The sequence below is a fragment of the Phenylobacterium sp. genome, from assembly GCF_041913825.1.
Taxonomy (GTDB): domain Bacteria; phylum Pseudomonadota; class Alphaproteobacteria; order Caulobacterales; family Caulobacteraceae; genus Phenylobacterium.
The window spans coordinates 108,033-161,855 of the sequence record NZ_JAYSEO010000011.1 but is presented as its reverse complement, the minus strand read 5'-3'; the positions used below and the strand labels follow the sequence as shown (position 1 = coordinate 161,855).

53 protein-coding genes, 1 tRNA gene and 1 riboswitch (2 of these 55 running past the window's edge) are annotated in these 53,823 nt (G+C 69.7%); of the genes, 25 read left to right on the top strand and 29 right to left on the bottom strand.

The annotated features are described in order from the left end of the window. Positions 1-530 carry the 5' portion of a CDP-diacylglycerol--glycerol-3-phosphate 3-phosphatidyltransferase gene (gene pgsA / locus ACE3Q8_RS11560; RefSeq protein WP_374470419.1) on the bottom strand. It extends 85 nt beyond the left edge of the window, so the window shows 530 of its 615 coding nt (coding positions 1-530); it begins with the start codon at positions 528-530; the stop codon falls past the left edge of the window. A gap of 55 nt (positions 531-585) precedes the next feature. Continuing rightward, entirely contained in the window at positions 586-2,442 is a 1,857-nt protein-coding gene (uvrC, locus tag ACE3Q8_RS11555; protein ID WP_374470418.1) for an excinuclease ABC subunit UvrC, read from the bottom strand. Positions 2,443-2,543: 101 nt separating this feature from the next. Here uvrC and ACE3Q8_RS11550 point away from each other — a divergent pair, with 101 nt between their 5' ends. Further along, entirely contained in the window at positions 2,544-4,031 is a 1,488-nt protein-coding gene (locus tag ACE3Q8_RS11550; protein WP_374470417.1) for a sensor histidine kinase, read from the top strand. On the opposite strand, the gene ACE3Q8_RS11545 is transcribed toward ACE3Q8_RS11550, so the two are convergent. From ACE3Q8_RS11545 to ACE3Q8_RS11535, 3 genes are all read right to left on the bottom strand, one after another. Continuing rightward, positions 4,028-4,333, bottom strand: a complete 306-nt coding sequence (locus ACE3Q8_RS11545) for a winged helix-turn-helix domain-containing protein (RefSeq protein WP_374470416.1) — start codon at positions 4,331-4,333, stop codon at positions 4,028-4,030. The genes ACE3Q8_RS11550 and ACE3Q8_RS11545 overlap by 4 nt on opposite strands. Beyond that, positions 4,333-4,941 carry a hypothetical protein gene (locus ACE3Q8_RS11540; protein ID WP_374470415.1) on the bottom strand — a complete coding sequence of 203 codons (609 nt, stop codon included), beginning with the start codon at positions 4,939-4,941 and terminating at the stop codon, positions 4,333-4,335. The genes ACE3Q8_RS11545 and ACE3Q8_RS11540 overlap by 1 nt, the downstream gene beginning before the upstream one ends. A 108-nt stretch (positions 4,942-5,049) precedes the next feature. Next, positions 5,050-6,837 (bottom strand): long-chain-acyl-CoA synthetase, encoded by a 1,788-nt coding sequence (locus tag ACE3Q8_RS11535; protein WP_374470414.1) that lies wholly within the window; start codon positions 6,835-6,837, stop codon positions 5,050-5,052. Between the two features lie 394 nt (positions 6,838-7,231). On the opposite strand from ACE3Q8_RS11535, the gene ACE3Q8_RS11530 reads away from it, so the two are divergent. Continuing rightward, complete coding sequence (locus ACE3Q8_RS11530; protein WP_374470413.1) at positions 7,232-8,143, top strand: hypothetical protein; 912 nt, start codon at positions 7,232-7,234, stop codon at positions 8,141-8,143. A 67-nt stretch (positions 8,144-8,210) separates the two neighbouring features. On the opposite strand, the gene ACE3Q8_RS11525 is transcribed toward ACE3Q8_RS11530, so the two are convergent. Together ACE3Q8_RS11525 and ACE3Q8_RS11520 are read right to left on the bottom strand one after the other, a co-directional pair. Continuing rightward, complete coding sequence (locus ACE3Q8_RS11525) at positions 8,211-9,014, bottom strand: hypothetical protein (RefSeq protein ID WP_374470412.1); 804 nt, start codon at positions 9,012-9,014, stop codon at positions 8,211-8,213. A 94-nt stretch (positions 9,015-9,108) separates the two neighbouring features. Then, positions 9,109-9,498 carry a GreA/GreB family elongation factor gene (locus tag ACE3Q8_RS11520; RefSeq protein WP_374470411.1) on the bottom strand — a complete coding sequence of 130 codons (390 nt, stop codon included), beginning with the start codon at positions 9,496-9,498 and terminating at the stop codon, positions 9,109-9,111. Between the two features lie 433 nt (positions 9,499-9,931). Here ACE3Q8_RS11520 and ACE3Q8_RS11515 point away from each other — a divergent pair, with 433 nt between their 5' ends. From ACE3Q8_RS11515 to ACE3Q8_RS11500, 4 genes are all read left to right on the top strand, one after another. After that, positions 9,932-10,147 (top strand): hypothetical protein, encoded by a 216-nt coding sequence (locus ACE3Q8_RS11515; RefSeq protein ID WP_374470410.1) that lies wholly within the window; start codon positions 9,932-9,934, stop codon positions 10,145-10,147. A gap of 59 nt (positions 10,148-10,206) precedes the next feature. Further along, complete coding sequence (locus tag ACE3Q8_RS11510; protein ID WP_374470409.1) at positions 10,207-10,788, top strand: DUF4893 domain-containing protein; 582 nt, start codon at positions 10,207-10,209, stop codon at positions 10,786-10,788. Between the two features lie 66 nt (positions 10,789-10,854). Continuing rightward, on the top strand, positions 10,855-11,457 hold the full coding sequence (locus ACE3Q8_RS11505) for a DedA family protein (protein WP_374470408.1): 603 nt from the start codon (positions 10,855-10,857) through the stop codon (positions 11,455-11,457). A gap of 2 nt (positions 11,458-11,459) precedes the next feature. Then, positions 11,460-12,173, top strand: coding sequence for a LamG domain-containing protein (locus ACE3Q8_RS11500; RefSeq protein WP_374470407.1), 714 nt, complete (start codon positions 11,460-11,462; stop codon positions 12,171-12,173). On the opposite strand, the gene ACE3Q8_RS11495 is transcribed toward ACE3Q8_RS11500, so the two are convergent. Genes ACE3Q8_RS11495 through ACE3Q8_RS11480 form a run of 4 tightly spaced genes read right to left on the bottom strand, consistent with a single transcriptional unit; the run spans position 12,170 to position 15,446 of the window. Further along, a complete protein-coding gene (locus tag ACE3Q8_RS11495) occupies positions 12,170-12,874 on the bottom strand; it encodes an aspartate/glutamate racemase family protein (protein WP_374470406.1) in 705 nt (234 codons plus the stop codon). The two genes, ACE3Q8_RS11500 and ACE3Q8_RS11495, sit on opposite strands and share 4 nt — an antisense overlap. Then, positions 12,871-13,890, bottom strand: a complete 1,020-nt coding sequence (locus ACE3Q8_RS11490) for a D-cysteine desulfhydrase (protein WP_374470405.1) — start codon at positions 13,888-13,890, stop codon at positions 12,871-12,873. The genes ACE3Q8_RS11495 and ACE3Q8_RS11490 overlap by 4 nt, the downstream gene beginning before the upstream one ends. Positions 13,891-13,914: 24 nt before the next feature. Continuing rightward, positions 13,915-14,367 carry a hypothetical protein gene (locus ACE3Q8_RS11485; RefSeq protein WP_374470404.1) on the bottom strand — a complete coding sequence of 151 codons (453 nt, stop codon included), beginning with the start codon at positions 14,365-14,367 and terminating at the stop codon, positions 13,915-13,917. Positions 14,368-14,423: 56 nt separating this feature from the next. Continuing rightward, positions 14,424-15,446, bottom strand: a complete 1,023-nt coding sequence (locus ACE3Q8_RS11480) for a DUF2804 domain-containing protein (RefSeq protein ID WP_374470403.1) — start codon at positions 15,444-15,446, stop codon at positions 14,424-14,426. A 101-nt stretch (positions 15,447-15,547) separates the two neighbouring features. Further along, positions 15,548-15,655: riboswitch (TPP riboswitch) on the top strand. 42 nt (positions 15,656-15,697) lie between these two features. Between ACE3Q8_RS11480 and thiC the strand changes: the two genes are divergently transcribed. Beyond that, a complete protein-coding gene (gene thiC / locus ACE3Q8_RS11475; RefSeq protein ID WP_374470402.1) occupies positions 15,698-17,539 on the top strand; it encodes a phosphomethylpyrimidine synthase ThiC in 1,842 nt (613 codons plus the stop codon). Positions 17,540-17,545: 6 nt separating this feature from the next. Here the strand turns inward: thiC and ACE3Q8_RS11470 are convergent, their stop codons facing one another. From ACE3Q8_RS11470 to ACE3Q8_RS11430, 9 genes are all read right to left on the bottom strand, one after another. Continuing rightward, positions 17,546-17,944, bottom strand: a complete 399-nt coding sequence (locus ACE3Q8_RS11470) for a hypothetical protein (protein WP_374470401.1) — start codon at positions 17,942-17,944, stop codon at positions 17,546-17,548. Between the two features lie 104 nt (positions 17,945-18,048). Then, complete coding sequence (locus ACE3Q8_RS11465) at positions 18,049-18,258, bottom strand: hypothetical protein (protein ID WP_374470400.1); 210 nt, start codon at positions 18,256-18,258, stop codon at positions 18,049-18,051. A 96-nt stretch (positions 18,259-18,354) separates the two neighbouring features. After that, complete coding sequence (locus ACE3Q8_RS11460; RefSeq protein WP_374470399.1) at positions 18,355-19,098, bottom strand: hypothetical protein; 744 nt, start codon at positions 19,096-19,098, stop codon at positions 18,355-18,357. An 84-nt stretch (positions 19,099-19,182) separates the two neighbouring features. Further along, positions 19,183-19,596, bottom strand: a complete 414-nt coding sequence (locus ACE3Q8_RS11455; RefSeq protein WP_374470398.1) for a four-helix bundle copper-binding protein — start codon at positions 19,594-19,596, stop codon at positions 19,183-19,185. Positions 19,597-19,908: 312 nt separating this feature from the next. Beyond that, the gene (locus ACE3Q8_RS11450; RefSeq protein WP_374470397.1) at positions 19,909-20,763 is read right to left on the bottom strand and encodes a neutral zinc metallopeptidase; all 855 of its coding nucleotides are present in this window, start codon (positions 20,761-20,763) and stop codon (positions 19,909-19,911) included. Between the two features lie 65 nt (positions 20,764-20,828). Beyond that, positions 20,829-21,197 (bottom strand): hypothetical protein, encoded by a 369-nt coding sequence (locus ACE3Q8_RS11445; RefSeq protein WP_374470396.1) that lies wholly within the window; start codon positions 21,195-21,197, stop codon positions 20,829-20,831. Positions 21,198-21,244: 47 nt separating this feature from the next. Continuing rightward, positions 21,245-21,814, bottom strand: coding sequence for a tetratricopeptide repeat protein (locus ACE3Q8_RS11440; RefSeq protein WP_374470395.1), 570 nt, complete (start codon positions 21,812-21,814; stop codon positions 21,245-21,247). A gap of 89 nt (positions 21,815-21,903) precedes the next feature. Then, positions 21,904-22,791: a DMT family transporter gene (locus ACE3Q8_RS11435; protein WP_374470394.1), complete on the bottom strand. Its 888-nt coding sequence runs from the start codon at positions 22,789-22,791 to the stop codon at positions 21,904-21,906. Between the two features lie 32 nt (positions 22,792-22,823). Next, positions 22,824-24,053 carry a cytochrome P450 gene (locus ACE3Q8_RS11430; protein WP_374470393.1) on the bottom strand — a complete coding sequence of 410 codons (1,230 nt, stop codon included), beginning with the start codon at positions 24,051-24,053 and terminating at the stop codon, positions 22,824-22,826. 122 nt (positions 24,054-24,175) lie between these two features. On the opposite strand from ACE3Q8_RS11430, the gene ACE3Q8_RS11425 reads away from it, so the two are divergent. Continuing rightward, on the top strand, positions 24,176-24,529 hold the full coding sequence (locus ACE3Q8_RS11425) for a DUF1428 domain-containing protein (protein WP_374470392.1): 354 nt from the start codon (positions 24,176-24,178) through the stop codon (positions 24,527-24,529). On the opposite strand, the gene ACE3Q8_RS11420 is transcribed toward ACE3Q8_RS11425, so the two are convergent. Beyond that, positions 24,526-25,266 (bottom strand): glycosyltransferase family 2 protein, encoded by a 741-nt coding sequence (locus ACE3Q8_RS11420; protein ID WP_374470391.1) that lies wholly within the window; start codon positions 25,264-25,266, stop codon positions 24,526-24,528. The two genes, ACE3Q8_RS11425 and ACE3Q8_RS11420, sit on opposite strands and share 4 nt — an antisense overlap. An 88-nt stretch (positions 25,267-25,354) precedes the next feature. Beyond that, positions 25,355-25,594, bottom strand: coding sequence for a hypothetical protein (locus ACE3Q8_RS11415; RefSeq protein ID WP_374470390.1), 240 nt, complete (start codon positions 25,592-25,594; stop codon positions 25,355-25,357). Positions 25,595-25,836: 242 nt separating this feature from the next. Between ACE3Q8_RS11415 and ACE3Q8_RS11410 the strand changes: the two genes are divergently transcribed. Together ACE3Q8_RS11410 and ACE3Q8_RS11405 are read left to right on the top strand one after the other, a co-directional pair. Beyond that, on the top strand, positions 25,837-27,069 hold the full coding sequence (locus tag ACE3Q8_RS11410) for a site-specific integrase (RefSeq protein ID WP_257835917.1): 1,233 nt from the start codon (positions 25,837-25,839) through the stop codon (positions 27,067-27,069). Between the two features lie 46 nt (positions 27,070-27,115). Continuing rightward, positions 27,116-27,200, top strand: a tRNA-Leu gene (locus tag ACE3Q8_RS11405). A gap of 35 nt (positions 27,201-27,235) precedes the next feature. Here ACE3Q8_RS11405 and ACE3Q8_RS11400 read toward each other — a convergent pair. The 3 genes from ACE3Q8_RS11400 to ACE3Q8_RS11390 are packed head-to-tail and all read right to left on the bottom strand — an operon-like array spanning position 27,236 to position 28,568. Beyond that, positions 27,236-27,733: a Fur family transcriptional regulator gene (locus tag ACE3Q8_RS11400; RefSeq protein ID WP_293382874.1), complete on the bottom strand. Its 498-nt coding sequence runs from the start codon at positions 27,731-27,733 to the stop codon at positions 27,236-27,238. After that, positions 27,733-28,104 (bottom strand): copper-binding protein, encoded by a 372-nt coding sequence (locus ACE3Q8_RS11395; RefSeq protein ID WP_257835916.1) that lies wholly within the window; start codon positions 28,102-28,104, stop codon positions 27,733-27,735. Before ACE3Q8_RS11395 ends, ACE3Q8_RS11400 begins: the two co-directional genes overlap by 1 nt. A gap of 23 nt (positions 28,105-28,127) precedes the next feature. Next, complete coding sequence (locus tag ACE3Q8_RS11390; protein WP_257835915.1) at positions 28,128-28,568, bottom strand: helix-turn-helix domain-containing protein; 441 nt, start codon at positions 28,566-28,568, stop codon at positions 28,128-28,130. Between the two features lie 69 nt (positions 28,569-28,637). On the opposite strand from ACE3Q8_RS11390, the gene ACE3Q8_RS11385 reads away from it, so the two are divergent. The 11 genes from ACE3Q8_RS11385 (at position 28,638) to ACE3Q8_RS11335 (ending at position 41,780) form a co-directional block, all read left to right on the top strand. After that, positions 28,638-29,336: a cation transporter gene (locus ACE3Q8_RS11385; RefSeq protein WP_293382878.1), complete on the top strand. Its 699-nt coding sequence runs from the start codon at positions 28,638-28,640 to the stop codon at positions 29,334-29,336. Between the two features lie 45 nt (positions 29,337-29,381). Then, positions 29,382-29,711, top strand: a complete 330-nt coding sequence (locus tag ACE3Q8_RS11380) for a hypothetical protein (protein ID WP_257835913.1) — start codon at positions 29,382-29,384, stop codon at positions 29,709-29,711. Between the two features lie 48 nt (positions 29,712-29,759). Then, positions 29,760-31,013 (top strand): TolC family protein, encoded by a 1,254-nt coding sequence (locus ACE3Q8_RS11375; RefSeq protein WP_374470389.1) that lies wholly within the window; start codon positions 29,760-29,762, stop codon positions 31,011-31,013. Further along, a complete protein-coding gene (locus ACE3Q8_RS11370; protein WP_293382881.1) occupies positions 31,010-32,206 on the top strand; it encodes an efflux RND transporter periplasmic adaptor subunit in 1,197 nt (398 codons plus the stop codon). Before ACE3Q8_RS11375 ends, ACE3Q8_RS11370 begins: the two co-directional genes overlap by 4 nt. Before the next feature lie 8 nt (positions 32,207-32,214). Further along, positions 32,215-35,433: an efflux RND transporter permease subunit gene (locus ACE3Q8_RS11365; protein ID WP_293382884.1), complete on the top strand. Its 3,219-nt coding sequence runs from the start codon at positions 32,215-32,217 to the stop codon at positions 35,431-35,433. A 148-nt stretch (positions 35,434-35,581) separates the two neighbouring features. Continuing rightward, positions 35,582-35,923 carry a hypothetical protein gene (locus ACE3Q8_RS11360; protein ID WP_257835911.1) on the top strand — a complete coding sequence of 114 codons (342 nt, stop codon included), beginning with the start codon at positions 35,582-35,584 and terminating at the stop codon, positions 35,921-35,923. A 32-nt stretch (positions 35,924-35,955) separates the two neighbouring features. Continuing rightward, positions 35,956-36,558, top strand: a complete 603-nt coding sequence (locus ACE3Q8_RS11355) for a cation transporter (protein WP_257835910.1) — start codon at positions 35,956-35,958, stop codon at positions 36,556-36,558. An 11-nt stretch (positions 36,559-36,569) separates the two neighbouring features. Continuing rightward, on the top strand, positions 36,570-39,026 hold the full coding sequence (locus tag ACE3Q8_RS11350) for a heavy metal translocating P-type ATPase (RefSeq protein WP_374470388.1): 2,457 nt from the start codon (positions 36,570-36,572) through the stop codon (positions 39,024-39,026). 237 nt (positions 39,027-39,263) lie between these two features. After that, positions 39,264-39,758, top strand: a complete 495-nt coding sequence (gene lspA / locus ACE3Q8_RS11345) for a signal peptidase II (protein ID WP_374470387.1) — start codon at positions 39,264-39,266, stop codon at positions 39,756-39,758. Continuing rightward, a complete protein-coding gene (locus tag ACE3Q8_RS11340) occupies positions 39,755-40,999 on the top strand; it encodes a cytochrome P450 (RefSeq protein WP_293410978.1) in 1,245 nt (414 codons plus the stop codon). Before lspA ends, ACE3Q8_RS11340 begins: the two co-directional genes overlap by 4 nt. Before the next feature lie 139 nt (positions 41,000-41,138). Beyond that, on the top strand, positions 41,139-41,780 hold the full coding sequence (locus tag ACE3Q8_RS11335; protein WP_374470386.1) for a helix-turn-helix domain-containing protein: 642 nt from the start codon (positions 41,139-41,141) through the stop codon (positions 41,778-41,780). A gap of 18 nt (positions 41,781-41,798) precedes the next feature. Here ACE3Q8_RS11335 and ACE3Q8_RS11330 read toward each other — a convergent pair whose 3' ends face one another. Next, complete coding sequence (locus ACE3Q8_RS11330) at positions 41,799-42,644, bottom strand: sterol desaturase family protein (protein WP_374470385.1); 846 nt, start codon at positions 42,642-42,644, stop codon at positions 41,799-41,801. Positions 42,645-42,842: 198 nt separating this feature from the next. Between ACE3Q8_RS11330 and ACE3Q8_RS11325 the strand changes: the two genes are divergently transcribed. Then, positions 42,843-44,888 carry an NAD(+) synthase gene (locus ACE3Q8_RS11325; RefSeq protein WP_293410971.1) on the top strand — a complete coding sequence of 682 codons (2,046 nt, stop codon included), beginning with the start codon at positions 42,843-42,845 and terminating at the stop codon, positions 44,886-44,888. Here the strand turns inward: ACE3Q8_RS11325 and ACE3Q8_RS11320 are convergent. Beyond that, entirely contained in the window at positions 44,885-46,822 is a 1,938-nt protein-coding gene (locus ACE3Q8_RS11320; RefSeq protein WP_374470384.1) for an FTR1 family protein, read from the bottom strand. The genes ACE3Q8_RS11325 and ACE3Q8_RS11320 overlap by 4 nt on opposite strands. Before the next feature lie 163 nt (positions 46,823-46,985). Here ACE3Q8_RS11320 and ACE3Q8_RS11315 point away from each other — a divergent pair, with 163 nt between their 5' ends. The 3 genes from ACE3Q8_RS11315 (at position 46,986) to ACE3Q8_RS11305 (ending at position 50,699) form a co-directional block, all read left to right on the top strand. Next, complete coding sequence (locus ACE3Q8_RS11315) at positions 46,986-47,858, top strand: cation transporter (protein WP_374470383.1); 873 nt, start codon at positions 46,986-46,988, stop codon at positions 47,856-47,858. Between the two features lie 64 nt (positions 47,859-47,922). Then, positions 47,923-50,139: a tetratricopeptide repeat protein gene (locus tag ACE3Q8_RS11310; RefSeq protein ID WP_374470382.1), complete on the top strand. Its 2,217-nt coding sequence runs from the start codon at positions 47,923-47,925 to the stop codon at positions 50,137-50,139. Next, positions 50,136-50,699, top strand: a complete 564-nt coding sequence (locus ACE3Q8_RS11305; RefSeq protein ID WP_374470381.1) for an MAPEG family protein — start codon at positions 50,136-50,138, stop codon at positions 50,697-50,699. The genes ACE3Q8_RS11310 and ACE3Q8_RS11305 overlap by 4 nt, the downstream gene beginning before the upstream one ends. A gap of 114 nt (positions 50,700-50,813) precedes the next feature. Here the strand turns inward: ACE3Q8_RS11305 and ACE3Q8_RS11300 are convergent, their stop codons facing one another. Together ACE3Q8_RS11300 and ACE3Q8_RS11295 are read right to left on the bottom strand one after the other, a co-directional pair. Continuing rightward, entirely contained in the window at positions 50,814-51,209 is a 396-nt protein-coding gene (locus ACE3Q8_RS11300; protein WP_374470380.1) for a copper-binding protein, read from the bottom strand. Next, positions 51,206-53,823, bottom strand: the 3' portion of a protein-coding gene (locus ACE3Q8_RS11295) for an efflux RND transporter permease subunit (RefSeq protein WP_374470379.1). It continues 535 nt past the right edge of the window; only the last 2,618 of its 3,153 coding nucleotides appear in the window; its start codon lies off the right edge, out of view; its stop codon occupies positions 51,206-51,208. Before ACE3Q8_RS11295 ends, ACE3Q8_RS11300 begins: the two co-directional genes overlap by 4 nt.

Sequence of the window (53,823 nt, the reverse complement as noted above, 5' to 3'; positions counted from 1 at the left end):
TGGGCGAAGAGGGCGAAGCCGGCCTGCCACTCGGCGGGCAGGCTGAACGCGCCCCAGGCGGCGACCACCAGCTCGAGCGCCAGGGCGGTGAGCTGGAGCGTCGTCTTCCATTTGGCGAGCAGGGTGACCGGCAGCTTCACGCCCTTGCCGGCGCCCACCTCGCGCAGCGCGCTGACCGTGAACTCGCGGAACAGGATCAGGCCGGCCGGCAGGACCACCATCGGCTGGGGTCCGAGCGAGAGAAGGCCGAGCACCGCGCCGCAGACCAGCACCTTGTCGCCGATCGGATCGAGGATCGCGCCCCAGACGCTGGTGGCGTTCAGCCGCCGGGCGAGCCAGCCGTCGAAGAAGTCGGTCACCGCGGCCACCACGAAGGCGTAGACCGCCCAGCGCTCGAGCGCGAACTGGGTCTCCGGCGGCAGGTCGTCGGAGATGAAGGGGATCGCCCCCGCCGCCGCGGCCAGGGCCAGGAACATGAACAGCGCCAGCACGAGGCGCATGGACGTCAGGATGTTCGGCAGGGACTTCATGAGGGCTTGAGCGTACGCGGCCTGTGCTTCGTTCCCATGAAGCTTAGCCGTTGCGCTACGCCTTGTGGAAGAAGGCGTAGATGCGCTGGGCCAGCGGGAGGCTGACGCCCTCCACCTTGGCGAGGTCCTCCACCGAGGCGCGGGAGACGCCGCGGGCGGAGCCGAAGGTGTGCAGGAGCGCGCGCTTGCGGCCCGGCCCGACGCCGTCGATCTCGTCCAGCGGGTTCTTCTTCATGTCGATGGCGCGGCGGGTCCGGTGGCTGCCGATGGCGAACCGGTGGGCCTCGTCGCGCAGGCGCTGGAGGTAGTAGAGGACCGGGCTCTTGGGCTCGAGCATGAACGGCTCCTTGCCCGGGATGAAGAACCGCTCCAGCCCGGCGTCGCGGTCCGGGCCCTTGGCCACGCCGACCACCGGGATGTCGTCGACGCCCAGGTCGGCCATGATCTCCATGGCGGCGGCGAGCTGGCCCGCGCCGCCGTCGATCAGCACGAGGTCGGGGCGGACGGCGTCGGCGCCCTCCTCCTCTTCCTTGACCAGGCGCGAGAAGCGGCGGCGCAGGACCTCGCGCATCATGCCGTAGTCGTCGCCGGGGGTGAGTTCGGTCGAGCGGATATTGAACTTGCGGTACTGGTTCTTCTGGAAGCCCTCGGGGCCGGCCACGATCATGCCGCCGACGGCGTTCGTGCCCATGATGTGGCTGTTGTCGTAGACCTCGATCCGCTCCGGCTGGCCCTCCAGGCCGAAGGCCTCGCAGACCCCGGCCAGGAGCTTGGACTGGGCCGAGCTCTCGGCGAGCTTCCGGCCCAGCGCCTCGCGGGCGTTGGTCAGGGCGTGGTCGACGAGCTTCTTCTTCTCGCCGCGCTGCGGCCGGCTGATCTCCACGCGGCGGCCGGACTTCTGGGCGAAGGCCTCGGCCAGCAGGGCGCAGTCGCTGGGCTCGACGTTGGCCAGGATCAGCCGCGGGATCGGCTTGTCGTCGTAGAACTGACCGAGGAAGGCGCTCATCACGTCCGGATCCTCGTCGGCCTTGTCCACGCGCGGGAAGTAGGCGCGGTTGCCCCAGTTCTGGCCGGCGCGGAAGAAGAACACCTGCACGCAGGCCTGGCCGCCCTCGGCGTGAAGGGCGAAGACGTCGGCCTCGTCGACGGTCTCGGGGTTGATCTGCTGTTCCTGGGCGATGGAGGCCAGCGCCCGGATGCGGTCGCGCAGGCGCGCCGCGCGCTCGAACTCCAGGTCGTCGGAGGCGGCCTGCATCTCCTCGGCGAGCTTGGACATCACCGCCCGGCTCTTGCCGCGCAGGAAGGCCTGCGACTGGTCCACCAGGGCGTTGTAGTCCTCGAGGCTGATCAGGCCGGTGCACGGCGCCGAGCAGCGGCGGATCTGGTGCAGCATGCAGGGCCGGGTGCGGCTGTCGTAGACGCTGTCCGAGCAGGACCGGAGCAGGAACGCCTTCTGCAGGGTGTTGAGCGTGCGGTTCACCGCCCAGGCGCTGGCGAAGGGCCCGAAGTACTCGCCCTTGATGGTGTGCGCGCCGCGGTGCTTGCGCAGTTGCGGGGCCTCGTGGTCCCGCCGGATGACGATCTCCGGGAAGCTCTTGTCGTCGCGCAGCAGCACGTTGAAGCGCGGCTTGAGCTGCTTGATCAGGTTGATCTCGAGCAGCAGGGCGTCCGTCTCCGTCTGGGTGGTGACGAACTCCATGGACCGGGTCAGGTCCACCATGTGCGCGATGCGCTGGGTGTGGAAGCGCCCCTGGGCGTACTGCAGGACGCGCTTCTTCAGGCTCCGGGCCTTGCCGACGTACAGCACCTCGCCGTCCTCGCCGATCATGCGGTAGACGCCCGGCCGGTCGGGCAGGCGTTTGACCTCATCCTTGATCAGGGCGGCGCCCTTGAGGGCGGGGGAAGCGAGCATGCCCGCACATATAGGGCGGTTCGGGCGCTCTGGCAGCGCGACCTTTTTCATGCGAGGCGGTATGCAGATGCGCGGACACACGTCCGGGAGCCCCTGCCGCGATGGATGACACTGGAGCTGAGCTGAGGCCGGACACCGACGTTCCGGACTACGCCGCCGCGTTCATGCGGTTGCCCAGCCCCTACATGATCCTCGACCGGGAGCTCCGCTACGTCGAGGTGAACGACGCCTACTGCGCGACTCTGGAGCGCCGCCGCGAGGACCTGATCGGCCGCAACCTGTTCGACGTGTTCCCCAATCCGGGCGAGAGCGGCCGGCGGCTGCGGACCTCCTTCGAGCAGGTGCTGGCGACCGGCCAGCCGCACTCCATCCCGCTGATCCCCTACCCCATCGAGCGCCCGGCCAGCCGCGGCGGCGGGTTCGAGATGCGCTACTGGTCGGCCGCGCACGTGCCCCTGCTGGCCGCCGACGGCACGACCCGGTTCATCGTCCAGAACACCGTCGACGTCACCGAGCTGCAGCGCCTGAAGGAGATCGCCTACGGTCCCGGCGGTCCCGACATCCGGCCGGGCGAGAAGGACCTGCTGCTCCGCACCCTCGAGGCCGAGGAGATCAACAAGGCGCTGCTGGAGGAGACCCAGGGCCTGCGCGACCTCTTCATGCAGGCGCCGGGCTTCATGGCGGTGCTGGCCGGCCCCGAGTTGCGCTTCGCCCTGGTGAACCGCGCCTACCTGCAGCTCATCGGGCACCGGCAGGTGATCGGGCGCAGCATCGACGAGGCGCTGCCCGAGGTCCGCACGCAGGGGTTCACCGCCCTGCTGCAAGGCGTGCTGCGGGACCGCGAGCCGTTCATCGGCCGGGCGCTGAGCGTCTTCCTGCAGCGGGAGCCCGACGCCCCGCTGGAGGAGCGGTTCGTCGACTTCATCTACCAGCCGATCCTGTCCAAGTCGGGCGAGGCGTGGGGCGTCTTCGTCGAGGGCAGCGACGTCACCGACCGGGTCCGGGCCGAGCAGCAGCAGAAGCTGCTGGTGGACGAGCTGAACCATCGGGTGAAGAACACCCTGGCCACCGTGCAGGCGATCGCCGCCCAGACGCTCCGGACCAACGCCGAGCCGGCGGCGTTCCGCCAGGCGTTCGAGGCCCGCCTGCTGGCGCTGGCCGCAACCCACGACCTGCTCACCGCCACGAGCTGGCGCGGCGCGCAGCTCCGCGACGTCGTGCAGGTGGAGTTCCGCCCCTACGGGCCCGAGCGGTACCTGCTGGACGGCCCGAACGTCGACCTCGCGCCGGCCGAGGCCCTGACGCTCGGGCTGCTGTTCCACGAGCTGGCGACCAATGCCGCCAAATACGGGGCGCTCTCGGTGGCCGAGGGCCGGGTGGAGGTCCGCTGGACCGTGGCCGACGGGCGGCTGGAGCTGACCTGGCGGGAGAGCGGCGGGCCGGCGGTCGCGCCGCCCACCCGCCGCGGCTTCGGCTCGCGGCTGATCGAACGCAGCCTGAAGGGCGAGATGCGCGGCGAGGCGGTGCTGGAGTTCGCACCGGGCGGCCTCCTCTGCCGCGTGTCGGTGCCGCTCCGGACCTCGGCCTAGCCCTGGCCGTTGACCAGGCGGGCCATGGCGTCGAGGTAGCCGAGGAAGGCGCGGCGGCCGGCCTCGGTGAGCGTCACCCGGGTGAGCGGCTTGCGGCCCACGAAGCTCTTATCGATCGCCACATAGCCCGCCTCCTCCAGCTTCCGCAGATGGACCGACAGGTTGCCGTCCGTGGCCTGAAGCCTGGCCTTCAGCTCGTTGAAATCCGCGGTCCCGCCGGAGGCGAGGTAGGCCATGACGCCCAGCCGCATCCGGCCGTGGATCACCTCGTCCAGGGCGCCGATGTCGAAGTCGTCGTCCATCAGGCCGTCCGCCGGGACTGGCGCATCAGGACCGCGCCGGGCGCGGCCAGCAGGGCCAGCAGGCCGAGGCCGAACAGCAGCCAGGCGGCCGGCTGGTCCACGAACCAGGCGCAGGCCAGCGCCATCGCATAGGCGCCGAGCGCCACCGCCTTCATCCAGGACTGGCGCATCAGGGTGCCGGCGACGATCCAGGACGAGCCGTAGAGCGCCATGAGCACACAGGGGAAGGCCGACATCAGGTTGGGGATCTGCAGCCGCCAGCTCACCACGCCCAGGCTGACGCCGATCACGAAGATCGCCCAGCCCACGGCCGACCAGGCGACGCCTGTGGCCACCTGGTAGGGGCTGCCGGTCTGCGGGATGCCGCGCAGCAGCCAGACCAGGGCCGCCACATAGACCACCGTCGCCGCCAGGAAGACGCCGCCGTACATCCAGTTCTCCATCGCGCCGGTGACCAGCAGGGTCCACACCGCGAGGCTGGCGACGCCATAGAGGCCGCCCGCCATGAGCAGGATGGATCCCCCGACCATCGGCCGGTCGCGCCCGGCCTCGGCGAGTTCGCGGAGGAAGGCGATGTCGTCGCTCACGTTCTGGTTCTGCCGGGCCATGTCAGCCGCTCCCGTTTCGATGACGGGGTTATCTCAAAAGTACTTTGCATTGTAAAGCACGTACCCCACGCGACACACGGCGCGCAGTGGGCGCCCGGGCGGCGCGGGTCAGACCTTGACGGTTCCGGAGGCGAGCTTGTCGAACACGCCCTTGGTGATCTTCACGTAGCCCTTCCTGGGATCGTGGAAGAACAGCGGGCCCTTGATCCTGGCGGGATCGAAGCCGTCGGTCACCAGGTCCACCTTGCGCAGCTTGAAGGTGCCGGTGGTGGTGAGCTCCGGCAGGATACGGAGGAACAGCGGCTGGGCGTAGGACGGCAGCTCGCGGGCCACATGCTCGCCGAAGGCGGCGACGTCGAACTCCGGCTCGACCACCAGGGCGGCCATGCCGGCCCGGCCGTCGGCGCCGGCCACCTCCACCCCATAGACGTTCGCCTCCTTCACACCGGGCGCGGCCAGCAGCCGCTCGGCCACCTCGTTCGTGGAGACGTTCTCGCCCTTCCAGCGGAAGGTGTCGCCGATCCGGTCGACGAAATAGAAGTAGCCGTCGGCGTCGGCCTTCATCAGGTCGCCGGTGGCGAACCAGCGGTCCCCCTTCTCGAAGACGTCCCGCAGGATCTTCTTCTCGGACGCCGCCCTGTCCACATAGCCGGTGTAGTCGGTGCGGGCGTCGGAGCCGATCTTGCCGATGCACTCGCCCACCTGGCCGGGCCCGCACTCGACGCAGAAGCCGTCGGTCCCGCGGATCGGCTTCTCGGTCTCCACGTCGAACTGGATGAGCCGGATGTTGAACCGCTTGCGCAGCCACTTCGGCGCGCGGCCGATCGCCCCTTCCCGGCCGTCGAAGTTGAACATGCTGACGTTGCCTTCCGTGGAGCCGTAGAACTCCAGGATCTCCGGGATGCGGAAGCGCCGCTTCAGCTCGGCCCAGACGTCGGGACGCAGGCCGTTGCCGAAGGCCAGCCGGATCTTGTGCCGACCTTCCGCCGGGTGCTCCGGCGCATTGACCAGGTAGCGGCAGAGCTCGCCGATGTAGACGAACATGGTGCAGCCCTCGGCGACCACCTCCTCCCAGAAGTGGCTGGCCGAGAACTTGCGGCGCAGCACCACCGAGCCGCCGTTCAGGAAGGCCGCGCCCAGGGCGCAGAGCCCGCCGGTGGCGTGGTAGAGCGGCAGGGCCACGTAGATCCGGTCGCTGGCCTTCGCCCCGGTCGAGCCGGCGAAGCCGCGCATGTAGAGCTGGGCGCGCTGGTGGGTGACCTTGGCGGCCTTGGGCATGCCGGTGGTGCCGGAGGTGAAGATCAGCAGCGCCGTGTCGCGGGCGCGGAGGTCCTCGCGCACGCTGCGGTCCGGCGGCAGCATGGAGCAGCTCTTCAGCGCCTGGACGAGGTCGCGCTGGTCGCCGTGGGCAGGGCCCAGCACCCACTGCTGGATCGTCCGCTCGAGCAGCGGGCGCGCCGCCTCGAAGACCGGCGAGGTCTCGGCGTCGACGATCACGTGATTGGCCTGGGAGATGTTCAGGCAGTGCGCCAGCGGCAGGCCGGCGAGCTGGTTGTTGATGAGCGCGGTGACGACGCCGATCTTCGACAGGCCGTACCAGACGCAGAAATACTCCAGCCGGTTCGGCATGAAGAGCGCCACCGTCTGACCGCGGCGGATACCCAGCCCCTTGGCCCAGTGGGCGAAGCGGTTGGCGATGGCGTCCATCTCGCCGTAGGTGACGGTGCGGCCCTCGAAGGTGAGCGCCGGCCGCTCGCGGTGCGCCTCGACGGCGGCTTGGACGTCGTCGCAGACGAGGTTGTCGCTGTCCGGCGCGATGGACTTCACGCGCTTGAGGGTCCGGTTCAGCCCACGCAGAAAACGCCACTCGCGCTGGAGCCTTGCCTTAAGGCGCATCATCCCCTCCGACCTGAGCAGGGACCTTGGCGAACGCCGCCGTGACAGGTCAAGCCAAGCCGTGGCGCGGATGGCCGCATGCGCGACCGCGGCGCGGCCGGCGCGGCGTTCGCGCCACAGGCGAGCCGTCGCGGGTCCGCCGAGCGGCTGCAGGAATAAGGTCATTCGGCGCCCGACGGCGCCCGATTCCTGCCATCATGGCGAAGGTCGCGCAGGCATTTGCAGATGCAGATCCCTGTATTTCAAGATGTTCCGCTGGCCCTGCAGGTCACATCCGAGAGCCCCGAAGTCGCGCCACAGTGTTCAATGGTGAAGCTTGTCCAGTCACGATTTCGGAACCGGCTTGGGCATGGGCGAGTTTCCCGGTCCACGAGATTTCCTGGAGGGACTGATCATGTCCATGAACTATACGCCGTCTTCGCAGACCCCCGGCGGGTCGACGGAGAGCGGTGAGTCGATGTTCGCCGCCACGCCCGTTTGGGAACGCGCCGGCAAGAAGCGCCGCGGCGGTCTCGCCCGCACGTCTTCCACGACGCAGGCGGCGAGCGCCGGCCCGGCGTCGGCCGCGGCCATGGACCGCCCGGTGAGCGGCGCGGCGGCGGACCGGCCCATGACCTCGAGCCACACGGGCGGCCTCCACACGACGACGACGACGACGGAGCCAATGACCGCGGCGCCGGCCCGCACCCGCACGACCACCGCCAAGAAGAAGGGCGGCGTACCCGCCGCGGCCCTGGCGGCCGGCGTCGTGGCCCTGGGGGGCCTGGCCGCGGCCGGCTGGTACGCCAGCCAGCCCAACGAGACCGGCGTCGCCGAGTTGTCGCCGGGGGAGCCCGCCGACATGGCCGCGGCCACGTCCGCCGCCGCGCCGATGGCCGCCACGTCCGCGGCTCCTGCGCCGATGCAGACCGCCGCCGCCGAAACCGCGGCCGCGCCGCCGGCGGTGAACGCCGGCGCCACGCAGCGCGCGGCGAGCGCCGAGCGGAGCACCACCCGCACCGCCAGTGTCTCGCGGACCCGCCCGGCCGCCGCCGCCGCCTCGGCTGGCGAGGCGGGCGTGAACGCCAGCGCCACCACGACCCTTCCCTCGGGCCCGCAGCCCTATTCGGCGCTGAGCGGCTCGACCGCTTCGGCGACCCCCGCCCCGGCCGCTCCGGACGCGCCGGCCACCACGCCGGACGCCTCGGCCGCGCCCTCGGTCCCGGTGACCCCGCCGACCCTGCCGACCGACCCGGCCACGGGCGCCGGCGCGGACACGTCGAGCCCGGCCACGGCCACGCCGGCCGATCCGACCGCCCAGCCGTAAGGCCGGCCAAGGTTCCAAGACAGGAGGGCGGTCCCGCATCGGGGCCGCCCTTCTTTCGTGCCTGCGATCAGCCGGCGCGCGGCCGCATGACCAGCCAGGGGGTCGGCTGGATCCGCCATTCCCAGAGCGCCAGCAGGCGGTCGAGCTCGTTCAGCCCGTCCATCCAAGGCGGCGGGTCGACGACCCGGGAGCCCTGCCGCACGACCGTGATCTCGTGGGTGGGCTCGAACCGCGCGATCATGGTGGCGAGCGCGCCCGGCCGGTAGACGTCGTGGGTCTCGACCACCAGGCTCATGCCGGCCAGCGCCGGGCTGAGCTCCGGCTGCAGCACGTCGAGCTCGGCGCCCTCGGCGTCGACGATCACCAGGGTCCGCCGGCCAGCGAAGGCCTCGAAGTCCGTCGGTCGGAACTCACCGCCCACCTTCACCCGGTCGGCGACGCCGTTGCGGGCGGCGAGGACGGCGCAGGCCTCCCGCGCCCTCGGATCGATGTCGTGGGCGTGGACGACGACGCCCGGTGCGGCCCGGGCGAGGCCCACGGCGTAATAGCCCTCGGCGCAGCCCACATCGACGATGACCTCCGGCCCCTCGGCGAGGAAGGCGCGCAGGTGCGGCTGGAGCTCGGCCTCGTAGACCCCGAGCAGGCGCGGAATGAGCGCCCCCTCGGCGGCCTCGGCCACGTAATCCATGCCCTCGAAGAGGCCGGACCAGATCCGCGTGCCCTGCCGCGCCACATAGGTGTTGGCCAGCATCCGCGAGCGCCACTGGGCGAGGAAGCGCAGCACCCGCAGGAGGTGCGAGGCCTCCACCGGCCGGGGCCAGTCCCGCACCCATTCGGCGATGCGCGCGCCGTAGCGCTCGGCGAGGCTCATGATGCGCGCCCCGGTGGGACGTCGCTCGCGCGGGAGATCGGCAGGACTTCGGCCATGTCCCCTGGCTAGCACACGGCCGCCAAAGGGGAAGGGCTCACCCCGCCACCGCCTCGACCACAACCACGCGGGGGCGGCCGTCCTCGCCCGTCCAGCTAAAGCAGGCGCCGGGACAGAGGCCCACGAGCGCTGCGCCCACCGGCGACAGCACCGAGAGCCGGCCGGCGTCGATGTCGGCGCGATCCGGCGCGACCAGCTCGACGCGCCGCGCCTCGCCGGAGGCCAGGTCGCGATAGGAGACCGTCGAGCCGAGCCGCACGAACTGCGCCGGCCCCTCCCCCGGCTGAAGGACGACGGCGCGCTCCAGCTCGCGCTCCAGCAGGCGGGCGCCGGCGGTGCGGCCGCCGCGGGCCAGGTTGGCGAGCCGGTCGTAGTCCTCCTCGGCCACATAGACGGGAGCGGGTCTGAGGTCGTGGTGCGCCAGCATCGCTGGGCCTCCTTGCGCAGGGGCCAGACGGGCGCGCAGCCGTGAAGGCCTGCGCAGCATTCCGCCGGCAGTTTTACAGTCGAAGAGAAGCCGGCGTCCGATGCGAGCGGGCCGCCGGAGCTTCCGGTCAAGTTGTTGGTATGAAAAGTGGGAGATCCCCGGACCCGGCTCTTGTGTCTTTACACAGGCCCGGGGTCAGCCGCCTGCGACGAGACGCCCGGCGTGGCAGGTTCGACGCAGAATGTTGGCCGAATTCGACATGCTGGACTGAGCATGGTCCGGCGGCCGGCGGAAGTCAAACGCCGTGGCGCGACGGGCAAAGGGCGGCCCTTCGGGAGGGGGCGGACCTGCGGGCGCTCCGTGGCTGTAGTTTTACGTAAGCGCCAGGCGCGCCGGCCTGGGCGATATGGAGCGTCCACCCCGGAGGCTGGACATGACGCTGTCGCTCACCCCCTGCTCCGCGCAAGCCTCCCGCCGCCGGCTGTCCGTGGCGCCGGAGGTCCTGGCCGCCTGCGCGCTGGAGGGCCGCAATCCGCGCCGGTCGGCGAAGCGGCGGAACCTGCGCCTCGTGTCCGTGATCTTCGCCGTGGGCTTCTGCCTCGCCTTCTGGATCGTCGCGATCGGGGCCGTGCTCCGCCTGCTCGGCTGAGCGGTCATCGGCGGTTCAGCCGCCGGGCGCAGGATGGGCCCCGCTGAACGGAGGTTCCCATGCGCCGCCCCATCGCCCTCGCGCTCGTCCTGACCGCCGCCGCCCTGCCGGCGTTCGCCGCGTCCGCGGACTGGCGACGCGACGCCCGGCCGGCGGACGCCCGGCGCCTGGCCCGCCTGGACGAGGCCTGGTCGCAGGCGCTGCGCGAGGCCCGCGCCGGCTCGCCGCGCCAGCTTCGGGCGCTCGGGCCGCTGGCCGACCCCGCCGCCGCCCTGCCCTCGCGGCCGCAGCCCACGCCCGGGCCGTACCGGTGCCGGACGGTGAAGCTGGGCGGGATTTCCGGGGCGACCGCCTACGGCTGGTTCCGCTGCCGGGTGGAGCTCACCCCCGGCGGCGACCTGATCCTCGCCAAGACCACCGGCTCGCAGCGGCCGACGGGCCATCTCTACCCGGACGGCGAGCGGCGGCTCGTCTATCTGGGCGCGGTGGCCTGGGGGAACGAGGGCCCGGCCCGCTACGGCCGCGACCCCGAGCGCGATCAGGTGGGCGTGGTCGAACGGATCGGGCCACAGACCTGGCGCCTCGTGCTGCCGTTCCCGAAACAGGAATCCACCCTGGACATTATCGAGCTGCGCCGCTGACCGTGGGGGTTGGCGGCGGTCGGGACGGCCCTATCTCGGCTGTCTAGCAGAGGTGAGGCTCGGGCAGTGTTCGACTGGGTGGTGGCGATCGTGGTGGGCGCGGGCCTGGTGGGGGTGGCGTTGCTGATGTTCGGCGAGAACATCGTGCCGCCCATTCCCTCGGAGGTGGTGATGCCGCTGGCCGGGTTCGCCGCGGCGCAGGGGCACCTGAGCTTTCCCGGCGTGGTCGCCGCGGGCACGCTCGGCGCGGTGGCCGGCGCCTACGCCTGGTACGTGGTGGGCCGGCGGATCAGTCAAGCGAGGCTGCGGGCCTTCGTGCAACGGCATGGCCGCTGGCTGACCGTCGACGTGGAGGATCTGGAACGCTCCGAGCGGTTCTTCCAGCGGCGCGGCGGCTGGGCGGTGTTCGCCGGCCGGCTGGCGCCCGGGGTGCGGACCTTCATCTCCGTGCCGGCGGGCCTGCTGGACATGCCCAAGGCGCCGTTCCTGGCCTGGACCACGGCGGGGACGGCGCTCTGGTGCCTGCTGCTGGCCTCGGCGGGCTACCTGCTGGCGGACCAATACCACCGGGTGGAGCGGTTCCTGGATCCGGTGAGCTGGGCGGTGCTGGCCGCCGTGGTCGGCCTCTACCTCTGGCGCGTGGCGCGCGCCCGGCCGCGCGGCGCCTAGCGATGCGCGCCGGAACCTTCCCCAGCCGCCGCGAGCTGGTCGCCGGCGCGGGCGCCGCCCTGGCGGTCAGCCCCGCGGCGGCGCGGGCCCCGAGCGCCGACAGCGTCGTCTGGCGGTTCGACAACCTGCGGCGGATCGGCGGCCGGCCGGCCGAGGCCCTCGGCGCGCCGGCCGTCGTCCGCGCCCCGGGCGGCCGGGCGCTGGCCTTCGACGGCGTGGACGACGGGCTGGTCATCCCCGAGCACCCGCTGGCCGGCGCGGCGGCCTTCACCATCGAGGCCCTGGTGCGCCCCGACGGCGGCCGGTTCGAGCAGCGATGGCTGCACCTGGCCGAGGATCCGGCGCTGGCCGCCTCGGCCGGCGTGGGCGGCGGCACGCGGATGCTGTTCGAGGTGCGGGTGGCGGAGGCCGGCTGGTACCTCGACGCCTTCATCAAGGGGCCGGGCTACAACCAGGCCCTGATGGCGCCGGAGAAGCTGCACCCGCTGGGCCAATGGCGCCACGTGGCCCAGGTCTGCGACGGCCGCCGCTACGCGAGCTTCGTGGACGGGGTGTTGCAGGCGGAAGCGGCGGTGGCCTTCACACCGCAGGGGCCGGGCCGCACCTCGGCCGGGGTGCGGATGAACCGGATCGACTGGTTCCGCGGCGCGATCGCGGAGGCGCGGTTCACGCGTCGCGCACTCTCGCCGGCGGAGTTCCGGATGCGGCGGCGCTAGGCGCTCAGCGCCTGGGGCAAGGGCTCGTAGCCCAGGCAGACCGCCACGCAGCGCCGGGCCAGGAGGTCGCCGGGATCGACCATGTCGACCCGCAGATCCTCCTGCGAGAGCACCAGCGGCACCTCGGTGCAGCCGGCCACAACCACCTCGGCTCCCTGCTTCACCAGGTGTTCGGCGAAGCCCTTCATCTCCCTGCGGACCTCCTTGCCGAGGTCGCCGCCCTTGATGCGGTAGAGCACCTGCATGAAGGCCTCCTGCCGCTCGGGTTCGAGGACGACGATGCCCATGGCCTGGGCCGCCAGGTACTCGCGGTAGAGCCGGATGCCGCCCTTGGTGCCGAGCACGCCGGCCCGCATGGCGCCGCTCTCGCGGGCGGCCCGCGCGCCGGTGGCGATCATGTCGATCAGCGGCAGGCCGGAGGCCCGCTGGATCAGGTCGGCATGGGCGTGCGCGGTGTTGCAGGCGATGGCCAGCACGTCGGCGCCCGCCCCGGCCAGGGCGCCCGCCATCTCGGCCAGCACCGGGCCCGCGCCGGAGCCGGGCGTGTTGCGGTCCGGCACCTTGGGATTGATGTCCACCAGCACCCGGATGTGGTCCTGGTCGCGCTCGGCCGGGGTGTAGGCCTGCAGCTTGGCCAGGAAGTCCAGCGTCGCCGCCGGGCCCATCCCTCCCAGCACGCCGAGCGTCAGGGACTCCCTCATCCCAGCTTGCCTTCCATCTCGGTCTGGTAGCCGAACAGGCCCTGGGCGCCGCCGGTGTGCAGGAAGACGATGGTCTCGCCGTCGAACTCGCCCTTCCGGGCCAGGTCGATCAGGCCCTTCATGGCCTTGCCGGTGTAGACGGGGTCCAGGAGGATGCCGTCGGTGCGGGCGGCGAGCGTCAGCGCGTCGATCACGCCCTGGTCGATCAGGCCGTAGCCTGCGCCCACGTAGTCGGTGTTGGCCACGACCATCTCGCGGGTCACCCGGTCGGGGTGGCCCAGGAGGTCGGCGGTCTCCTGCGCCAGGCGGAAGACGTTGGCCTCCTGCACGTCCTTGGGCGCGCGCACCCCGATGCCGAGCACCGGGATGTCCGCGCCCATGACCGCCAGGCCGGCCACGAGGCCGGCGTGGGTTCCGGCCGAGCCGGTGGCGGTGACGATGCGGTCGATCTCCAGCCCCATCTCGTTGGCCTGCATGACCATCTCGAGGGCGCACTCCACGTAGCCGAGCGCACCGATGATGTTGGAGCCGCCCCCCGGGATGACGTAGGGCCGGCCGCCGCGCTCGGCGACCTCGGCGGCCACTTCCGCCAGCGCCTGGTTCATGTCCGTGCCGCCGGGGACGGTGCGGAGCTTCGCGCCCAGCAGCTCGTCCAGCAGGACGTTGCCGGAGCGGTTGTAGTCCTGCGCCTCGGAACCGGTGCGGTGCTCGAGGATGACCTCGCAGGCCAGCCCGAACCTGGCCGCGGCGGCGGCGGTCTGGCGCACGTGGTTCGACTGCACCGCGCCCTGGGTCACCAGGGTGTCGGCGTCGTTGGCGAGGGCGTCGCCCAGCAGGTACTCGAGCTTGCGGGTCTTGTTGCCGCCGCCGGCCAGGCCCGTGCAGTCGTCGCGCTTGATCCACACCATCGGCCCGCCGCCGGGCGAGCCGGACAGCGCCTCGGTCAGCCGCGGCAGCGGCTCCAGCGGGGTGGGAAGATGGGCGAAGCGGACGGGATTGAAGCGGGCGAGATGCATGGCCCCCGCCCTAGACCTCAATCGCTACGGCCGCAACCGCGGCGGCAGGGCCTCCACTTCCGGCGGCGTCAGGCGGACGATGGATTCCACGATGCAGCGGGATTCGAAGCCGCTGCGGCCGATGCCGATGTCGAGGTCGATCGGCCGGCAGGCGATCGGGCTGCCGGGCGGCTGGCGCATGATCAGGGGGTCGCTGGAGATCGCGCCGGCCAGGCAGGCGCCGGACATGCCGATGCGGTAGACGCCCCGGCCGCGGACGTCGACGTAGAGCGTGCGCTCGTCGCCCACGGTGTGGTTGCGGATGTCGGAGGTGCGGAAGCAGTCGCCGGGCGCGAGCGCGGCGCCGGGGGGCGGCGGGGCCGGCATCACGGCCGCGCCGGGGGGCGGCCCCGGTGGGGGCGGCGGCGGGCCGTAAGCCGTCGGGGCGCAGGCTCCCAGGGCGGCGGCGGCCGTGGCAAGGACCAGGGCGAGCTTCATCGGCATTCCTCCTGTGGGCACAACTTGCGGCCCGACCGCGCGTTCCTCCGCCGCGGCTACCAGGCGTTCTCTACCTTCTCCGCGAAGCCCAGCAGGTCGCGGAACTCCAGCCGGCGTCCGTCGTCGAGCACGGCGGCCCCCGAGAACCGGCCGAACACCTGGTGGGTGTCGGTGCGCAGGATCCTGAGGTCGGTCGCGTCGGCCCGGTCGAGGATCGGGTCGAACGTCATCTCCAGCCGGCCGTCGTTGCTGGAGAAGCGCCAGGGCGCGCCGTCGAACGTCCCGGCCGGCAAATGGAAGGTCACCTGATCGAGCTTGTGAGCCGCGCCGTCCACGAAGACCATGTTCTCGGACGCCGCCGAGGTGTCGCCGAAGCCGTAGCCGATGTTGAAGCCGAACGGGCGGCCGTCGAGGAGGCCCGAGGCCGAGCCCCAGTACCAGGTGTTGCGGTAGGTCCAGACGCCGCGGCCCCAGTCGAGCACGCCGAACGCGCGGTCGGGCTGGAAGCCGTAGGTCTCGCCGCCGACGACGACCTCGCCGGCAGCCGCCAGACAGTTGATCTTCTGGTTGTAGTAGAAGGCCTTGGGCGCGTCCGGCCACGGGGTGGCGATCACCATCCGGTCCATGGGCGGCTGGGCCAGGTCGAGGGCGCCGCGCAGCCCCCGACCCTTGTCGAAAGCGGGACAATCGACGGTCAGGCGGCGTCCGCCGGGCATGTGGCGGAAGGCGAGCTTCAGCCGCGGATGGTCGAAGACGACATCGCCCTCGTCGGCGCTCTGCGGCATGCCCATGCGGCCGAGCGGGAAGGGCGTTATCACGCTCTCGGTGGCGAAGCTGCGGACCCGGAAGTCCAGCCAGACCACGGACGCAAAGCCCATGTAGCCGTTGTCGGCCACCACCGCGGCCAGCCCGTAATCCCCGGCCAGGACGCAGTAGTAATCCCACTCCTTGATGCGCAGCGGCGAGGCGGCGATGGCGGCGCGGCGGTAGCGGCGAGCTTCGCGGCGGGCCCAGCCGGCTTCGGCGAGCCGGCCACGCCTGTCCAGCAGGTCCCCCACGCCGAGTTCGATCTGCGCCATGCCGCTCCTCCCAGGGGCGCATCGGCAGGATATCAAGCGGCGCCGTCAAGGCCGCAGGCGCGATTGAGCCTTCCCCGGCGGGGCCTTCCGGCGTAGCGTCGACGCCGTCCTCGGGGGGCCGCGCTGGAGCGGCTGAGAGGTGGGTAAGCCCACGACCCGTCGAACCTGATCCGGGTCATGCCGGCGAAGGGAAGGCGCTGATCCGTCCGACCTGACGCCCGTGATCCGTCCAAGAACGGAGACGCCGCGCCATGAACAAGCCCGCCGGAACGCTGGACGCCGCCATTCCCACCGGAGAGCGCCCAGGGTCGCGCAAGGTGTACGCCTCGGGCGAACTGTTCCCCGGGCTGAGGGTGCCGTTCCGCGAGGTGGCGGTCCATCCGAGCGCCAACGAGCCGCCGGTGACCATCTACGACCCATCCGGCCCCTACACCGACCCGACGGCGGAGATCGACATCCGCAAGGGCCTGCCGCGCAGCCGCGAGCCCTTCGTGCTGGCGCGCGGCGACGTGGAGGTGGTGGCCGAGCCGCGCCAGGTGAAGCCGGAGGACAACGGCGGCGCGAGCGGCCAGCACCTCGCCCCCGCCTTCCCCGACGCCGGCCGCAAGGTCTACCGAGCGAAGACCGGCGCCATGGTCACCCAGCTCGAGTACGCCCGGGCGGGGATCATCACAGCGGAGATGGAATACGTCGCCATCCGCGAGAACCTCCGGCGCGAACAGTCCAGCCCCTGCGTGCGCGACGGCGAGGACTTCGGCGCCTCGATCCCCGACTTCGTGACGCCCGAGTTCGTGCGCCAGGAAGTCGCCCGCGGCCGCGCCATCATCCCGGCCAACATCAATCACGGCGAGCTGGAGCCGATGGCCATCGGCCGCAACTTCCTGGTCAAGATCAACGCCAACATCGGCAACAGCGCCGTGCTGTCGACAGTGGACGACGAGGTGGACAAGCTGGTCTGGGCGACCCGCTGGGGCGCGGACACGGTCATGGACCTGTCCACCGGCCGCAACATCCACAACATCCGCGACTGGATCATCCGCAACAGCCCGGTGCCGATCGGCACGGTGCCGATCTACCAGGCGCTGGAGAAGGTGGGCGGCATCGCCGAGGACCTGAACTGGGAGGTGTTCCGCGACACGCTCATCGAACAGGCCGAGCAGGGCGTGGACTACTTCACCATTCACGCGGGCGTGCGCCTGCCTTTCGTGCCGCTGACCGCCAAACGGGTGACCGGCATCGTCTCCCGCGGCGGCTCGATCATGGCCAAATGGTGCCTGGCCCACCATCGCGAGAGCTTCCTCTACGAGCATTTCGAGGAGATCTGCGAGATCATGCGGGCCTACGACGTGTCGTTCAGCCTGGGCGACGGCCTGCGGCCCGGCTCGACGGCGGACGCCAACGACGAGGCCCAGTTCGCCGAGCTGCGGACGCTGGGCGAGCTCACCAAGGTGGCGTGGAAGCACGGCTGCCAGGTGATGATCGAGGGGCCGGGCCACGTGGCCATGCACAAGATCAAGGCCAACATGGAGGAGCAGCTCAAGCACTGCCACGAGGCGCCCTTCTACACGCTCGGCCCGCTGACCACCGACATCGCGCCGGGCTACGACCACATCACCAGCGCCATCGGAGCGGCGATGATCGGTTGGTACGGCACGGCCATGCTCTGCTACGTGACGCCCAAGGAGCACCTGGGCCTGCCGGACCGCGACGACGTGAAGACCGGCGTCATCACCTACAAGCTGGCGGCGCACGCCGCCGACCTCGCCAAGGGCCATCCGGGCGCCGCCATGTGGGACGACGCCGTCAGCCGGGCCCGCTTCGAGTTCCGCTGGGAGGACCAGTTCAACCTGGGCCTCGATCCCGAGACGGCGCGCGCCTTCCACGACGAGAGCCTGCCGAAGGAGGCGTTCAAGACCGCCCACTTCTGTTCCATGTGCGGCCCGAAGTTCTGCTCGATGAAGATCAGCCAGGACATCCGCGACGCCGCGCGGGCCCAGAACGATGTGGACGCCGGCATGGCCGAGATGTCGAAGAAGTTCCGCGAGGCCGGCGGCGAGATCCTCGTGCCGGTGGCGGCGGAGCCGGCGGAGTAGCGGCGGCTAGCCGGCGGCCTCCGTCGCGCGCACCCAGCGGAGCGCCGCCGCCGCGCTGTCGGCCGGTGTGGTGTTGAAGGCGATGGGCGCGCCCGGTGCGTGGCGGTGGACGGCGTTCACCACCTTCTCGAACAGCAGCAGGCTGGCGGCCGGCAGGCGGATCCCGGCGCCGATGACGACGCAGTCGTAGGTGCGGCCGGCGAGCTGGGCGGCGATCACCGCCTCGGCCGTCTCGCCGGTGTCGGTCAGGCAGAGGTCGGCGACGAAGCCCGCCTCGCCCAGCAGCTTCTGGGCCAGGGCGAGGCCGGCGCGGACCTTGCCGGCGTCCATGCCTGGCGGTAGCGCCGGGTCGGTGAAGTCCACGGTGTCGGGATCCTGCCCGACGATCAGCACCGCGCGCGGCATGGCGGCCTCCTCTTCGGAAGCTTTAGCTTAAGCCGAACGCCGTGACGCGAAAATGAAAAAGGCCCGCCGGAGCGGGCCCTCGTCGCGCGTGGGCGGGCGGGACCTCAGTCCTTCGCGTCGACCTTGACCTTCTGCGGCGCGGGCCAGACCCGCACGCAGACGGCGAGCGTCACCGAGCCGAGGACCGCGGCGGCCGCGCCGATCCATTGCGTCGGGCTCATGCCGAGGGCGGCATAGTGGCCGGCCATGCCGCCGGAGGCGAACACGAGGATGGCCGAACCCCACTCAGCCGCTTCCTTCGACGAGATGTTCATGGCGACGCCCCCAACTCCGGTGCGGGAAATGATGCAGGCCCGAGAGATAGCCGGCGGACGCTGCGGCGCACCATGCGGCACGGGGGCGCACGACCCTTAGCCAGGCAAGAACTTCGCCCGGTAGGCGGCGGGGATGCCCTCCCCTTCGTAGAGCGCGGCGATCAGGTATTGCGCCTGCCAGATGGCGAGCTCGCAGGCAAAGGCCAGCCGCAGCCGGGGCTCGGCGCCGTCCGGCTGGCCGGGGGCGGGATAGAGCAGGTGGGTGCCGACGCAGCTCGGGTGCGCCACCTCGCAGAGCGCGCCGTAGCTGGTCTCCACGAACTTGGGGTCGGCCAGGTCGAGCCCGCCGATCTCCTGCGCCTGCTCGGCGATCTCGGCGGCGGCCTCCGGCGGCTCGGCGGCCGCGGCGGCGCCGGCGTTGTCCAGCGCCTCGAGGTGGCGGAGCGCGTCGTTGACGTGGACGCCGGAGACCTCCTCGCCCATCCGCCCCTCGTAGAACTTGCGGAACCGGTCCTGCAGGTTCTCGAGCTTGCCGTGGGCGATCAGCCGCTGCATCTCGGCGACGTAGAAGCAGCCCATGGCGGTCGTCTCGATCAGGGCCCGGGCCAGCAGCACCGCGGGGGTGAGCCGGCCCATGTAAAGCATCGCCTTGGTGGACGAGGCCAGGTCGTCGGCCCGCTTCGCATAGGCGTAGAGCAGCTCCATCATGCGGAACAGCTCCGTGCCCTCGACATCGAAGTCGAAGGCCGGCGCCTTGCCGGCCCATTCCGAGAGCTCGACCTCCACCTGTCGGATGCGCTCCAGGACAAGCGGCGAGCGATCGTTCAGGTCGAGCGGCATCGGGCCTCCGGGCTGGCTGAGACGCCAAGCCCGCGAGGCGCGCGTTCGTTCCTTCGGCTCAGCCGCCGTCGGGCCGGTCGCACGTCACTGCATCTGGCCGCGGAAGGTCTCGCGGGCCTCCTGGCAGGCGGCCTCGCAGCGGCGGCAGGCCTCGCCGCAGATCCGGCAGTGCTCCATTCGGTCGGCGTGGCGCTCGCACTCCTCGGCGCACAGGCGGCAGGCCTCCTCGCAGGTGGCCAGCATGCTGGCGATCAGCGCCTCGTTGGAGCCCGAGCGGCGCGTGGCGATGGCGCCGGTGGCGGCGCAGACGTCCGCGCAGTCCAGGCAGGTGCGGATGCACTGAACCATGTGCTGGACCATCTCCTCGCCCAGGCAGGCGTCGGCGCAGGAGGTGCATGTCTGGGCGCAGTCGTAGCATTCCTCGATGCAGCGGATCAGGGCGTCGTTGGTGTTTCCGCGCACGTGCGGGTGCGTGGAGATCATCTCGTGCGCATGCATGGCCGAGGCTCCTGTGTCGGTTGGGGGACACAGGCCTCAACCCGGGCTGGCCGACGGCGTTCCGGACACCTCGCTCACGATTCCAGGAACAGGGCGGCCGCGCCGGACGCCCGGCGGCCGCAAGCTGGACCCTGGTTCATCGAACGGTCATCCGCGGCCTGTCATCACCGCGCCCGGACTGGCTGGAGAGGTCCACGAGGTCATTCGGCGGACGCTGGTCGCGCTGCCGGACGGCTGTCCCCGCGCCCCACTGCGGCCGCGCGAGGACACGGGGCGGTCCCTGGACCCGGGGGCCGCCCCACCTCCCGCGGATCAGAGCCGCGCGGCGCGGAAGGTGTCGCAGGCGGCCGGATCGCCGGACTGCACCCCCACCCGGAACCAGCGCATCCGCTGCTCGGACGAGCCATGGGTGAAGGCGTCGGGCATCACCCGGCCCTGGGACTTGCGCTGCAGGGTGTCGTCGCCCACCGCCGCGGCGGCGCGCAGGCCGTCCTCGATGTCGCGCGGGTCGAGCGCCACCTGGCCGTTGGAGACCTGGGCCGCGTGGGCCGCCCAGACCCCGGCGTAGCAGTCGGCCTGCAGCTCCAGCCGCACGGAGCCGCTCTCCTCTCCCTTGGACCCCAGCCGGCGCGACATCTCCGAGGCGCCGGTCAGGTTCTGCACGTGGTGGCCGATCTCGTGCGCGATGACGTAGGCGCGGGCCGCCTCGCCGCGGGCGCCGAGCTGCGTCTCCAGGTCCTGCCAGAAGGACAGGTCGAGATACACCTTGCGGTCCGGCGGGCAGTAGAACGGCCCCATGGCCGCCTGGCCGGTGCCGCAGCCGGTGCCGGTGGCGCGGTCGTAGATCACCACCGCCGCGGGCGGCTGGTACTGCTGGCCCTGCTGCCGGAAGACCTGGGTCCAGACGTCGTCGACGTTGGTGGCGACCACGTCCACGAAGCGGCCGGCCTCGTCGGCGGGCGTGCCCCGGACGCCTTCCTGCTGCTGGACCTGGGTCCCGCCGCCGCCCACCACGCTCATGGTGGTCTGGGGGTCGATGCCGAAGACGAAGTAGCCGATCAGCGCCAGGATCACCCCGCCCGCGCCGACGCCGCCCACCGCGCCGGCCGGGCCGAGCCCCCGACGATCCTCGATGTTGCCGCCGCCGCGACCGCCGGACCAGCGCATGGTGTTCTCCGCCTCAGATCAAAAGCCGAGGCCCATAACGCCGCTCCGGCGGCGGGGCTCCCGCCTCAGCGGCGCGGCCGGCTCGCCTCGCGCACCGCCGCGTTGGACGCCGCCAGCCGGTCGTCGGGCATGCTGGCCAGCCGTGAGGTGTCGATCACCGGCGGCGGGCGGTTGGGATCGGGCGGCAGGCTGGGCAGCGGCGGCAGGGTCCGCTGAGCCTGGATGTCGCGCAGCGCCTGCTCGGTGCGCACCCGCTGGTCCAGCGCCTGCAGCTCCAGCTCCTGGCTGAGCATCCGCTGGCGCTGGAGGTCCTGCTGCATCTGCAGCTCCTGCATCCGCAGGGCGTCGGGGCTCGGGACGAGCTGGGCCGCGACCGGCAGGGCGGCGGCGAGGACCACGGCGGCCGTGGCGGCGGCGGCAAGGGGCGCGCGCATGGGAAGGCTCCTTCCGCCCCTTCAGATGGGGGCTCGCCCTCAACGCGCTAGCGGCGCGTGACGGTGAACCGGGTGAGCTGTTCGCGCGGCAGGCCCCACTCCGGGCTGAGCTCGATGGCCTTCTGGTAGTCGAAGTAGGCGGACTTCGGATCGTCCAGCCCCTCGTGGGCGAGCGCGCGGTTGTAGTAGGCTTTGGCCGGCTCATCGACGCCGAGCTCGAGCCCGCGGTTCAGGTCCGCCAGGCTGTCGGCGTAGCGGCGCCCGCCGATGGCGGCGGCCCCGCGGTTCACATAGGCCTCGCCGAGGTCGGGCTGGATACGGATCGCCTGGTTGAAGTCGGCGATGGCGGTGTCCCAGCTCATCCGGCGCAGCTTCATCACGCCGCGGTTCACATAGGTGCCGGCCCGGTCGCGCGGGGAGAGCAGCTCGGTCTCCAGCGCCTGGCTGCACAGCTTCTCGAAGCGGAGATCCGCCTCCCCGTCGAGCGCGGCCTTGGAGCAGGCCTCGGCCATGCCGCCGCCGATCACCGTGACCGCCTCGCCCCGCGCCTCGCCGGCGAGGCCCACCGCCACCAGCGCGGCTGCGCCGGCCAGCACCCCGGTAAGACCCTTGTGCATGATGGGCTCCCATCCGTTCGGCCGCCGCGACGGAGGGCTCCGCCGCGTACCGGCGTTCGGCGGCAGAGTCCTCCCACCCGGCCCCGCTGTCAATCGCGGGCGCGGAACCGGCGCATCTCGCGGTGCAGGATGTAGACGCCGCTGGCCGCCACGATCAGCGCCCCGACGATGGTGGTGAGCCGCGGCAGCTCGCCCCACACCAGCAGGCCGATCACCGCCGCCCAGACGAGCTGGGTGTAGTCGAAGGGCGCCACCACGCCGACCGGCGCGACGCGGAGGGCCTCTGTGAGGAAGAGCTGCCCCACCCCGCCGATCAGCCCGGCGAGCACCAGGAAGCCGAGGGTGGCTGGGTCCGGCGTCACCCAGTGGAAGGCCGAGCCGACGAGGCCCAGCACCGTGCCGCCCAGCGTGAAGTAGAAGACGATGGTCGGCCCCCGCTCGGTGGCGGCGATCTGGCGGATCGCCACCATCGCCCCGGCCGCGCCCAGCGCGCTCAGCAGGCCGAAGGTCACCCCGGGCAGGTTGAAGTGTCCGGGCTGGGGCCTGGCCATGATCAGCACGCCCACGAAGCCCACCAGCACCGCCCCCCAGCGGTGGCGGCCCACCGGCTCGGCGAGGATCATGGCCGACAGCGCGGTCATGAACAGGGGCGAGGCGAACTGCAGCGCGGTGGCCTCGGTGAGCGGCAGATGCTGCACCGCCGAGAAGCCGCAGACCATCCCGGTCAGTCCGACCGCGGAGCGGACCAGGTGGCCCACCGGCCGCTTCGTCTTCAGCACCTCGAAGCCGGTGGTCCGCCAGATGTAGAGGCCAAGCGGCACGAAGGCGAAGGCGTTGCGGAAGAAGATGATCTCGAAGACCGGGATCCCGCGCGAGCCGGTCCATTTCACCAGGGCCGACAGGCAGGCCATGCAGGCCATGGCCAGCACGCGGTAGGCGACGCCGAGCGCCGCGTTCTGGGTCGCGGGGGAGGACACGGGGGGCGGTTTGCGGCGCGCCGGGCGGCGGGTCAACAGGTCAGGCGGACGACGAAGCGGCTCCTCGGGATGGCGGGCATCCGGCCGGGATCGATGGCGAGGTCCTGCGGCGGAACCTGGTAGTCCATGGCGACCAGCCGGCGGACGGCGCGGGCCATCAGCTCCACCGCCACGCCCTCGCCCGGGCAGCGGTGGCCGGACGCCACCTCGCCCGCGCCCTGGGGACAGAAGTTGTAGGCGTTGGCCTCCTCGCGCAGGAACCGCTCGGGATCGAACCGCTCCGGCTCGCGCCAGGCCCGGGGGTCGCGGTTGGTGCCGTGGGTGTCGAGCAGCACCCAGGCGCCGCGGCCGAAGCGGCGGCCCTGCCACTCGAACGGCTGCAGGGCCCGGCCGCCGACCATCGGGAAGAAGGGATAGAAGCGCCGCACCTCCTGGCAGAAGGCGGCGTAGCTCGCCCCGTCCGCCCCGCGCAGCCGCTCGCGCCACTCCGGGTGGGCGTGGAGCGCCATGGCGGAGAAGACGATGAACCGGTCCACCGCCACGGTGGGGCGCAGCAGGTTCAGGTACTCGACGGCCGCGGTGCGTTCGCTGAGCAGCTCGCCGGCCTCATCGCGGTGGAAGGCGACGGCCGCCAGCGGGGTGTCGGCGTGGGTCCCGGCGCGGGCGTCGGCGATCTGGCCGCGGGCCCAGCGCTCGGTGCGGCTGCGGCGCAGCAGGCCCGTCCAGTTGCGCGGGCCCACCGCGCCGGCCCCCTCGATCATCGCCTGGAACTCGCCGGCCCGGCGGTCGGCCTCGTCGTCGGCCAGCGGACTGCCGGCCCAGGCGCAGACGGCGCGGGTCAGCACCTGCCCCATCTCCGGATAGAGCACCGCCTCTCCGCGCTCGCGCCAGCGGGCGGCGCGGGCGTCCCACTCGGCGTCGAACCGCTCGCCGAGGCGCGCGACGGCCTCGGGGGAGAGCACCTGCAGGAACAGCCGCTTGCGCCAGCGGTGGGCCGACCCGTCCAGGCGCTGCACGCTGCCCAGGTCCTGCAGCGACAGGAGCGTGGTGGGCGGCAGCGCGCCTTTCCGCGTGAACCGGTCGGGCGCGTAGAAGAAGCGGGCCGCTTCCTCGCCCATGATGCAGAGCACGTCCTGCAGCATCAGGCGGGTGCGGAAGCTGTCGGAGCCGAGCGCCGCCTGCCGCCGGCCCATGAAGCCGTAGCCCTCGCGCAGGAGGGACATGGTGGCGTCGAAGGTTCGCTCGCGCGGAGGACCGGCCATCTCCCTTCCAATCCGCGAGCGGCGCCGTTGGTTCGCCGGGGTTCACTTTTGACGCCCCCGGGTGTCGGATCGCCCCGTCGGCCCGCGTCCTTGGGCGAGGACGCAGACGCAAGGAGGTTCACATGCCCTATGTCGACGGTTTCGTGCTGGCGGTGCCGAAGGACAAGCTGGACGCCTATCGCAAGCTCGCCGAGACGGCCGCGGAGGTGTGGAAGGACCACGGCGCGCTCTCCTACATGGAGTGCGTCGGCGACGACACGCCCTACGGCGAGCTCACCTCATTTCCGCGCGCCGTGCTGGCGCAGGATGACGAGGTGGTGGTGTTCTCCTGGATCACCTACGAGAGCCGCGAGGCGCGCGACGCCATCAACGCCAAGGTCATGCAGGACGAGCGACTGACCTGCGAGCAGGCGGGCGTGCCCTTCGACGGCAAGCGGATGATCTTCGGCGGCTTCCGGAGCTTCGTGGAAGCCTAGGCCACGGGCCGGCCGCCGGGCGTCTTCAGGCGCAGCAGGGAGACGTTCTGGCGGACCACGCCCAGCGGAGTGAGCGTGCTCACCGCGTCGCGGATCATTTTCAGATCCTCGACCGCGCCCTTCAGCGCTCCGACCTTGCGGGCCTTGGGCGTGTGGGAGACCTCGGGCCAGTCCACCACCGCTATGCGCAGCCGCTCGCGGATGATCAGGTCGTTCATATAGGCCTCGGCCCCCCAGGGCCGCAGACCTCGCATCTCGTCCAGCGCCTCGCGGAGCAGCCAGGCCGGCAGCACCCGCTCGCCGGAGACGAAATCGAGGCCGATCAGGCTGTAGAGCCAGAGGGTGTTGGCCCGCAGGCTGAGCGCGGCGTCGGCCTCGCCGGCGAGCACCGGGGCGACCAGGGCGTCGATGTGGCCCGCGTCGATGCCGGTGAGGTCGGCGTCCACCAGCAGCAGGTAGGCGCCGCGGGCCGCCGCCACCCCCTGCGCGAGGGCGTAGGCCTTGCCGCGGTTCTGCGGGTAGGAGATCAGCCGCACGCCCGGACAGGCCACGACCATGGCCGCGGTGGCGTCCTGCGAGCCGTCGTCGACGACGATCACCTCGTCCACCGCCGGGTGAGCGGCGAGCACGTCCAGCACCCCGGCGATCCGCTCGGCCTCGTTGTAGGCGCAGACCACCCCCGAGAGACGGAGGCGGGACGCGCCGCGGTCGATGTCGGACGACGGAGCGATGTCCATGGATGGCCGAGCCCTCGCGGGCCGAAGCCCCCGAGGGACTCAATCCACGGATGCGAACGCCGTTCCGCCGCCTGCGGAATGCTAAGCGTCAGCCCCCGCCGGTCCCGGCGCCGGATGCGGCGTCCGGGCCGTCGTCGACCTGGGCGCCGGCGCCGAACTCGCGTCCCGGCATGACGCTGTCGGCGTCGGGGTCGCCCTCGCGCGAGCCGCGGTCGCGCGGCGCGCCGTTCGGGGCGCCCTGGGCGCCGTGCTCGGCGTCGAACGCGCGATCCTCCGCAGGGCGTCCGTCGATCCGCTGCGACTGGTTGGGGGTGTCCGCCTGGCCCATCGGGTCCTCCTCTGGCTGAGTGAGGAGGACTCGCCGCCCCGCCCGGAGGTTCCGCCGCCTCGCGCGTTGACCGGCGCCCGGCCATCGCTAGATTGCCCGCCCGCCCTGTGCCCCAGTGGCGAAATGGTAGACGCGGCAGACTCAAAAGCCAGGAGCGTCTATCTTTCGCTGCAAAAACAGCAGCTTAATAGGCCTTCGGACTTACACATGTCCTGCACACCTGCTCAGCAGGAGCCGAAGACATGCCCGCCGAACGCCATACCCTTCTCGACGGCCGAGTTCACGTTTACAGGCGCGAAAACAGCCGCTTCTGGCAATGCGCCATCTACCTCAGCGGCCGGAACCATCGAGCGTCGACCCACCAGGACCGGCTCGACGCGGCGCTGACCGTCGCTCGTGAGTGGGCGCTCGACCGCATCGCCGAAGATCGGTTGGGCTCTCGCAGCCTTGGGCTCAACCGGGCGGTCGCGACCGTCCCGCCACTGCCCTCTTCCCCGACGGCCAAGACCTTCAAGCAGGCCGCGGAAGCGTTCATGGCTGAGTACCGCGTCCTGACCGCCGGTGAGCGGAATGCGCGCTACGTCGAGAACAAGGAACGGCACCTCAAGCTCTATCTTCTCCCGTTCTTCGGCAAACGCCCGGTCAGCGAGGTGACAGCGGGTCTGATCCAGCAATATCGCGTCGCGCGGCTCGGCAACGCGGGCGGCAAGCGCCCGGCGCGGAGCACCTTGCATCAGGAGACGGTCACGCTTCGCCAGGTGCTCAAGTCGGCGAACCGCCATGGATGGATCGCCGCCGTTCCAGACATGTCGGCGCCGTACAAGACGTCGGGGAAGATCTCGCACCGCGCGTGGTTCTCGCCTGAGGAGTACGAACGGCTACGCGCAGCGACCGAAGAACGCGCCCGCAGCCCGAAGCGCGACCGTTGGCGGAGTGAGTGCGAGCTCTTCCACGACTTCGTGGAGTTCATGGCGAACACTGGGCTCCGCCCCGACGAGGCCCAGCGCCTCGAATTCCGAGACGTGAAGGTCGTGACAGACGCCGCCACGCGGCAACGCATTCTGGAGATCGACGTCCGCGGCAAACGCGGTGTCGGCTTCTGCAAGAGCACGCCCGACGCGGTCGCCCCCTTCGAGCGGCTGCTGAAGCGGCGCGGCGTGTGCAAGCCGACAGCTCCCGTGTTCGGGAAGATCCAGCGGCAGCTCATGAACGCAGTGCTCGACGAGCTAGGGCTGAAGGAGGATCGCGACGGCAACCCGCGCACCGCCTACAGCCTGCGTCACACGTACATCTGCCTGCGCCTGCTCGAAGGCGCCGACATCTACCAGGTGGCCAAGAACTGCCGGACGAGCGTGGAGATGATCGAGAAATTCTACGCGTCCCACATCAAGACGCGCGTGGATGCAGCAGCGCTTAACGGCCGTTCCAAAACGCGGAAGGTCCCTTCCGCGGGAAAGGCGCTGGCGAACGCCTAGCGCCTTCTTGGCGAACGCCTCCTCGGAAGCTAGATAGGTCTCCGCCGCGGGCGTGGCGAAACTGGTAGACGCACGGCACTCAAAATGCCGCGACCTCGGTCATGTCGGTTCGATTCCGACCGCCCGCACCAAACAATCTCCGACAATGCCGGGCTGCTATCGGGACTCAGCCGACGCAGTCTGGGCACACGCCGTGGACTTCCAGAACGAGACGGTTGGGCTTGAAGCCTCGTGCAGAAGCGGCCGCGAATGCGGTCTGATCGATTTCGAGTTCACATTCCTGGGCCCTGCCGCAGCAGTCGCAGATCAGGAATTCGATCGCTGAGCGGCCGTGATGGCGGTCGCAGGCCACGAATGCATTCAAGCTCTCGATCCGGTGTGCGAGGCCGACGCGAACCAAGAACTCCAGAGCCCGGTAAACCGTCGGTGGCTTGGCTGCGTAGCTTGGCCTCGAGAGCGCCTGCAACAGCTCATAGGCGCCGATCGGCCTCTCCGCGCGAACCAACAAGTCGTAGATGCGTGCTCGCCCTGGAGTCCAGGTTTGGCCCACCCGAGCACAGTGGTCGGAGGCTTCGGCGAGCCGCCGTTCGACCGCATTGTCGGCAAGCTCGCCCTTCGTTCGGTGGCTACACGCCATGCCCGGCGGCTCGAACTGGTGGCCCATCAGCTCGCCGGCGCTGGAGAAACGTAGAGGATCTCGCCCGCCTCATCCTGCACGGTAGCGCGGAAGTAGACGCGCGCGCCCGGCCGAAGGCGTGCGATATCGCTTTGCCGGACACGAAAGTTCATCACCATGCTCGGCCAGTCGTTGCGGGATTGATGCGTGTGACGAAGCGAGACCGTCAACCTGCTCGGATCGATTGCGACCACCTCTCCAAGTCCTTCCTCGGTGCCGAACTGCGAGATCAGCGGGCGTACTGGTCGGCCGTGTTCCGGGTCCAACCGCTTGAGCCTCAAATGGCTCATCTCCTCTGGCGTCAGCTCCACGGTCGGCTCCCGCTCGCAGCCGATCAACAGGATGGCGAGCAGGAGCATCAGGGCGGCGCCAGCAAACGGCCTCACGGGAGCGCTCGGGAGGTCGAGTGATCCGTGACGCAAAGGGCGTGATCGGCCAAAGTTTCGATGACGCGGCAGTCGCCGGCGAGGCCACGGCAGCTGGTCGCAACCATGCGCTTCAACTCGGACCGCAACGCCTGCAACTGGGCAATCTTCGTCTCGATTGAGGTCAGCTGTTCTGCTGCGAGGGCGTTTGCGTCGTCACAGGCGTAATCCGGATGATCGGCTAGGTCGAGCAAGGTGCGGATCGCGTCGACGGAAAAGCCAAGCTGGCGCGCGTGCTTGATGAACGCCAACCGACGCACGGCCCGATCATCGTAAATGCGGCGATCGCTCTCGGTGCGGTCCGGTTTGAGCAGAAGCCCGATCTGCTCGTAGAAGCGGATCGTCGGGACCTTCACGTCGGTCGCCTTGGCGAGTTTGCCGATTGTGAGCGCTGGCATGCGGCCTCCTGTCGTGCCGTCAAAATAGGTGCTTGATCCTCTAGCCACTAGAGGGTGCAGGGTGGTTGCATGTCCAGTTGTTCAACCTCCGAGAGGCCGGCTGCCGCGGGATGTGGCTGCGGGAGCGCCGTCGCGTTCGACGGCGCGTCTCCGGCCTACAAGCGCGCCCTCACCGCCGTCATCGCTATCAACATCGTTGGCTTTGTCGTCGTCGCCATCGGCAGCTGGCTCGCCGACTCGGCTGCGCTGGCGGCCAACACACTCGACTTCGCAGCCGATGCGGCCACCTACGCCTTGAGCTTGTGGGTGATCGGCAAGAGCGTCCAGTTGCGTTCCGGCGCCGCATTCATCAAAAGCGCCAGCCTCGCCGTGATGGCGACCGGCATCCTCGGCCTGGCCATCTGGCGGGCGCTCACCGGGGCCTCGCCGGAGGGCGGCGCTATCTCCGGCCTGGGCCTGTTCGGCGCAGCCGCCAACCTCCTGGCGGCCCTGCTTCTGGTGCGCTTCCGCGAGGGCGACGCCAACGTCCGGTCCGTCTGGCTCTGCACGCGCAATGACCTCATCCAATGCCTTGCCGTGGCAGCCACCGGCGTGGCTGTCACTGTGGCAGGGTCGCGCTGGCCGGACGTGATCGTGGGCGTGCTGCTGGCAGCGGTCTTTTTCCGCTCCGCTTGGCAGATCACCGCTCAGGCCCGTGAAGAGCGTCGCGCGGCGAAAGCCGAACGTGATTTTGTAACGCATTCCCAGCGCTCGTCAGTCTCGATATAGGGACGGGCGATGGAATGGACCTCACCCTGGTGGCGGAAGGTCGGCATGGTGCTCGCTGCGCTCGTGCTGACCGTGCTCACGCTCGGGCCGGGTCTCGACGGCCTCATCTGCCGCGACGAAGGCAGCCTGAGCGCCGTTGCGGCTGAACTGCCTGTCGCCGCCGCCCCCGCCGACGATGCTGGTCCACCGCCTCTCGACGAGGGACGCGGCATCTGCATCCACGGACATTGCCATCACAGCGCGCCCTACGTACCGGCCACGCTAGCCGCCGGCGAGCTGTCCGCTCCGCTGCTGGCGGTTGCCCACCCGTTCGTGCGCAACCGGGTGCCGATCTCCGATCCCAAGTTCGGGCTGATCCGACCTCCCAGAGCCTGACGGCTCGCGCGCTGACGCGCTCATTCCGTCACGTTCAAGAGGGACACCATGAAACCCGACTTCCGCAGCTCGCCTTTGGCGGGACTGCTCTTGCTGGTCAGCCTCGGCGCAGCGGGCGCCGCTATGGCCGAACCTGCGCCGCCCTTCGCCGCACTGCTGGCCCAGGCGCAGGCCACCGCCCCCCGTCTCGCCGAGGCGCGCGCCAACATCGCTCGGGCCGAAGGGCTCGCAAGGCAGGCAGGCGCGATCCCCAACCCGAGCGTGGGACTCGAGATCGAAAACTTCTCCGGTTCCGGTCCCTTCCGCGGGACGAGCCTGTCGGAGACCACCGCGACGATCGGTCAGACTGTCGAGCTTGGCGGCAAGCGCTCGGCGCGGGTCGCGGCTGGGCGTGCGGAAGTCGAGGCGGCTCGCGCCCAGGCCCGCCGGATCGAAGCGGAATACGCCTTCGATTTGGCGGCCGCCTATGCTGATGCCGAGGCGGCCGAACGGAGACTGAAACTCGCCCATGACTCGCGAAGCCTCGCGGAAGAGGATGCGCGCATCGCCACAGCCCTGGTCGCGGCGGGACGGGAGGCCGACCTGCGGCGTCTCCAGGCTCAGGCGGCGGTGCAAGCCGCCCGTGCGGCGGTGGACGAAGCCCAGGCTGCGCGTGCGACTGCCTTCGGCAATCTGACAGCCCTCGCCGGGGCGTCGGCGCCAATCACCTCGATCCCGGTCAGCCTACTCGAGGCGAAAGCTCCACTCTTCTCCGGAGCCAATCCCGCAGCGAACGCGACGACGGCCTTCCTCGCTGCACAGGCTGAGCGAGAAGCGGCGGCGCGACGCCTTAGCGTTGAACGACGTCGAGCCATTCCGGATGTGACCCTCTCCGTCGGCCTGCGCCGTTTCCAAGAGGACGACGCCACCGCGCTCGTCGCGGGCGTCTCTGTGCCCCTGCCGCTGTTCGATCAGAACCGCGGCAATATCGCCGCCGCTCGGGCTGAACAGACAGCCGCCGAGGCCCGGCTGAACGCGGCCAGGCTCGACGCCGAAGCCGCCGTCCGCACCAGCACGGCGCGCATCTCAGCGGCCGAAACCCGGCTCGCGGCAGCCCGCGAGGGCGAGAGCACCGCCGAAGAAGCCTATCGTCTCGCCCGCATCGGGTACGAGGCCGGCAAACTCCCGCTCGCCGAACTGGTCGCCGCCCGCCGCGCCCTGACTGAAGCGCGCGCCCAAACCATTGCAGCCGCCGTCGAGCGGATCAGCGCCCAGGCCGCGCAAGCTCGGCTCAGCGGCGTCGCCACCCCCGGAGTACAATGATGACAATGAAGAGGGACAATGCGCGCCTATATGGCGCGGTCGCGGCCGCAGTGATGCTGGCCGGCGGGGGCGGGTTCGTCCTGTCGAACATGATGAGCAAGCCCGCGGCTCCCGCCGCTGGCGAGGAGCACGCGGAAGAAGGCGCGGAGGAAGAAGGCCACAGCGAAGAGGGCGCCGCAGCGCCCGAAGGAGTCGTTGCGCTCACGCCGACGCAGATCCGCGCTTCCGGAATTCAGCTGGTCGCGGTCACCCGTGGCAGCGGCGGCGAAGTCCGGCTTTCGGGGCGTGTCGAGCCGATGATCGATGCCCGGGCCAGCGTTGGAGCGGCTGTGGCCGGCCGCGTGGAACGGGTTCTCGTAGCCGCCGGGCAATCGGTCCGCGCCGGCCAGGGCCTTGCGGTCCTGGTAAGCGGCGAAGCCGCTACCTTCCGAGCCGACGCCGACGCTGCAGCCGCAGCGGCCGACGCCGCGCGACGCGCCTATCAACGTGACCAGAGCCTTGGCTCCCAGGGGATCGTTGCACGGCAAGAGGTCGAGACGTCGCGAGCTCAAGCGCTCAGCGCCGAGGCGGCGGCGCGGGCCGCCCGTGCGCGGGCGTCGGCGTCGGGGGGGCCGAACGCTGCGGGCCGGTTGACCGTCACCAGCCCGATTTCCGGCGTCGTCACCTCTGTCGCGATCGGGCCTGGCGGCTTCGTCACGCAGGGCGGCGTCGTCGCCGAAGTGACCAACCCCGACCGGGTCGAACTGGTCTTCAATGCACCGCCGAGTGTCGCCACCGGCGTTCGCGCAGGATCCCGGATTCGGGTCCAAGGGCCCACGGGCGAATTTGACGCCGTGATCGTCGGAGTTGCGACGGCTGCCGGCGAGCAGACGGGTGCGACGGTCATCCGCGCACGCGCGGCTGGAGGCGTGCTCCCCCCGGCAGGCTCGGCGGTGACGGGCGCGGTCATCACCGGCGCTGAGGCAGGCGGGCTGACAGTGCCAAGCGATGCCGTTCAGAGCATCGAGGGCTCGAGCGTCGTGTTCGTGGCGGTGAACGGAGGCTTCCGTGCCACACCGGTGCTGGTTGGGCGCCAAGCCGGCGGCCGCACCGAGATCCTCCGCGGGCTGGGCGGCGAGGAGCGGGTCGCCGCGGCCAACGCCTTCCTCCTGAAAGCCGAACTCGCCAAGGGCGAAGCCGAGCACGGACACTAGGACTTCCTATGTTTAAAGCCTTGATCGAAGCGTCCGTACGCTTCCGCTGGTTCGTGATCCTCGCTGTCGCCGTTGTGGCTGGCCTCGGGCTTTTCGAACTCACCCGGCTGCCGATCGATGCAGTCCCGGACATCACCAACCGTCAGGTCCAGATCACGACCGTCGCGCCTTCGCTCGCCCCCGAGCAGATCGAACGGCAGGTCACCTATCCGCTGGAGACCGCCCTTGCGGGGATCCCAGGGTTGACGAGCACCCGCTCACTCTCGCGCAACGGCTTCAGCCAGATCACCGCCGTCTTCACCGACCAGACTGATATCTATTTCGCTCGTCAGCAGGTCGCCGAGCGGATGAGAGAAGCACAGGAGAACCTGCCCGACGGTGTCGAGCCGGCGCTGTCCCCCGTGACCACCGGGCTCGGCGAAGTCCTGATGTGGACAGTCGACTACGCGGCCTTCGACCAGGCGAAGGCGCGGGCTGGGCGGCCGGGTTGGCAGCCGGATGGCGTCTACCTCACGCCCGAGGGAGAGCGGCTGGCGACTCCGCAGCAGAGGGCGACCTACCTGCGCACGGTGCAGGACTGGATCATCGCGCCGCAGATGCGCTCCACCCCGGGGCTGGCGGGCGTGGATACCGTCGGTGGTTATGTAAAGGAGTACGCAGTCCGCCCGGACGCCGCCCGACTGTCAGCCTACAAGCTCAGTCTGGGCGATCTTGTGCAGGCGCTCGAGCGCGCAAACACCCAGGCTGGCGCAGGCTTCGTTCAGCGGGCGGGCGAGGCCCTGGTCGTGCGGAGCGACGCCCTCGCCGGGTCCATTCAGGACCTGGCGCAGGCTCCGGTGGTGAACCGGGATGGTCTGGTCGTGAGGGTCGCAGACGTCGCGACCGTGGAGATCGGACAGGGCCTGCGGCTCGGCGCCGCCAGTCGCGACGGCCACGAGGCCGTTCTCGGCACCGCGCTGATGATCGCCGGGGGCAACAGTCGCACCGTCGCTCAAGCCGCGGCGGAACGGCTGGCAGAAGTGGATGATTCACTTCCGCCCGACGTGGTCGCGATTCCGGTGCTCAACCGAAGCGAGCTGGTCAACTCGACCATCAAGACCGTTGCGCGCAACCTGACCGAAGGCGCGCTTCTCGTCATCGTCATCCTCTTCCTGCTGCTCGGCAACATTCGCGCGGCGACGATCACGGCGCTGATGATCCCGCTCTCCTTCCTGTTCGCGGTGATCGGGATGAACCGGTTCGGGATCAGCGGAAACCTGATGAGCCTCGGTGCCCTCGACTTCGGATTGATGGTCGATGGCGGCGTCGTCGTGATCGAGAATACGCTGCTACTGCTCAGCCAGCGCCGTGCCGAGTTGGGTCGGGTGCTGACCCGACACGAGCGTCTCGGCGCGGCGGTTGAGGCCGCCCGGCAGATGGTCAAGCCCGCCGCCTTTGGTCAGCTCATCATCCTGCTCGTGTTCGCCCCGTTGCTCACCCTCGAAGGCGTCGAAGGCAAGACCTTCCAGCCCATGGGCGCGACGGTCATGCTTGCCCTGGTCGGCGCGTTCATCCTGTCCTTCACCTTCGTGCCTGCCATGGCCGCCTTGCTCGTGCGGGATCCTAAGTCGGTGCACTCGGGCCCAGACGGAAGGGTGGAGGAGCACGAGACTCGCATCCTTCGCTGGGCGCGCCAGCGCATCCAGCCGGCGATCGGAGCGGCGGTGTCGCGACCAAGGATGGTGCTCATGGCGGCGGGCATGGCGCTGCTCGTTGGCGTGATCTCGTTCTTCACACTCGGCCGCGAATTCATCCCGACCCTGGACGAAGGCGATATCGCGATGCAGGCCCTGCGTGTGCCGTCGGCCTCTCTGGAGCAATCCATCGCCATGCAGATGGCGCTTGAGCGCGCCATCAAGGCTCAGCCGGAAGTGGAGACCATGTTCTCCCGCACAGGCACCGCAGAAGCGGCGGTGGATCCCATGCCGCCCAACATCTCCGACAGCGTCATCGTACTGAAGGATCGCAAGGCCTGGCCGGACCCGAGACTTCAGAAAGAGGAACTGATCGAACGAATCGAGAAGGCGGCGGGCCAACAGATCGGCAATAATTTCGAGTTCAGCCAGCCGATCGAACTTCGCTTCAACGAATTGATCTCGGGTGTCCGCACGGACCTGGCTGTGATGGTCTATGGGGACGACTTCGGAACGTTGCAGCGAACAGCCGATCAGGTCGCCGCCGCCCTGCGGCAGACCCCCGGCGCGGCGGACGTGCGGGTCGAGCAGGCCTCCGGCCTGCCCACCCTGACCATCAAAGTCGATCGGTTCGCTGCGGCCAGTTACGGCCTTTCGGCGGCGGACGTGAGTGAGGCCGTCTCGGCGGGCATTGGGGGCGCTGAGGCGGGTCAGATCTTCGAGGGCGACCGCCGTTTCGATGTCGTCGTGCGCTTGCCGGAAGCGGCGCGCAACGATCCCGCCGCCCTTGCAGCTCTGCCAGTCGTGTCGACCTCCGGCGCCGTGGTGCCTCTGGCGTCCGTGGCTCGCATCGACACAGCAGAAGGCCCCAACCAGATCAGCCGGCAGAACGGGAGCCGGCGGATGGTGGTGCAGGCCAACGTTCGAGGCCGCGACCTCGGCGGATTTGTGAGCGACGCCCAGCAGCGCGTCGCGAAAGTCGCCCTGCCCACCGGGGTCTACCTCGACTGGGGCGGTCAGTTCGAGAACCTGCAGCGTGCCGAACAACGGCTAGGACTGGTGATCCCGGTGGTCTTCGTGCTCATCGGCATTCTGCTCTTCATGGCGCTTGGCTCGTTTGCGGAGGCGGCCCTCGTCTTCGCCTGCGTTCCCCTCGCCCTCGTCGGCGGCGCCGTCGCCTTGCTCCTGCGGGGCATGCCCTTCTCCGTCTCCGCGGCTGTGGGGTTCATCGCGGTGTCGGGCGTGGCGACACTGAACGGGCTCGTCCTGATGCAGGCGATCCGCGAGCGCCTGACAGCAGGGCTGCTCCCGAAGGATGCAGCCATCGAAGGTGCGTCTAGCCGGCTACGCGCTGTCCTGACGACCGCTCTTGTCGCCATTGTCGGCTTCATCCCCATGGCCATCGCACACGGCGCAGGCGCTGAGGTGCAAAAGCCTCTCGCCACAGTCGTCATCGGAGGTCTGCTCACAGCAACCGCTCTGACCCTGTTGGTGTTGCCGACGTTTGCCGCCCAGGCGGTCCGACATCGGAGCGCCGAAGGGATTGAGGACTGACACCATGAGCGGAATGGAACGAGGCCCGTTGAAGGTCCGGAGCGGCCGGGTGCGAGGCGCGCCACGGCCGGGCCCCCGGGCTGCCCAGCGGTTCTGCCGTGTAGCGACTCTCGCCACGGGCTTGATCGCTGCGGCGTCCGGCGCGGCCTTGGCCGAGCCGACCCCAGCCGTCGAGCTCGTCGAAGGAGGCCCGCTAAAGATCCTCACCGGCTATCTGCGGGTCGGCGAACATCCGGCCGTGGTCCGCGGCTTGGTGCGCCGCCGCCCAACGTCCAGGCTCCCCACTGGGGGCCACCTGGATGTCGCCGCCTTCGACCGGCAGGGCGGCCTGCTGGCGTTGAAGCACGTCCGATGGCGCGGCTCCCTCGTGGGCCGGCATCCGGCAGCAGCGGCCTATACCGCTCGCCTCGGAGTGCCCGCGGACCTCATCGGTCGCATCCGGGTCAACTACGCACCCGCGGGCGCGCACCCCATCGGCCCCGAGCAATGAGGGAGGTCTCCGAAGTCAACTGCCAAGGAGACATGGCCGCATTGAGCGACGTCGACCGTGCGCAACGGCGGACCTTGCTTTGGGTGTTCGTGCTCAACGCAGCGCTGTTCGTCAGCCTTGGCCTAGCCGGTCTGCTCGCCGACTCGAGCGCGCTGATCGCCAACGCCGTTGACAACGCATCAGACGCCGCCGTCTACGCGATCAGCTTCTTGGCCGTCGGCCGCGCCGCCGTCTGGAAACGCCGAGCGGCGGGGGTCTCCGGTATCATGCTGCTGATCTTCGCGGGCGGCGTGCTTCTGGACGTGATCCGCCGCTGGTGGCTCGGAACCGAGCCCGTCGGTTGGACCATGATGGCCCTGGCGCTCGTCGCTGCGGGCGTGAACCTCGTTTGCTTATTCCTCCTGCGCCGTGCGCAAAGCGACGACGTGAACATGCGCGCGGCAGAGACCTTCAGCCTCAATGACTTCGCGTCCAACGGCGGCATCCTCGTCGCCGGGGCCTTGATCATGTGGCTGAACCAGGCCTGGCCGGACTTGGTCGTGGGCGTGCTGGTGGCCCTGATCGCGGCGAAGGGCGGGCTGGAAATTCTACGGGACGCGGCCGAGAGCCGCGCAGAGCCCGCGACGGAAAGTTGAAAGGACGCGCTGTGGCTGAAGACAAGCTTCGTCTCGAGATCCCGGTCCTGCTGCCGGCCGCCGCGGAGGCTTGCGAGCGCTGTGTGCAGCAACTCGCGGAGGTCCTTGCCTCAAGGCCCGGGGTCGCCGAAGCGCATGTGCAGGGCCGCGAGGACGCGGTGCTCTGCGTGCACTTCGATCCAGCCCAAATCTCTGCGTCCCAGGTTCGCGCCCTGGCCGTGCAGCAGGGCGCCCGCCTCGCAAGCGCCTCCGGCCACGCCAACTTTCGCCTGAGCCAGCCGCTGCATGCCCGCGCCGCCCGGACCCTGGCGGACGACCTCCGAGGCCGTCCGGGGGTGCTCCACGCCGATGTGGGCGTGACCGGCGCGGTCCTGGTCGAGTTCGACCCCGCGAAGGTCGAGCCCGTCGCCCTGGAGGCCTACCTGCTGGAGCGCGCGGCCGCCCTTGGGCAGTCAAACGCGGAAGCCGCACGACGCAAGTCCTCCGCGAAGGAGGGCGAGCACGGGGGCCACGAGCACAAGCCGGGAGAGGGACGCGAGCACAAGCACGGTGGCCCGTTCGGCGAGCGGACGGAACTGGTCTTCGCCGGGCTGTCCGCCGTGGTGTTGCTGATCGGCTGGCTTGCGTCCTTCCGCCTTGAGGGCGCTATCCCGCTGGCCTTCTATCTCCTGGCGTACGGGTTCGGCGGCTACTTCACGCTGCGCGAAGCGCTCGAAAATCTCCGTAAGCGCCGCTTCGAGATCGACACGCTGATGCTGGTCGCCGCGGCGGGTGCGGCGGCGTTGGGCGAGTGGGCCGAAGGCGCCCTGCTGCTCGTGCTCTTCAGCCTAGGCCATGCACTGGAACACTACGCGATGGGGCGGGCTCGCAGGGCCATCGAGGCGCTGGCCGAACTGGCGCCGGAGCGCGCAAGCCGCAAGCGTGGCGACACCTTCGAAGATGTCCCCGTCGAGGCGCTCGAGATCGGCGACATCGTCATGGTTCGGCCCAACGAACGGCTGCCGGCCGACGGGGTCGTCGTCGTAGGCGAGAGTTCGGTCAATCAGGCCCCCGTCACCGGCGAGAGCATGCCGGTCGACAAGCGCGCGGCGGGCCACGACATCGCATTCGAAACGGCCGATGCCGCGCAAAAGGTGTTCGCGGGCACCATCAATGGGGTTGGAGCCCTGGAGGTGCGCGTGGCGCGCCTCTCCGGTGAGTCGACCCTAGCTCGTGTGGTCACCATGGTCGCCGAGGCCGAGGCGCAGCGCTCGCCCACCCAGCGCTTCACCGACAAGTTCGAACGGATCTTCGTCCCGGCCGTCCTCCTGGGTGTCTTCGCCCTGATGTTCGCCTGGGTCGTAGTCGATGAGCCGTTCAGCGTGAGCTTCTACCGGGCGATGGCGGTCCTGGTCGCCGCCAGCCCCTGCGCCTTGGCGATCTCCGTCCCGAGCGCCGTCCTCAGCGGCGTGGCTCGCGCAGGACGCGGCGGCGTCCTCGTGAAGGGGGGCGGGCCGCTGGAGAACCTTGGGAGGCTGCAGGCTCTGGCGTTCGACAAGACCGGCACCCTGACGGAGGGACGCCCCCGCGTCACCGACGTCGTGCCTGCCGTGGGGGTCGACGAAGCGCGGCTCCTTGAGACGGCGGCGGCGGTCGAGGGGCTGAGCGACCATCCGCTTGCGGCAGCGGTGGTCACGGCGGCCACTGAAAGGCTGCCTGGCCCGCCCGGACGCGCCGAAGCGGTGGAGAGCATCACCGGACAAGGTGTCCGCGGGCGCTTTGGCGGTGAAGACGTCTTCATCGGGAAGCTCAAGCTCTTCGAGACCGTTCCGGGGGCGCCCGTGCCCGAGCAGGTGCGCAGTGAAGTCGAGCGGCTCTCCAGCTCAGGGCGGACCGTCATGGTAGTTCGGAGCGGCGAGACCTACCTCGGCGTGATCGGCCTACAGGACACGCCGCGCGAGGGCGCCGCAGAGGTCATCGCCGCCCTCCGCCGGCTGGGCGTCAAGCGCATGATCATGCTGTCGGGCGACAATCAGGGCGTTGCTGACGCCATCGCCGCCAAGCTCGGTCTGACCGACGCCCGCGGCGGACTGATGCCGGAGGACAAGGTCGCCTTCATCAAGGCCCTTCGCGAGCAAGCAGGCGGCGTCGCGATGGTCGGGGACGGCGTCAACGATGCGCCGGCCATGGCGAACGCGACCGTGGGGATCGCGATGGGCGCAGCCGGATCCGACGTGGCGCTCGAGACCGCAGACGTCGCCCTAATGGCGGACGACCTGCGGCGACTGCCCTTCGCGGTCAGCCTAAGCCGTCAGACCAGCGCCATCATCAAGCAGAACCTGCTCGTGAGCCTTGGGATGGTCGCCTTCCTGATCCCGGCCACCATTTTCGGCCTAAAGATCGGCGCTGCCGTTGTTTTCCACGAAGGGTCGACGCTCCTCGTAGTGTTCAACGCCCTGCGCCTGCTGGGCCATCGGGACAAGCCCTGAAATTGCTGTGCTTCAGCAAGCACTGCTACAGTCCTGCCAGCGATTGCAGTGGCTCGCACGTCGCGACGTTGGGCTGCGCAGTCCCTTTGCGGCGGCGCTGGACCGAGCGCGCTTCCCTGAAGCTCTGTCAGCGGGCCGCCGGCGCAGGCCGATCCGCTCGCGCGCTCGAGCGGCGCCAGATCGGGCTTGATCCTCTAGCAGCTAGAGGTGGCAGGCTGAGCAGCAAAAGGAGCCTCGATGCACAGGACGCTTGGACTCACCCTTAGCCTCGGCGTGCTCGCGGCCGATCAGGCCACCAAGCTCATAGCGCGCGCCCACCTCACGGAGCCCGCGACCCTGGGGCCGTCTCTGAACCTGCAGCTCGGGTCCAATACCGGCGTCACGTTCGGACTCTTCGCCGGCTCAGGCGAACTTGGGCGCTGGCTGCTGGTCGCCGGCACGGCGGCAGTCGCGCTGTGGCTCATGGCATGGATGTGGCGCGAGCGCCGTCTCGCCGTGGCGGCGCCGCTCGCGCTGATTGTCGGTGGCGCCCTAGGGAACATCGTCGACCGGGTCCGCCTCGGCGCAGTGACCGACTTCATCGACGCCCACATCGGCGATTTCCATTGGCCGACCTTCAATCTCGCAGACACCGCGATCACCGTCGGTGTCGCATGGCTGCTGCTCACCTCGCTTGGCCGGCAGGCCTCCGCCACCGCCCCATCCAGTCCGCCAGCGAAAGGGCATCCATGACCGCCCGCCACCAGCCGCCGCATGACGCCACTCTAGCCCTAGTGACTGACCCCTATCGCTTCATCTCCAAACAGTGCGATCGGATCGGCGCAGACGGCTTCGAAACGCATGTCCTCTTCAAGGACACGATCTGCCTGAAAGGACCGGAAGCCGCGGCACTCTTCTACGACGTGGACCGGTTCAAGCGAGAAGGCGCCATGCCGTCGCCAATCCGCAAGACCCTGCTCGGCGATGGGGGCGTTCAGGGGCTCGACGGTGACGCACATCGCCGCCGCAAGCAGCTGTTCATGGACCTGATGGCGCCTGAGCGCATCAGGGTGCTTGGAGAGCTTTTCGAAGCGGAACTAATGCGTGCCGCGGCGGGCTGGGCCTCGGACGGCCGCGAGATCACCTTCTACGATGAACTGCATCCGATGCTCACGCGTGCGGTGTGCGCGTGGGCAGGCGTGCCGATCGAAGCGGCCGAGGTCCAGGGCCGCGCGCGAGAACTCCGAGCCCTGTTCGATGCGGCCGGCGCGCGCGGCCCTCGACACCTCTGGTCCCGCTACGCGCGCCGCAAGGTCGATCATTGGCTCTCGCGCGTCGTCGAGGCGATCCGGGACGGCGGGCAGACGCCGGATGAGGACACCGCCGCCTTCCGGATCGCGCATGCGCGGGAGCTCAACGGCGAGCTGCTCGCGGCGAACATCGCCGCCGTCGAGCTCGCCAACGTGCTGCGTCCCACCGTCGCGACCGCTGTCTACGTGGTCTTGCTCGCCCACGCCCTGCACACCCATCCGGAAGCGGCGCAGGTAGCGCGTGAGGGACCGGTGCAACGCAACGCCTTCATCCAGGAGGTGCGCCGCTTCTACCCGTTCTTCCCGTCGCTCATCGCGCGCGTGCGGCAGCCCTTCACCTGGCGCGGCCTCAGCTTCCCGGCGGACCGGCAGGTGATCCTGGACCTGTACGGCACCAACCACGATCCGTCCGCCTGGGCCGATCCGGACGCCTTTCGACCCGGACGGTTCGCCGCCCATCCGCCCGGTCCGTTCGATTTCGTGCCGCAGGGAGGCGGTGACCATCTGGCCGGCCACCGCTGCCCGGGCGAGTGGATCGTAGTTGAGATCATGGAGCGCGCCTTCGAGGTGCTGACCCGAAGGATTCGCTACGAGGTCCCCCAGCAGGACCTCGGGCTCGACTTCGGGCGATTGCCGGCCTTGCCGCGCAGCCGTTTCATCATGCGCGGCGTTGGCCTGAACTGATGGCGCCCGACGGCGCTCTGACCGCTCCATGGATCGGACTGTGGAATCGCTTATGAGTCGGCCTGCCGGGGGCAAGGATAAGCCGGGCTGGGCCGGTGCACTGGAGCTGGGGGCGACATGGGCAGTCTGGCGCGGCGCGGTGGGCGACGCCGCCGCCCACCGTCATTTCGCCGCACAGGCCGTCCTGAGCGGCGAGCCGCTCACGGTCCACGATGCCGAGGGACGCAGCGTCTCCGCTGACTGCGTCCTGATCGATCCCTTGGCGCCCCATCGCCTCGTGGCGTCGCCTTCGGCCGAGCTCATCTTCCTGGAGCCCTCGCGCTACGCGGCGGCGGAGCTGGAAGCCAAGCTGCGGCAAATCCGGCAAACGCGGTCTCTTGCCGTGTTGAGGGGCGCGCCGGGGGAAGAGTTTTGGGCGAGGTGGCTGTCGTCGCCCACGCCTGCGCCCCGGCCCCTGGATCCGCGCCTCCAGGCGGCGATGCTTGTGCTCGAGGAGGATCTATCGGAGGGGCCTACGCCCCTCAAGCGGGCGGCCGCCGTCGCGGGCTTGTCTCCTGAGCGCTTCCGCCACCTCTTCGCAGAGGAGGTCGGTTTGCCCTATCGGCGCTTCCTGCTCTGGCGGCGGCTTCGCCTGGCCGCCGAGCATCTCCTGGCTGGCCGTGACGCCACGGTCGCCGCGCATGCTGCGGGTTTCGCCGACGCCGCGCACCTCGCCCGCACCCTCAAGGCCACGTTCGGGGTAACCGCCAGCCAACTCCACCTCGCGACGCCCAGCGCCTAGGCCGGCGAGCGCCTGGTCTCAGCTGATTTTCCGAAACGGGGCCGCCAGCTGGGCGACATAGTCCGTCGGATAGTTCGGCTGATCGCCGATGCCGATGTCGTCGGAGCTGAGGCGCTTGCTGCGATCGTAGTACGCCGTGCGCAAAAGATAATCCCAGAGACAGGTGAACAGTCCAAAGTTCACGTCGCCGACGCCGGGCCACTTCTGGTGATGGAAGCGATGCACGGGCGCCCAGGCCATCACGTAGCGCAGCGGTCCGAGCCGCATGTCGACATTGGCATGCTGCAGCAGGAGCTGGATCGCGACCGCGAAACCGAGAAGGACGCCGATCTGGAGCGGCATGCCCATCAGGATCAGGGGCGCAGTCCCGGCGAGCGTCTCCACGGCTTGGTGCACAGGATGCTTCATGAGGCCGTTGAAGCCGTACATCCGCTTCACTGAGTGATGGACGGCGTGGAAGCGCCAGAGCCATTGGAACTTGTGGCTGAAGTAATGGCAAAGGGTGATCCCGAGGTCCGCCACGAGGATCGCAAGCACCAGCTGAGCCCAGATCGGCCAGGCGGCCGGCCAGAGGCCCGCGGCCGGCGACAGCAGGGTCAGCACAGGGATCAGTGCTGCGCCGGCGTAGACGCTGGCTTCGTTGACCAGCGCGTGCAGGACATCGCGGCGGCTATCCCCGCGCGGTCTGTTCCAGATCGGTTCGTAGGGAATGACCCGCTCCACGAGGAACGAAACCGCGATAGCGGCGCCGAGCAGCGGAGCAAGCCAGGCCAAGGACCGACCGCTCGCGACGAGCCCCAGCCCCGCGCCGATGAACCCGAACATGAACCCCGGGGCATAGGCCACCCTCAAAACCCAAAGCATGAAAGCTCCCTCGCTTGCGGGCGAAAGCTAGGCGACCTTGCAAGCCCGGGCTTGAACAAGGCGGCTGCGCCAGCCGGCCTCCCAACAGCCGCTCCGTTCAAGCCAAGGATCTGAGGCGACGTCCCTCTGGGCAGCCCACGCCGCAACCGCTCCCGCCCCTCGCGGCTTTGCTCCGGGTGACAGCGGAGGTGAGCACCCGTGACCTCGAACTTCTATGCCATTCACACGCAAGGCTTGGTGCGTGTGGCCGTCTGCACGCCGCGCGTAGCGGTCGGCGACCCCGGCTTCAACGCCGACGAAACCTTAGCCCTTGCGAAAGATGGCCATGCCCGCGCCGTCGACCTCATGCTCTTCCCGGAGCTGGGACTGTCGGCCTACGCCATCGACGATCTGTTGCTGCAGGACACCCTGGTGCGCCGCGTGGAGCTCGAGCTCGCACGTTTGGTCGAGGCGAGCACCGCGCTGTCCCCGGTGCTGATCGTCGGCGCCCCCGTCGCCCACAATGGCCGGCTCTACAACTGCGCGATCGCAATTTCTCGCGGGCGGATTTTGGGCGTCGTGCCGAAGAGCTTCCTGCCGAACTATAGGGAGTATTACGAAAACCGTTGGTTTGCTCCCGGCGCAGGCGTTGTCGGGCTGCACACGCAGATCGCCGGCCAATCCGTTCCATTCGGGACGGACCTTCTCTTCACGGCGGCCGATCTGCCGGACTTCGTCTTCCACATGGAGATGTGTGAGGACTTCTGGGCCGCGACGCCGCCGTCCACCCAGGCCGCGCTCGCGGGCGCGCTGATCCTCTGCAATCTGTCCGCCTCCAACATCGTGGTCGGCAAAGCCGACGACCGAGCATTGCTTTGTGCGTCCCAGTCGCTGCGCTGCCAGGCGGCCTATCTCTATTCGGCGGCCGGACCGGGCGAGAGCACAACGGACCTCGCCTGGGACGGTCAGGCGACCATCCACGAGCTTGGCGTGCTGCTCGCCCAGACGGATCGCTTCCCCGCCAAGGCGCAGATGGCCGTGGCCGACGTCGACGTGGAACGCCTGCGCCTTGAGCGCATGCGCACACCTACCTTCAACAACGCCGCCGTGGCGTCAGGGCGTCCTGAGACCTGCTTCCGCCGGGTGGAATTCCACCACAAGCCTAGTTTCCAGGACGTCGGTCTGCTACGCGCGATTGACCGGTTCCCGTTTGTACCGGACGACCTCGCGCGCCTCGACAAGGATTGCTACGAGGCCTTCAACATCCAGGTCCAGGGACTCGCCAAACGCCTCGACGCCACCAAGTCCAGGCACATTGTGGTCGGCGTGTCCGGCGGCCTGGACTCCACCCACGCTCTCATTGTCGCGGCCAAGGCCTTCGACGCGCTCGGCAAGCCCCGCTCGGACATCCTCGGCTTCACCATGCCGGGCTTCGCAACCAGCGAGGGCACGAAGTCGAACGCTTGGCGACTGATGCGGGCGCTCGGCGTCACCGGGGAAGAGATCGACATCAAGCCGGCCGCACGCCAGCTTCTCACCGACCTCGGTCACCCCTTCGCCGTGGGTGAACCGGTGTACGACGTGACCTTTGAAAACGTTCAGGCTGGGCTGCGGACGGATTACCTGTTCCGGCTCGCCAACCAGCGCGGCGGCTTCGTGCTCGGGACGGGCGACCTGTCGGAGCTGGCGCTCGGCTGGTGCACCTACGGCGTGGGTGACCAGATGAGCCACTACAACGTCAATGGCTCGGTGGCGAAGACGCTGATCCAGCACCTGATCCGCTGGGTCGCGACCACAGGCCAGTTCGACGCCGACGCCTCCCAGACGCTGCTTTCGGTGCTGAGCACGGAGATCTCGCCGGAGTTGGTGCCGGCCGACGCCTCGGGGGCGATCCAGAGCACCCAGGCCAAGGTCGGGCCCTACGAGCTGCAGGACTTCAACCTCTACTACATTACCCGCTACGGCCTGCGGCCGTCGAAAGTCGCCTTCCTCGCTTGGCACGCCTGGAAGGACCGCGATGCTGGGCATTGGCCGGCGCATTTCCCCGCCGAGGCGCGCAACGCTTACGACTTGGCGGCCATAAAGCACTGGCTAGGCGTGTTCCTGTTCCGCTTCTTCGAGATCAGCCAGTTTAAGCGCTCAGCGATGCCGAACGGCCCCAAGGTGATCTCGGGCGGCAACCTCTCCCCGCGCGGCGACTGGCGCGCCCCGTCGGACGGCTCCGCCCGTATCTGGCTCGATGAACTCCAGGCGAATGTGCCCTAGACCCGCGCCTCGGCCTGGGCGCGCCGGCCCGCTGCCCAGAACCCGACCACCACGACGGTCAGCGTGAGCAGCTGAGCTAGGAGCCCTTCCCAGGTCGGGAACACGCCGAGCACCTCAATTCGGGGCAGCGCCGCCAGGGGCCGGACATCGAGCATCCCCGCTTCCTGCAGACCCGCCACGCCTTTCCCGGCGAGCACCACGGCCAATACGGCGATGAGGATCGAGCTGTAGGAGAAGAACTGCGCGATGGGCAGGCGCTTGCTGTAGCTCAGCAGCGCCCAGGCGATCACCGCCAGGCAGATGACCGCCAAGCCGGCGCCGGACACCATCGCGAGCTGCCCCCCCTGACTCCAGAGGGCGGCGTAGAACAGGATGGTCTCGAACACTTCCCGGTAGACGACGACGAAGGCCAACAGGAACAGGAACCAGGCCGACCGCTTTGACAGCGCCGCCGACAGCTTGTCGCGAATATACGCCTGCCACGCGCCCGCCTGGGCCTTCCCATGCATCCACACCCCCACCGAGATCAGCACGACTGCGGAGACCAAGGACCCGAACCCTTCGGTCAGTTCGCGGCTCGCTCCGCTGATGGAGATGAGGTAGGTCGCCGCCGCCCAGGTCAGCCCCCCCGCCAGAAGGGCGGCGATCCAGCCGCCGTGGACGTAGGGCAGTACGTCGTGGCGTTCGGCCTTCCGTAGGAAGGCGATCATCGCGATCACAATCAGAAGCGCCTCGACTCCCTCCCGCAGCAGAATGGTGAAGGCGCCGAGGAAGCTTGAGGCGGCGCTGGCCTGCTCCGGCGCGAGCGCCCGCGCAGCTTCATCGAACAACCCATCCAGCCCTCGGACCTGCGCGGCCACTTCGGCCGACGGCGCGCCGCGGGCAAGGCTGGCCCGGAGCTCGCCCATGGACGCCTCGACCTTCGCCATCAGGGCGCCGTCTCGCGCGCGCAGCAGAGGTTCGACAGGCTCGAACCCGTCAAGATACGCCGACAGCGCGAGCTCCTCAGCCCGCTTGCGATCGCCCGCCTCGTAGGCGTTCAGGCTTTCCGCGAGTTTGCGGCGGGCGACGTCCAGCCCGCCATCCGACCTCGACGCTACAGCCTCCGGATGGCGGCGCAGATAAGCCATGATTAGGGTGGCCTGCGGCTCGCCTAGGCGGGCCGCCAGAGCTGCGGGGGTCGTTTGGGTCAGGACCTGTAGGTCGGGGACGACGGCGTGCAGCTGCGACCCCGCGCGCCACGCCTGCTCGCCGGCGCGCTCGGCCTCTCGGGAATAGGCGAAGGTCCCAACATAGTACGCCAGCGCCCAGCGATCGTCGGACGACAGGTGGGCGAAGCTGGGCATGGCCGTGCCGTCGAGCCCCTGGCCAATCACCTGATACAGACCGAAGAGGCTCCGCTCGTTGGCGCGCGCCACGTCGGTGAAGGCGATCGGCGGCGGGTCCAGCCCTTTGGCGTTGGGGCCGTCCCCCCTGCCGACGGCGCCGTGGCAGGACGCGCACTGCTCGGCGTAAAGGGCCGCACCCCGGATCAGGTTTGGGGCCTGCTGCGGCGCGAGCGGCACGGGGTACGCTTTTAGCAAATCGGCCGCGAGGGTTCGGGCCCGGCGCGCCACGTCGGCAGGCTCGGCACGATGATCCACGGATCCGACGAGTGCGTTCGCCTCTGCAAGGAGCTGCGGTTTGGCGGAACTCGCCGGCAGGGCGGCGATGCGGCTGCGCACCGACGCGGAGAATTCCCGCATCTCCGCATACTCGGCCTCGCTTACGATCCGGCCGTCGGTGACAGCGCCGGGGTAATCCACCGCAATATAGTCCAGCAGGCGCCAGGCGACGGCGGCGGAGGGCGGCGCGTCCTGGGCAACGGCGGTGGCGGGAAGTTGGGCGGCCACGAGAAGGGCGACCGCAAGGAAGAGGCGTGCGAGCGCCGGCATCGAAGCGTCCTGAGTGCGACTGCGAATACGTCTTAACAGCACGATACATGCTCAAGTCGCTAGAGGATCAAGAGCCGGCTTGGCGAGGCTCCGGAGAGCCGCCGCAACGGCTTGATCCTCAAGCCGCTAGAGCAATTAGAGTGGCCACATCGGGAGAAAACACATGTCGAACACGACAGCCGCCGCAGAGTCACTCCGGTACCGTGTGACCGGCATGGATTGCTCCAGCTGCGCGGAAAAGATCCAGTCGGCGGTGGCCAAGCTGCCTGGTGTCCAGGAAGCGCGTGTCTCCATCGCGTCTTCGATGATGACGTTGAAGGTCGACGATGCCGCGAAGCTTGTGCCGACCGTAGAGGCCACGGTCACCGACCTTGGCTATTATCTCGACCGCGATGAGCCTTCGGCGACGGCGGATGACGATGAGCTCCCGAAGAACCTCAGCCATATCACGCCCGCCTACCGGCGGGCGCTCTGGATCGTGGTGCTGATCAATGCCGGCTACGGCCTGGTGGAGATCGTCGCCGGCTTCGTCGCCGGCTCGCAGGCGCTGAAGGCGGACGCCCTCGACTTCATGGGCGACGGGCTCATCACGTTCCTGGGCCTGCTGGCGATCGGCTGGTCCCTCGTCTGGCGCGCGCGCTCGGCGCTCATCCAAGGCTTGTTCCTGGCGGCGCTCGGCGTCGGGGTGCTTCTGAACACGGCCTATCGCGTGCTGGTGCTGAATCAGCCCGAGGCCGAGCTCATGGGCGTATTCGGGGCGATCGCGCTGGTGGCGAACGTTGCGGCGGCGCTCATCCTGATCCCCCACCGTGCCGGCGACGCCAATGTCCGCGCCGTCTGGCTCTTCTCTCGTAACGACGCCCTGGGGAACCTCGCCGTGGTGATCGCCGCAGGCCTGGTGTTCTGGACCAAGACCGCTTGGCCTGATCTCGTCGTGGCCGTGATCATCTCGGGGCTCTTCCTCCAATCTGCGTGGTCGATCATTCGCGATGCCAGGGCCGATTTGAGGGAGGCGCGGTCGCTGAGCGCGGCTTGATCACCGCATGAGACGGTTTCCGCCTCCGCCGCCGCGCCTCACGCCTGCGGGGCCACCTCAGGCGATGGCCGACCTGCAGCAGGCGGTGGCGCACGTGAACGCAGGCCGATGGCCTGAGGCAGAGAAGCACGCCCGAAAGGTTCTCGCGGCAAGGCCCTCGGATCCCTCAGCGCTAAACGTCCTGGGCACGATCGCCTTGAACAGCGGGCGGTCAGACGACGCGATCGCATGGTTTGAAAAGGCGGCCAGTGGGCAGCCGAAGAACCCGTTCATTCAGTTCAATCTCGGTGAAGCCCATCGACGGCTCCAGGCTTACGAGATCGCGGCGACGTTCTTCCAACGGGCCGCAGCTCTCAAGCCAGACTTCGCAGAGGCGTTTGCTGCGGCCGGCGACGCTTATCGTCTGATCGGACGACGGTCCGACGCGGAGCGTTGCTACCGCTCTGCACTGAAACGAGCGCCCGCACTGCCGACCGCCCTCAATGGGCTAGGTCTCTTGTGCCTGCAGAGCGGCGACGCCGCGGGAGCTGCGGAAGGCTTCGATAGGGGTAGAAAGGCGACGCCGGCGGGGCACCCCCTGCGTGCGATTTTGCTGGCGAACCTCGGCCTCGCGCGCCTGCAACTCGGTCACGGCATGGAAGGGCTGGCGTTGCTCGCCCAGGCCGTGGAGGCCGCGCCCGGCGACGCCGAGGCCTGGCGGCGCCTTGCTGGCGCACTCCGCCACACTCGGTTAGCGCCCCCGACGCCGGCATTCAGAGAGATCTTGCTGCAGCTGTTCGACCGGCCGGACGTCAACCCCCGCAATCTGGCGACTGCCGCCATAGCAGTGTTGCGGCAGCAGCCAGAGATTGATCGTCTCCTCGAAAGTATCGCCGGGGCGCCCGGTCAGCTCGCAGAGACATTGGAGCGCGAGGCGACGACAGCCTCCCAGCTGATCCAGGATCACCTATTCCAAACCTTGCTGGCCACCGCCCCCGTGCCCGACGTGGCCATCGAACTCGTGCTCGTCCAACTGCGCGCCGATCTCCTGAGGCTCACGGAGGGGGCGGCCGAACCCCTTGAGGAAGAGCTCAGCATTGCGATCGGTCTCGCCCGGCAGGCGTTCCTCAACGAGTACGTCCTATTCGCCGCGCCGGCCGAGCAGACTCGCGTGGCCAGCCTGATCACGGACCTCGACCGCGAGGACCTCGGACAGCGGGCGGGCGATCTCACCAAGATCGCGATCGTCGCCGCCTATCGTCCGCTCGCCGCAACCCCGCTCGCTGCGCGGCTCCGGGGCGCCGCCCTGCCGGTTCTCGCCGACCTCCTTCGCGAGCAGCTCAGTGAGCCGGACGAGGAAGCCGAGCTGCGCGCCCGACTGCCCGTCCTCAAGCCTCCCACAGACGCCGTCTCGCGGGCCGTCCAGCAACAGTACGAGCAGAACCCTTACCCGCGCTGGACGCGCTGCAGCCTCGGCGAGCCGCTGCCCTTCCGAAGGGCTGTCCAGAACGCCCTGCCTGACCTGCCGGCTGGCGACATCCCCGATCTCGCCCGCCCCCGGGTGTTGATCGCCGGCTGCGGCACCGGGCTGGAGACCATGCGGGTCGCGACGACCTATCGCGGGGCCTCCATCCTGGCGATTGACCTCAGCGCCGCCAGTCTCGGCTACGCCATGCGCAAGGCTCGGGAGTACAGGCTCACGGATGTGGAACACCTGCAGGCGGACATCCTGGACCTAGCCGCCTTGGAGGAACGTTTTGACCTCATCGACAGCTTCGGCGTGCTCCATCACATGGAGGATCCGGCGCAGGGGCTGCGTAATCTTGCCGGGCTGCTGAGCTCATCTGGGCTCCTCTTCGTCGGCCTCTACAGCGAAATCGGTCGACGTGCGGTCGTCGAAGCGCGCGCCCACATTGCGCGCGCCGGATATCGCGACGACGCGGATGGCATCCGGGCGCTCCGCCGTTCCCTGATGCTCGATGGTGCGCCACCCGCGCTGCAGGCCGTAATGAGCCCCGCGTCGGACTTCTGGACCCTTTCGGACTGTCGTGACCTCCTGTTCCACGTGAACGAGCAGCGTTTCACCCTGCCTCAGATCGGGGCGACGTTCGAGGTGGCGGGTCTTGAGTTCCTCGGCGTCCAGTTCGGCCATACCGCCGACCGGACGCGATATTTGGCGCAGAACCGCCGCTCGGGCGCCTTGCGCGATCTTCGCGCCTTGCATCGCCATGAGCTCGACCACCCCGAGATCTTCGGGGACACCTATCGGCTTTGGGCCCGCGCGAAGAGGTCACCGCAATGACCAAGCCGCCCACGCCGCCAAGGGTTGATCTCCCGAAGGAACAGCGCACCGTTAAACTTGGAGCGCTCCTAGCCGTCGCCGTCTGCGGATCAACCCTGGCGCTCGCCTGCCTGGCGCTCCCCCGACTCCTCGCTTTTCCGCAGGACCTCGCCGAGCGCCTCGCGTTTGCGCTGAGAGCCGACCTGCTGATCGCGCTGTGGGTCGTTCTGGCCGTGCGGATGGTGGCGAAGGTGCGGTTCACCTCCGCCGAGGACAACGCCGGTTCCGCGTACAGCCGGCCGAGCGCCCGCCTCGCCGTCCCAGCAGCCTTTCTGCAGAACACCCTAGAGCAAGCCTTCATTGCGGTGGTTGGCCATCTGGCGCTCGCCACAACCTCCGGCGAGGCGCCGCTCGCCTATATTGCGTGCGCCGTAGCGCTCTTCTGCCTCGGCCGCCTGACCTTCTTGCGCGGCTACCCGCAAGGCGCCGGTGGACGCGCCTTTGGCGTCGCCACGACCGCAATTCCGAGCGTGGGGGCCTATGCCTGGACCCTGATCGAGATTGCCCGAGACCTGTTGTGACGGCGCAATCCGCGAACCAAGGCAGACCCTGGGCCATCGCAGCCGCAGATCGGGATGGCTCACTCCCAGGTGCGCTGAGCGCGAGCCCTCCCCCGTGGTCCGACAGCGCGGCGCCTACTGCTTCTGGATCGCGGTGACTTCGCCGCCGCCGTTCTCGAGCTTCAAGTCGAAGGCGACCTTGTCGCCGGCCTTGAGCCCTTGAGTGAGGGCGGGGGCGGCCTTGAAGGCCATGGTCATGGCCGGCCAGTTGGCCTCCGGGATCGGCCCGTGGTCGATGGTGATAGCGCCGCCCGCCGCATCCACGGCGGTGACAGTGCCGGTCGCCTTGGCGGTCTTGGCCGGCTCGGCCGAAGCCATGTTCATGCCGGACATGCTGTCGGTGGCGGCGGGCGCCGCGGCAGGTTCGGCGGGGGGTGTCGGGGCCTCCGCCTGCGTCTCGGTCTTCTGGCCGCAGGCGGCCAGAGCGAGGACGGCGCTGACGACGCCGGCGATGAGATAAGCGCGCTTCATGGGTAGTCTCCTTTAGGGGTTGAAGCTGAGGGATCCGTGCGCCGTCGCCGCAGCAGGAGGTACCCTGCCGGGATGACGAGCATGGAGAGTAAGGGGGCGGTGAGCATGCCGCCGATCATGGGCGCGGCGATCCGGCTCATGACCTCCGAACCGGCGCCATGGCCGATCAGGATGGGGAAGAGGCCCGCCAGGATGACGGCTACGGTCATCGCCTTTGGCCGCACCCGAAGCAGCGCGCCTTCGCGCACCGCCTCGGCGACTTGGCTGGGCCTGGGATCGGGACCGCGTTCCTGAAGGGCGTGTTTCAGGTAGATCAGCATCACCACCCCGAACTCGGCGGAGACGCCGGCCAGGGCGATGAAGCCCACCCCCGTCGCCACCGACTGGTGATAGCCGAGCAGATAAAGCGCCCAGATCCCGCCGGTCAGCGCGAACGGCAGGGTGGCCATGATCAGCGCCGCTTCGTCCAAGCGGCCGAAGGTCACGTAGAGCAGCAGGAAGATGATCGCCAATGTCGCCGGCACGACGATCTTCAGCCGATCGGCCGCCCGCTGCAGGTACTCGAACTGGCCCGAGTAGGCGACGCTGACCCCCGGCGTGAGCTTCACGTCACGGGCGACCGCCCTCTGCAGGTCGCCGACCACCGAGGCGAGGTCGCGTCCACGCACGTCCACATAGACCCAGGTTGAGGGGCGGCCGTTCTCCGTCTTCAGCATCGGCGGGCCGTCGGCGATCTGCACACGGGCGACGGTTCCGAGCGTGATCTGCTGCCCGGCCGGCGTGACGATCGGCAGCGAACGTAGGCCTTCCAGGCTGTCACGCAGCTCGCGCGGGTAGCGCACGCTGATCGGATAGCGGGCGAGGCCTTCCACCGTCTCGCCGACGGTCTCGCCGCCGATCGCGCCAGACACGATGGCCTGCACGTCGCTGATGTTGAGCCCGAAGCGCGCGGCGGCGGCGCGGTCGATGTCGACATCGACGTAGCGTCCGCCGGTCAAGCGCTCGGCGAGGGCGGAGCTCACCCCCGGCACGGTCTTGGCGACCGCTTCGATGCGCCCAGCGATGCGGTCGAGTTCGGCGAGGTTTGGCCCGGAGACCTTCACCCCGATCGGGCTCTTCACCCCGGTCGCCAGCATGTCGATGCGGTTGCGGATCGGCGGCACCCAGACATTGGCGAGGCCGGGGACTCTCACGGTCTGGTCGAGTTCCTCCACCAGCTTCTCAGGCGTCATGCCCGGCCGCCATTGGTTGCGCGGCTTGAACTGGATGGTGGTCTCGAACATCTCCAACGGAGCGGGATCGGTCGCGGTCTCCGCCCGTCCAGCCTTGCCGAACACGGTCTTCACCTCAGGGACCGTGAGGATCAGCCGGTCCGTCTGTTGCAGCAGCTCGGCGGCCTTGGCGGCGGAAATGCCGGGGAGAGCTGATGGCATGTAGAGCAGGTCGCCCTCGTCCATCGACGGCAGAAACTCGCCGCCCAGGCGGCTGAGCGGCCAGGCCGTCGTGGTGAAGGCCAAGGCCGCCAGCAACAGCGTGGTCTTGGGTCGCCCCAGGACCCAGTCGAGCGCTGGCCGGTATGCCCGGGTCAGCGCCCGGTTGAGCGGATTGTCCTGCTCGGCGGGAATGCGACCGCGGATCAGGTAGCCCATCAGCACCGGCACGAGGGTCACCGACAGGATCGCGGCGGCCGCCATGGCGTAGGTCTTCGTGAAAGCCAGCGGCGCGAACAGCCGGCCCTCCTGCGCCTGAAGTGTGAACACAGGCACGAAGGACAGGGTGATGATCACCAGGCTGAAGAACAGGGCCGGCCCGACCTCTGCGGCTGCCTCGGTCACCACCTCCCAACGGTCCTTGCCGCGGAGCGTCTGGCCGGGATGGTCATGCGTCCACCGCTCGAGGTGCTTGTGCGCGTTCTCGATCATCACCACGGCGGCGTCGACCATGGCGCCGATAGCGATGGCGATGCCGCCCAGCGACATGATGTTGGCGTTCACGCCCTGGCCGCGCATCACCAGGAACGCCGCCAGCACGCCGAGCGGCAGGGTGAGGATCGCCACCAGCGCCGAGCGCGCGTGCCAGAGGAAGAGGCCGCAGACGATCGCGACGACGATGAACTCCTCGACCAGCTTCTGCGTCAGGTTGGCGATGGCGCGGTCGATCAGCTGCGACCGGTCGTAGGTCGTCACGACCTCGACGCCGGCCGGAAGGCTGCCCTTCAGCTCGGCCAGCTTCGACTTCACCGCCCCGATGGTCTCGCGGGCGTTCTTTCCAGAGCGCAGGATCACCACGCCGCCGGCCACCTCGCCTTGGCCATCCAACTCGGCGATGCCGCGCCGCATCTCCGGTCCCACCTGCACGGTGGCGACGTCCCCGAGGCGCACCGGTACGCCGCCCGGCGCTGCGCGCAGAGGCACTGCGCGGAAGTCGTCGAGGCTCGCCAGGTAGCCGCCTGAGCGGACCATGTATTCGGCCTCGCCGAGTTCGAGGACCGAACCACCGGCTTCTTGGTTGGCGTTACGTAGCGCATCGACCACCTCAGCGTGGGTGACGCCATAGGCGGCGAGCTTGGTCGGGTCGACGACCACCTGATACTGGCGGACCATCCCGCCGACGC

Excerpts from the sequence above, each read along its gene's own strand:
- ACE3Q8_RS11340 (WP_293410978.1), top strand. The coding sequence starts at position 39,755 with ATGACCGCCCGCCACCAGCCGCCGCATGACGCCACTCTAGCCCTAGTG.
- ACE3Q8_RS11320 (WP_374470384.1), bottom strand. The coding sequence starts at position 46,822 with ATGCCGGCGCTCGCACGCCTCTTCCTTGCGGTCGCCCTTCTCGTGGCC.
- ACE3Q8_RS11480 (WP_374470403.1), bottom strand. The coding sequence starts at position 15,446 with ATGGCGCAGATCGAACTCGGCGTGGGGGACCTGCTGGACAGGCGTGGC.
- ACE3Q8_RS11380 (WP_257835913.1), top strand. The coding sequence starts at position 29,382 with ATGGTGCTCGCTGCGCTCGTGCTGACCGTGCTCACGCTCGGGCCGGGT.
- ACE3Q8_RS11530 (WP_374470413.1), top strand. The coding sequence starts at position 7,232 with ATGTCCATGAACTATACGCCGTCTTCGCAGACCCCCGGCGGGTCGACG.
- thiC (WP_374470402.1), top strand. The coding sequence starts at position 15,698 with ATGAACAAGCCCGCCGGAACGCTGGACGCCGCCATTCCCACCGGAGAG.
- ACE3Q8_RS11330 (WP_374470385.1), bottom strand. The coding sequence starts at position 42,644 with ATGCTTTGGGTTTTGAGGGTGGCCTATGCCCCGGGGTTCATGTTCGGG.
- ACE3Q8_RS11315 (WP_374470383.1), top strand. The coding sequence starts at position 46,986 with ATGTCGAACACGACAGCCGCCGCAGAGTCACTCCGGTACCGTGTGACC.
- ACE3Q8_RS11395 (WP_257835916.1), bottom strand. The coding sequence starts at position 28,104 with ATGCTCCTGCTCGCCATCCTGTTGATCGGCTGCGAGCGGGAGCCGACC.
- ACE3Q8_RS11545 (WP_374470416.1), bottom strand. The coding sequence starts at position 4,333 with ATGGACGACGACTTCGACATCGGCGCCCTGGACGAGGTGATCCACGGC.
- ACE3Q8_RS11455 (WP_374470398.1), bottom strand. The coding sequence starts at position 19,596 with ATGCATGCGCACGAGATGATCTCCACGCACCCGCACGTGCGCGGAAAC.
- ACE3Q8_RS11430 (WP_374470393.1), bottom strand. The coding sequence starts at position 24,053 with ATGGCCGGTCCTCCGCGCGAGCGAACCTTCGACGCCACCATGTCCCTC.
- ACE3Q8_RS11300 (WP_374470380.1), bottom strand. The coding sequence starts at position 51,209 with ATGAAGCGCGCTTATCTCATCGCCGGCGTCGTCAGCGCCGTCCTCGCT.
- ACE3Q8_RS11550 (WP_374470417.1), top strand. The coding sequence starts at position 2,544 with ATGGATGACACTGGAGCTGAGCTGAGGCCGGACACCGACGTTCCGGAC.
- ACE3Q8_RS11390 (WP_257835915.1), bottom strand. The coding sequence starts at position 28,568 with ATGCCAGCGCTCACAATCGGCAAACTCGCCAAGGCGACCGACGTGAAG.
- ACE3Q8_RS11465 (WP_374470400.1), bottom strand. The coding sequence starts at position 18,258 with ATGAACATCTCGTCGAAGGAAGCGGCTGAGTGGGGTTCGGCCATCCTC.
- ACE3Q8_RS11415 (WP_374470390.1), bottom strand. The coding sequence starts at position 25,594 with ATGGGCCAGGCGGACACCCCCAACCAGTCGCAGCGGATCGACGGACGC.
- ACE3Q8_RS11365 (WP_293382884.1), top strand. The coding sequence starts at position 32,215 with ATGTTTAAAGCCTTGATCGAAGCGTCCGTACGCTTCCGCTGGTTCGTG.
- ACE3Q8_RS11310 (WP_374470382.1), top strand. The coding sequence starts at position 47,923 with ATGGCCGACCTGCAGCAGGCGGTGGCGCACGTGAACGCAGGCCGATGG.
- ACE3Q8_RS11305 (WP_374470381.1), top strand. The coding sequence starts at position 50,136 with ATGACCAAGCCGCCCACGCCGCCAAGGGTTGATCTCCCGAAGGAACAG.
- ACE3Q8_RS11400 (WP_293382874.1), bottom strand. The coding sequence starts at position 27,733 with ATGGGCCACCAGTTCGAGCCGCCGGGCATGGCGTGTAGCCACCGAACG.
- ACE3Q8_RS11500 (WP_374470407.1), top strand. The coding sequence starts at position 11,460 with ATGCGCGCCGGAACCTTCCCCAGCCGCCGCGAGCTGGTCGCCGGCGCG.
- ACE3Q8_RS11355 (WP_257835910.1), top strand. The coding sequence starts at position 35,956 with ATGGCCGCATTGAGCGACGTCGACCGTGCGCAACGGCGGACCTTGCTT.
- ACE3Q8_RS11490 (WP_374470405.1), bottom strand. The coding sequence starts at position 13,890 with ATGCATCTCGCCCGCTTCAATCCCGTCCGCTTCGCCCATCTTCCCACC.
- ACE3Q8_RS11535 (WP_374470414.1), bottom strand. The coding sequence starts at position 6,837 with ATGCGCCTTAAGGCAAGGCTCCAGCGCGAGTGGCGTTTTCTGCGTGGG.
- ACE3Q8_RS11510 (WP_374470409.1), top strand. The coding sequence starts at position 10,207 with ATGCGCCGCCCCATCGCCCTCGCGCTCGTCCTGACCGCCGCCGCCCTG.
- ACE3Q8_RS11375 (WP_374470389.1), top strand. The coding sequence starts at position 29,760 with ATGAAACCCGACTTCCGCAGCTCGCCTTTGGCGGGACTGCTCTTGCTG.
- ACE3Q8_RS11425 (WP_374470392.1), top strand. The coding sequence starts at position 24,176 with ATGCCCTATGTCGACGGTTTCGTGCTGGCGGTGCCGAAGGACAAGCTG.
- ACE3Q8_RS11420 (WP_374470391.1), bottom strand. The coding sequence starts at position 25,266 with ATGGACATCGCTCCGTCGTCCGACATCGACCGCGGCGCGTCCCGCCTC.
- lspA (WP_374470387.1), top strand. The coding sequence starts at position 39,264 with ATGCACAGGACGCTTGGACTCACCCTTAGCCTCGGCGTGCTCGCGGCC.
- ACE3Q8_RS11450 (WP_374470397.1), bottom strand. The coding sequence starts at position 20,763 with ATGCGCTGGTCCGGCGGTCGCGGCGGCGGCAACATCGAGGATCGTCGG.
- ACE3Q8_RS11495 (WP_374470406.1), bottom strand. The coding sequence starts at position 12,874 with ATGAGGGAGTCCCTGACGCTCGGCGTGCTGGGAGGGATGGGCCCGGCG.
- ACE3Q8_RS11445 (WP_374470396.1), bottom strand. The coding sequence starts at position 21,197 with ATGCGCGCGCCCCTTGCCGCCGCCGCCACGGCCGCCGTGGTCCTCGCC.
- ACE3Q8_RS11525 (WP_374470412.1), bottom strand. The coding sequence starts at position 9,014 with ATGAGCCTCGCCGAGCGCTACGGCGCGCGCATCGCCGAATGGGTGCGG.
- ACE3Q8_RS11410 (WP_257835917.1), top strand. The coding sequence starts at position 25,837 with ATGCCCGCCGAACGCCATACCCTTCTCGACGGCCGAGTTCACGTTTAC.
- ACE3Q8_RS11440 (WP_374470395.1), bottom strand. The coding sequence starts at position 21,814 with ATGCACAAGGGTCTTACCGGGGTGCTGGCCGGCGCAGCCGCGCTGGTG.
- uvrC (WP_374470418.1), bottom strand. The coding sequence starts at position 2,442 with ATGCTCGCTTCCCCCGCCCTCAAGGGCGCCGCCCTGATCAAGGATGAG.
- ACE3Q8_RS11470 (WP_374470401.1), bottom strand. The coding sequence starts at position 17,944 with ATGCCGCGCGCGGTGCTGATCGTCGGGCAGGATCCCGACACCGTGGAC.
- ACE3Q8_RS11540 (WP_374470415.1), bottom strand. The coding sequence starts at position 4,941 with ATGGCCCGGCAGAACCAGAACGTGAGCGACGACATCGCCTTCCTCCGC.
- ACE3Q8_RS11515 (WP_374470410.1), top strand. The coding sequence starts at position 9,932 with ATGACGCTGTCGCTCACCCCCTGCTCCGCGCAAGCCTCCCGCCGCCGG.
- ACE3Q8_RS11520 (WP_374470411.1), bottom strand. The coding sequence starts at position 9,498 with ATGCTGGCGCACCACGACCTCAGACCCGCTCCCGTCTATGTGGCCGAG.
- ACE3Q8_RS11460 (WP_374470399.1), bottom strand. The coding sequence starts at position 19,098 with ATGCCGCTCGACCTGAACGATCGCTCGCCGCTTGTCCTGGAGCGCATC.
- ACE3Q8_RS11370 (WP_293382881.1), top strand. The coding sequence starts at position 31,010 with ATGATGACAATGAAGAGGGACAATGCGCGCCTATATGGCGCGGTCGCG.
- ACE3Q8_RS11385 (WP_293382878.1), top strand. The coding sequence starts at position 28,638 with ATGTCCAGTTGTTCAACCTCCGAGAGGCCGGCTGCCGCGGGATGTGGC.
- ACE3Q8_RS11485 (WP_374470404.1), bottom strand. The coding sequence starts at position 14,367 with ATGAAGCTCGCCCTGGTCCTTGCCACGGCCGCCGCCGCCCTGGGAGCC.